The sequence below is a fragment of the Streptomyces sp. NPDC093065 genome (genome assembly GCF_044754585.1).
Lineage (GTDB): Bacteria > Actinomycetota > Actinomycetes > Streptomycetales > Streptomycetaceae > Streptomyces.
In genome coordinates this window covers 55,235-110,201 of sequence record NZ_JBIVPJ010000019.1, presented here as the reverse complement: position 1 = coordinate 110,201, position 54,967 = coordinate 55,235, and the positions used below count along the sequence as shown (strand labels likewise).

General features: G+C 73.0%; 54 protein-coding genes, 7 tRNA genes and 1 other RNA gene (2 of these 62 cut by a window edge). 33 read left to right on the top strand and 29 right to left on the bottom strand.

What is annotated here, in order from left to right; genetic code table 11:
• A protein-coding gene (gene purQ, locus ACIQFU_RS28630; protein WP_402555202.1) for a phosphoribosylformylglycinamidine synthase subunit PurQ crosses the window boundary here: on the bottom strand, window positions 1–388 show its 5' portion. It extends 293 nt beyond the left edge of the window; only the first 388 of its 681 coding nucleotides appear in the window; it begins with the start codon at window positions 386–388; its stop codon lies off the left edge, out of view.
• Window positions 385–657: a phosphoribosylformylglycinamidine synthase subunit PurS gene (gene purS, locus ACIQFU_RS28625; RefSeq protein ID WP_003974895.1), complete on the bottom strand. Its 273-nt coding sequence runs from the start codon at window positions 655–657 to the stop codon at window positions 385–387. The genes purQ and purS overlap by 4 nt, the downstream gene beginning before the upstream one ends.
• Window positions 658–1,008: 351 nt before the next feature.
• On the opposite strand from purS, the gene ACIQFU_RS28620 reads away from it, so the two are divergent.
• The 8 genes from ACIQFU_RS28620 (at window position 1,009) to ACIQFU_RS28585 (ending at window position 5,654) form a co-directional block, all read left to right on the top strand.
• Entirely contained in the window at window positions 1,009–1,326 is a 318-nt protein-coding gene (locus ACIQFU_RS28620) for an Lsr2 family protein (protein WP_402555200.1), read from the top strand.
• Window positions 1,327–1,464: 138 nt separating this feature from the next.
• Window positions 1,465–1,536: transfer RNA gene (locus ACIQFU_RS28615), tRNA-Gly, on the top strand.
• A gap of 81 nt (window positions 1,537–1,617) precedes the next feature.
• A tRNA-Gly gene (locus ACIQFU_RS28610) sits at window positions 1,618–1,690 on the top strand.
• 143 nt (window positions 1,691–1,833) lie between these two features.
• Window positions 1,834–2,826, top strand: a complete 993-nt coding sequence (locus ACIQFU_RS28605; protein WP_402555198.1) for an ABC transporter ATP-binding protein — start codon at window positions 1,834–1,836, stop codon at window positions 2,824–2,826.
• Entirely contained in the window at window positions 2,823–3,638 is an 816-nt protein-coding gene (locus ACIQFU_RS28600; RefSeq protein ID WP_402555197.1) for an ABC transporter permease, read from the top strand. Before ACIQFU_RS28605 ends, ACIQFU_RS28600 begins: the two co-directional genes overlap by 4 nt.
• Window positions 3,639–3,673: 35 nt before the next feature.
• A complete protein-coding gene (locus tag ACIQFU_RS28595; protein ID WP_402555312.1) occupies window positions 3,674–4,921 on the top strand; it encodes a sensor histidine kinase in 1,248 nt (415 codons plus the stop codon).
• Complete coding sequence (locus ACIQFU_RS28590; protein ID WP_402555195.1) at window positions 4,918–5,532, top strand: response regulator; 615 nt, start codon at window positions 4,918–4,920, stop codon at window positions 5,530–5,532. Before ACIQFU_RS28595 ends, ACIQFU_RS28590 begins: the two co-directional genes overlap by 4 nt.
• A gap of 49 nt (window positions 5,533–5,581) precedes the next feature.
• Window positions 5,582–5,654: transfer RNA gene (locus ACIQFU_RS28585), tRNA-Gly, on the top strand.
• Window positions 5,655–5,708: 54 nt separating this feature from the next.
• Here ACIQFU_RS28585 and ACIQFU_RS28580 read toward each other — a convergent pair.
• The 6 genes from ACIQFU_RS28580 to ffs form a co-directional block, all read right to left on the bottom strand.
• Window positions 5,709–6,611, bottom strand: a complete 903-nt coding sequence (locus ACIQFU_RS28580) for a phosphoribosylaminoimidazolesuccinocarboxamide synthase (RefSeq protein WP_402555193.1) — start codon at window positions 6,609–6,611, stop codon at window positions 5,709–5,711.
• A 140-nt stretch (window positions 6,612–6,751) separates the two neighbouring features.
• The gene (locus tag ACIQFU_RS28575) at window positions 6,752–8,209 is read right to left on the bottom strand and encodes a N,N-dimethylformamidase beta subunit family domain-containing protein (protein WP_402555191.1); all 1,458 of its coding nucleotides are present in this window, start codon (window positions 8,207–8,209) and stop codon (window positions 6,752–6,754) included.
• 191 nt (window positions 8,210–8,400) lie between these two features.
• A complete protein-coding gene (locus ACIQFU_RS28570; protein WP_402555189.1) occupies window positions 8,401–10,440 on the bottom strand; it encodes a hypothetical protein in 2,040 nt (679 codons plus the stop codon).
• A gap of 320 nt (window positions 10,441–10,760) precedes the next feature.
• On the bottom strand, window positions 10,761–12,011 hold the full coding sequence (gene purD / locus ACIQFU_RS28565; RefSeq protein ID WP_402555187.1) for a phosphoribosylamine--glycine ligase: 1,251 nt from the start codon (window positions 12,009–12,011) through the stop codon (window positions 10,761–10,763).
• 149 nt (window positions 12,012–12,160) lie between these two features.
• A complete protein-coding gene (locus tag ACIQFU_RS28560) occupies window positions 12,161–14,449 on the bottom strand; it encodes a DNA polymerase III subunit gamma and tau (RefSeq protein ID WP_402555185.1) in 2,289 nt (762 codons plus the stop codon).
• Between the two features lie 46 nt (window positions 14,450–14,495).
• Window positions 14,496–14,590, bottom strand: an RNA gene (gene ffs / locus ACIQFU_RS28555) — signal recognition particle sRNA small type.
• Window positions 14,591–14,664: 74 nt separating this feature from the next.
• Between ffs and ACIQFU_RS28550 the strand changes: the two genes are divergently transcribed.
• From ACIQFU_RS28550 to ACIQFU_RS28540, 3 genes are all read left to right on the top strand, one after another.
• Window positions 14,665–14,752, top strand: a tRNA-Ser gene (locus ACIQFU_RS28550).
• Between the two features lie 282 nt (window positions 14,753–15,034).
• Window positions 15,035–15,868: an MIP/aquaporin family protein gene (locus ACIQFU_RS28545; RefSeq protein WP_402555311.1), complete on the top strand. Its 834-nt coding sequence runs from the start codon at window positions 15,035–15,037 to the stop codon at window positions 15,866–15,868.
• Window positions 15,869–15,976: 108 nt separating this feature from the next.
• On the top strand, window positions 15,977–17,110 hold the full coding sequence (locus tag ACIQFU_RS28540; protein WP_402555183.1) for a glutathione-independent formaldehyde dehydrogenase: 1,134 nt from the start codon (window positions 15,977–15,979) through the stop codon (window positions 17,108–17,110).
• Here the strand turns inward: ACIQFU_RS28540 and ACIQFU_RS28535 are convergent.
• The 6 genes from ACIQFU_RS28535 to ACIQFU_RS28510 all read right to left on the bottom strand — a co-directional run bounded on the left by ACIQFU_RS28535 (window position 17,107) and on the right by ACIQFU_RS28510 (window position 24,045).
• Window positions 17,107–17,844 carry a hypothetical protein gene (locus ACIQFU_RS28535; RefSeq protein WP_402555181.1) on the bottom strand — a complete coding sequence of 246 codons (738 nt, stop codon included), beginning with the start codon at window positions 17,842–17,844 and terminating at the stop codon, window positions 17,107–17,109. The genes ACIQFU_RS28540 and ACIQFU_RS28535 overlap by 4 nt on opposite strands.
• Before the next feature lie 127 nt (window positions 17,845–17,971).
• Window positions 17,972–19,831, bottom strand: coding sequence for a copper resistance CopC/CopD family protein (locus ACIQFU_RS28530; protein ID WP_402555179.1), 1,860 nt, complete (start codon window positions 19,829–19,831; stop codon window positions 17,972–17,974).
• A 207-nt stretch (window positions 19,832–20,038) separates the two neighbouring features.
• Window positions 20,039–20,839 carry an SDR family NAD(P)-dependent oxidoreductase gene (locus ACIQFU_RS28525; protein ID WP_402555177.1) on the bottom strand — a complete coding sequence of 267 codons (801 nt, stop codon included), beginning with the start codon at window positions 20,837–20,839 and terminating at the stop codon, window positions 20,039–20,041.
• Window positions 20,836–21,327, bottom strand: coding sequence for a cupin domain-containing protein (locus tag ACIQFU_RS28520; protein ID WP_402555175.1), 492 nt, complete (start codon window positions 21,325–21,327; stop codon window positions 20,836–20,838). Before ACIQFU_RS28520 ends, ACIQFU_RS28525 begins: the two co-directional genes overlap by 4 nt.
• Entirely contained in the window at window positions 21,324–21,953 is a 630-nt protein-coding gene (locus ACIQFU_RS28515; protein ID WP_402555173.1) for a GNAT family N-acetyltransferase, read from the bottom strand. Before ACIQFU_RS28515 ends, ACIQFU_RS28520 begins: the two co-directional genes overlap by 4 nt.
• Window positions 21,946–24,045 carry a penicillin acylase family protein gene (locus ACIQFU_RS28510; protein ID WP_402555171.1) on the bottom strand — a complete coding sequence of 700 codons (2,100 nt, stop codon included), beginning with the start codon at window positions 24,043–24,045 and terminating at the stop codon, window positions 21,946–21,948. Before ACIQFU_RS28510 ends, ACIQFU_RS28515 begins: the two co-directional genes overlap by 8 nt.
• A gap of 85 nt (window positions 24,046–24,130) precedes the next feature.
• Between ACIQFU_RS28510 and ACIQFU_RS28505 the strand changes: the two genes are divergently transcribed.
• The 6 genes from ACIQFU_RS28505 to ACIQFU_RS28480 all read left to right on the top strand — a co-directional run bounded on the left by ACIQFU_RS28505 (window position 24,131) and on the right by ACIQFU_RS28480 (window position 28,027).
• Window positions 24,131–24,856 (top strand): siderophore-interacting protein, encoded by a 726-nt coding sequence (locus ACIQFU_RS28505; RefSeq protein ID WP_402555169.1) that lies wholly within the window; start codon window positions 24,131–24,133, stop codon window positions 24,854–24,856.
• A gap of 25 nt (window positions 24,857–24,881) precedes the next feature.
• Window positions 24,882–25,475, top strand: coding sequence for an HhH-GPD-type base excision DNA repair protein (locus tag ACIQFU_RS28500; RefSeq protein ID WP_402555167.1), 594 nt, complete (start codon window positions 24,882–24,884; stop codon window positions 25,473–25,475).
• A gap of 160 nt (window positions 25,476–25,635) precedes the next feature.
• Complete coding sequence (locus ACIQFU_RS28495) at window positions 25,636–26,325, top strand: HdeD family acid-resistance protein (protein ID WP_402555165.1); 690 nt, start codon at window positions 25,636–25,638, stop codon at window positions 26,323–26,325.
• 94 nt (window positions 26,326–26,419) lie between these two features.
• Window positions 26,420–26,662, top strand: coding sequence for a hypothetical protein (locus ACIQFU_RS28490; RefSeq protein WP_402555163.1), 243 nt, complete (start codon window positions 26,420–26,422; stop codon window positions 26,660–26,662).
• 308 nt (window positions 26,663–26,970) lie between these two features.
• Complete coding sequence (locus ACIQFU_RS28485) at window positions 26,971–27,267, top strand: type II toxin-antitoxin system VapB family antitoxin (RefSeq protein ID WP_003999914.1); 297 nt, start codon at window positions 26,971–26,973, stop codon at window positions 27,265–27,267.
• A gap of 148 nt (window positions 27,268–27,415) precedes the next feature.
• Window positions 27,416–28,027 (top strand): LytR C-terminal domain-containing protein, encoded by a 612-nt coding sequence (locus ACIQFU_RS28480; protein ID WP_402555309.1) that lies wholly within the window; start codon window positions 27,416–27,418, stop codon window positions 28,025–28,027.
• A 15-nt stretch (window positions 28,028–28,042) separates the two neighbouring features.
• Here the strand turns inward: ACIQFU_RS28480 and upp are convergent, their stop codons facing one another.
• Entirely contained in the window at window positions 28,043–28,678 is a 636-nt protein-coding gene (gene upp / locus ACIQFU_RS28475) for a uracil phosphoribosyltransferase (protein WP_003974921.1), read from the bottom strand.
• 138 nt (window positions 28,679–28,816) lie between these two features.
• Here upp and ACIQFU_RS28470 point away from each other — a divergent pair, with 138 nt between their 5' ends.
• The 8 genes from ACIQFU_RS28470 (at window position 28,817) to ACIQFU_RS28435 (ending at window position 33,556) form a co-directional block, all read left to right on the top strand.
• A complete protein-coding gene (locus ACIQFU_RS28470; protein WP_402555161.1) occupies window positions 28,817–29,089 on the top strand; it encodes a hypothetical protein in 273 nt (90 codons plus the stop codon).
• Between the two features lie 370 nt (window positions 29,090–29,459).
• Window positions 29,460–30,002 (top strand): hypothetical protein, encoded by a 543-nt coding sequence (locus ACIQFU_RS28465; RefSeq protein ID WP_402555159.1) that lies wholly within the window; start codon window positions 29,460–29,462, stop codon window positions 30,000–30,002.
• Between the two features lie 68 nt (window positions 30,003–30,070).
• Window positions 30,071–30,502, top strand: a complete 432-nt coding sequence (gene tadA, locus ACIQFU_RS28460; protein ID WP_402555156.1) for a tRNA adenosine(34) deaminase TadA — start codon at window positions 30,071–30,073, stop codon at window positions 30,500–30,502.
• 122 nt (window positions 30,503–30,624) lie between these two features.
• Window positions 30,625–30,709 (top strand) — tRNA-Ser (locus ACIQFU_RS28455).
• Window positions 30,710–30,796: 87 nt separating this feature from the next.
• Window positions 30,797–30,973: a hypothetical protein gene (locus tag ACIQFU_RS28450; protein ID WP_052836888.1), complete on the top strand. Its 177-nt coding sequence runs from the start codon at window positions 30,797–30,799 to the stop codon at window positions 30,971–30,973.
• Entirely contained in the window at window positions 30,973–31,266 is a 294-nt protein-coding gene (locus tag ACIQFU_RS28445) for a Dabb family protein (RefSeq protein ID WP_402555154.1), read from the top strand. Before ACIQFU_RS28450 ends, ACIQFU_RS28445 begins: the two co-directional genes overlap by 1 nt.
• Before the next feature lie 192 nt (window positions 31,267–31,458).
• The gene (locus ACIQFU_RS28440) at window positions 31,459–32,298 is read left to right on the top strand and encodes an RNA polymerase sigma factor SigF (RefSeq protein WP_114528682.1); all 840 of its coding nucleotides are present in this window, start codon (window positions 31,459–31,461) and stop codon (window positions 32,296–32,298) included.
• A gap of 292 nt (window positions 32,299–32,590) precedes the next feature.
• Window positions 32,591–33,556 carry an RNA polymerase sigma factor SigF gene (locus tag ACIQFU_RS28435; protein ID WP_402555152.1) on the top strand — a complete coding sequence of 322 codons (966 nt, stop codon included), beginning with the start codon at window positions 32,591–32,593 and terminating at the stop codon, window positions 33,554–33,556.
• Window positions 33,557–33,676: 120 nt separating this feature from the next.
• Here ACIQFU_RS28435 and ACIQFU_RS28430 read toward each other — a convergent pair whose 3' ends face one another.
• Complete coding sequence (locus tag ACIQFU_RS28430) at window positions 33,677–33,874, bottom strand: hypothetical protein (RefSeq protein ID WP_402555150.1); 198 nt, start codon at window positions 33,872–33,874, stop codon at window positions 33,677–33,679.
• A gap of 205 nt (window positions 33,875–34,079) precedes the next feature.
• Between ACIQFU_RS28430 and ACIQFU_RS28425 the strand changes: the two genes are divergently transcribed.
• From ACIQFU_RS28425 to ACIQFU_RS28415, 3 genes are all read left to right on the top strand, one after another.
• Window positions 34,080–34,583 carry a MarR family winged helix-turn-helix transcriptional regulator gene (locus tag ACIQFU_RS28425; RefSeq protein WP_402555148.1) on the top strand — a complete coding sequence of 168 codons (504 nt, stop codon included), beginning with the start codon at window positions 34,080–34,082 and terminating at the stop codon, window positions 34,581–34,583.
• Window positions 34,584–34,592: 9 nt separating this feature from the next.
• Entirely contained in the window at window positions 34,593–37,172 is a 2,580-nt protein-coding gene (locus ACIQFU_RS28420; protein ID WP_402555147.1) for an MFS transporter, read from the top strand.
• Window positions 37,173–37,280: 108 nt separating this feature from the next.
• Window positions 37,281–38,102 (top strand): YceI family protein, encoded by an 822-nt coding sequence (locus ACIQFU_RS28415; protein WP_402555146.1) that lies wholly within the window; start codon window positions 37,281–37,283, stop codon window positions 38,100–38,102.
• On the opposite strand, the gene ACIQFU_RS28410 is transcribed toward ACIQFU_RS28415, so the two are convergent.
• Window positions 38,085–38,798 (bottom strand): GAF and ANTAR domain-containing protein, encoded by a 714-nt coding sequence (locus tag ACIQFU_RS28410; protein ID WP_402555144.1) that lies wholly within the window; start codon window positions 38,796–38,798, stop codon window positions 38,085–38,087. The genes ACIQFU_RS28415 and ACIQFU_RS28410 overlap by 18 nt on opposite strands.
• An 18-nt stretch (window positions 38,799–38,816) precedes the next feature.
• Entirely contained in the window at window positions 38,817–39,575 is a 759-nt protein-coding gene (locus tag ACIQFU_RS28405) for an ANTAR domain-containing protein (protein ID WP_402555142.1), read from the bottom strand.
• Between the two features lie 217 nt (window positions 39,576–39,792).
• Between ACIQFU_RS28405 and ACIQFU_RS28400 the strand changes: the two genes are divergently transcribed.
• Window positions 39,793–40,173: an STAS domain-containing protein gene (locus ACIQFU_RS28400; protein WP_402555140.1), complete on the top strand. Its 381-nt coding sequence runs from the start codon at window positions 39,793–39,795 to the stop codon at window positions 40,171–40,173.
• 9 nt (window positions 40,174–40,182) lie between these two features.
• Entirely contained in the window at window positions 40,183–40,653 is a 471-nt protein-coding gene (locus ACIQFU_RS28395; RefSeq protein WP_402555138.1) for a PPOX class F420-dependent oxidoreductase, read from the top strand.
• 50 nt (window positions 40,654–40,703) lie between these two features.
• On the opposite strand, the gene ACIQFU_RS28390 is transcribed toward ACIQFU_RS28395, so the two are convergent.
• The 8 genes from ACIQFU_RS28390 to ACIQFU_RS28355 form a co-directional block, all read right to left on the bottom strand.
• Window positions 40,704–41,468 (bottom strand): TetR/AcrR family transcriptional regulator, encoded by a 765-nt coding sequence (locus ACIQFU_RS28390; RefSeq protein ID WP_402555136.1) that lies wholly within the window; start codon window positions 41,466–41,468, stop codon window positions 40,704–40,706.
• Window positions 41,469–41,614: 146 nt separating this feature from the next.
• Window positions 41,615–43,117, bottom strand: a complete 1,503-nt coding sequence (locus ACIQFU_RS28385; RefSeq protein WP_402555134.1) for an MFS transporter — start codon at window positions 43,115–43,117, stop codon at window positions 41,615–41,617.
• Window positions 43,118–43,172: 55 nt separating this feature from the next.
• Window positions 43,173–45,401: an ArnT family glycosyltransferase gene (locus ACIQFU_RS28380; protein ID WP_402555132.1), complete on the bottom strand. Its 2,229-nt coding sequence runs from the start codon at window positions 45,399–45,401 to the stop codon at window positions 43,173–43,175.
• Window positions 45,398–46,768 (bottom strand): glycosyltransferase, encoded by a 1,371-nt coding sequence (locus ACIQFU_RS28375; RefSeq protein ID WP_402555131.1) that lies wholly within the window; start codon window positions 46,766–46,768, stop codon window positions 45,398–45,400. Before ACIQFU_RS28375 ends, ACIQFU_RS28380 begins: the two co-directional genes overlap by 4 nt.
• Before the next feature lie 14 nt (window positions 46,769–46,782).
• Complete coding sequence (locus ACIQFU_RS28370) at window positions 46,783–48,333, bottom strand: sensor histidine kinase (RefSeq protein WP_402555130.1); 1,551 nt, start codon at window positions 48,331–48,333, stop codon at window positions 46,783–46,785.
• Entirely contained in the window at window positions 48,330–49,067 is a 738-nt protein-coding gene (locus tag ACIQFU_RS28365; protein ID WP_030403173.1) for a response regulator transcription factor, read from the bottom strand. Before ACIQFU_RS28365 ends, ACIQFU_RS28370 begins: the two co-directional genes overlap by 4 nt.
• Window positions 49,068–49,166: 99 nt before the next feature.
• Window positions 49,167–50,060: an amidohydrolase family protein gene (locus ACIQFU_RS28360; RefSeq protein WP_402555129.1), complete on the bottom strand. Its 894-nt coding sequence runs from the start codon at window positions 50,058–50,060 to the stop codon at window positions 49,167–49,169.
• Window positions 50,061–50,152: 92 nt separating this feature from the next.
• Window positions 50,153–51,034, bottom strand: coding sequence for a DUF2797 domain-containing protein (locus tag ACIQFU_RS28355; RefSeq protein WP_402555127.1), 882 nt, complete (start codon window positions 51,032–51,034; stop codon window positions 50,153–50,155).
• Between the two features lie 106 nt (window positions 51,035–51,140).
• On the opposite strand from ACIQFU_RS28355, the gene ACIQFU_RS28350 reads away from it, so the two are divergent.
• On the top strand, window positions 51,141–51,533 hold the full coding sequence (locus ACIQFU_RS28350) for a winged helix-turn-helix transcriptional regulator (RefSeq protein ID WP_402555126.1): 393 nt from the start codon (window positions 51,141–51,143) through the stop codon (window positions 51,531–51,533).
• On the opposite strand, the gene ACIQFU_RS28345 is transcribed toward ACIQFU_RS28350, so the two are convergent.
• From ACIQFU_RS28345 to ACIQFU_RS28335, 3 genes are all read right to left on the bottom strand, one after another.
• Window positions 51,523–53,010, bottom strand: coding sequence for a peptidoglycan D,D-transpeptidase FtsI family protein (locus ACIQFU_RS28345; protein WP_402555125.1), 1,488 nt, complete (start codon window positions 53,008–53,010; stop codon window positions 51,523–51,525). The two genes, ACIQFU_RS28350 and ACIQFU_RS28345, sit on opposite strands and share 11 nt — an antisense overlap.
• A 159-nt stretch (window positions 53,011–53,169) precedes the next feature.
• Window positions 53,170–53,242 (bottom strand) — tRNA-Arg (locus ACIQFU_RS28340).
• Between the two features lie 192 nt (window positions 53,243–53,434).
• Window positions 53,435–53,525: transfer RNA gene (locus tag ACIQFU_RS28335), tRNA-Ser, on the bottom strand.
• A 212-nt stretch (window positions 53,526–53,737) separates the two neighbouring features.
• Between ACIQFU_RS28335 and ACIQFU_RS28330 the strand changes: the two genes are divergently transcribed.
• Both ACIQFU_RS28330 and ACIQFU_RS28325 read left to right on the top strand, forming a co-directional pair.
• A complete protein-coding gene (locus ACIQFU_RS28330; RefSeq protein WP_402555124.1) occupies window positions 53,738–54,196 on the top strand; it encodes an SSI family serine proteinase inhibitor in 459 nt (152 codons plus the stop codon).
• Window positions 54,197–54,391: 195 nt separating this feature from the next.
• Window positions 54,392–54,967, top strand: the beginning of a protein-coding gene (locus ACIQFU_RS28325) for a PAS domain-containing protein (protein ID WP_402555122.1). The gene runs 3,819 nt beyond the window's last position; the window shows 576 of its 4,395 coding nt (coding positions 1–576); its start codon is at window positions 54,392–54,394; the stop codon falls past the right edge of the window.

Genomic DNA, 54,967 nt, shown 5'->3' with positions numbered 1-54,967 from the left:
CGCTGGTCCAGGCGGTGCCCGCGTTCTCCACCCGCAGCTTCTGGTCGCGGCAGACGAAGTGCAGGTGGTCGTTGCCCAGCATGCCGCCGGGCAGCAGGTGGGCCTCGGTGAGGATCTGGAAGCCGTTGCAGATGCCCAGCACCGGCAGGCCGGCCTTCGCCTGCTCGATGACGGTCTCCATCACGGGCGAGAAGCGGGCGATGGCTCCGGCGCGCAGATAATCGCCGTACGAGAAACCGCCGCACAGCACCACGGCGTCGACCTGCTTGAGGTCCTTGTCCTTGTGCCAGAGAGCGACGGGTTCGGCGCCGGCGACGCGGATCGCGCGCTGCGTGTCCCGGTCGTCGAGGCTGCCGGGGAAAGTGACGACGCCAATACGAGCGGTCACTTCGCGGCCCCCGCGACCACGTCCTCGGACTCGACCTTGACGGTGAAGTCCTCGATCACGGTGTTGGCGAGGAAGGATTCCGCAAGATCATGGATGCGGGCGAGGGCGGCGTCGTCGACCGGCCCGTCCACTTCCAGTTCGAATCGCTTTCCCTGACGGACGTCCGAGATCCCTTCGAAACCCAGTCGCGGCAGTGCGCGCTGCACCGCCTGGCCCTGGGGGTCGAGGATCTCCGGCTTGAGCATGACGTCGACTACGACGCGTGCCACTGGCACTCCCGGTGTGTGGTGCTGAGCAGGTTCCTTCAGACTACCCGTACAAAATTTCTACGCGCGTAGCCTTGGAGGAAACTACGTGACCCCAGTCACGATTCGGCATCGGAAGGGGGCCGTCACGAAAAGCTTCGGGAAAGATCCCGGGATCGGGCGCGGGTACCTATTGCCGGACGGACACGCGGAGAGATTTAGTCGGTCTTCCCATTGCAATGCCGGGCACTGTACAAATGAAATGTCATTAGCCGATACTTTGCCCAATTACAGGCGAACAGTCGGCATCATCGCGGCGTCTTGACACGTTCGGGCACGTCATCGCGGAGATGCCGCACGAAGGGACCGATATTCGTGGCGCAGCGTGTCGTGGTCACTCTCTTTGACGACATCGACGGCTCGGAAGCGGCGGAGACGATCGCCTTCGGAGTCGACGGCCGGATGTACGAGATCGACCTGAACGAAGCCAATGCCCGGAAACTGCGCAAGGCGCTCGAGCCGTACGTCTCGGCCGGCCGCAAGCGCTCCCGGTCCGGCAGGGCCTACCGGCAGACGGAGGTCGCCCCGGACCCGGCGGCGGTCCGCGCCTGGGCCCAGTCGAACAAGATGGACGTGCCCGCGCGGGGCCGGATCCCGAAGAAGGTGTACGAGGCGTTCGCCGAGGCGCAGTGAGCCGTGCGGTCCGGCGGGAGCGGCCGACGGCCGCTCAGCCGCCCCTCGCGGCAACCGACTTGCGCGACACCCCGGGTGATCAGCTAAAGTCTGGAGCACGCCGAGGGGCGAGGCCGAAAGGCCCAGCTCACGGAACATGCGGGTGTAGTTCAGTAGTAGAACATCCCCCTTCCAGGGGGAAGGCGCAGTGTGCAATTCCTGTCACCCGCTCCGCATCGCCCAACCGTGACCCGATTGGATCAGGTAGGCTGGTGCCCGCACCGATCAGTGAACCGCTGATCGGGAGCAACTGCGGACGTAGCTCAGTTGGTAGAGCGCAACCTTGCCAAGGTTGAGGTCGCGAGTTCGAGCCTCGTCGTCCGCTCGGGAATGAGACCCCGGTCCATCAAGGACCGGGGTCTTTTCGTGTGCCCGTACCCGGGCGCCCCCGGCGGCTCTGACATTTGTCATGTCCGGTGATGACGGCTCGCACTGTCGGGCCGCCCGGTGCGCCGGAATGCTTGAGGCATGCAAACCAACGGACACGAACACGTGATTGAGGTCACCGGCCTCCGGCGTGTGTACGGGGGCGGGTTCGAGGCCGTGCGCGGGATCGACTTCTCCGTGCGCCGCGGTGAGGTCTTCGCGCTGCTCGGCACCAACGGCGCCGGCAAGACGTCGACGGTCGAGCTGCTGGAAGGGCTCGCCGCACCGGCCGGCGGGCGGGTGCGCGTCCTCGGACACGACCCGTACACAGAGCGGGCCGCCGTACGCCCCCGCACCGGGGTCATGCTCCAGGAGGGCGGATTCCCCTCCGAGCTGACCGTCGCCGAGACGGCACGGATGTGGGCGGGCTGCGTGAGCGGAGCCCGGCCGCCGGCCGAGGTGCTGGCGCTGGTGGGCCTGGAGGCCAAGTCCGGCACCCGCGTCAAGCAGCTGTCCGGAGGCCAGCGGCGCCGCCTGGACCTGGCACTCGCGCTGCTCGGCGACCCCGAGGTGCTCTTCCTCGACGAGCCCAGCACCGGCCTGGACGCCGAAGGCCGCCGGGACACCTGGGAGTTGGTGAGCGCGCTGCGCGACGGCGGTACGACGGTGCTGCTGACCACGCACTACCTGGAGGAGGCCGAGCACCTCGCCGACCGCCTCGCGATCATGCACGAGGGCCGGATCGCCGCCACCGGCACCCCGGCCGAGGTGACCGCCGCACAGCCGTCCCGCATCTCCTTCGAACTGCCCGACGGCTACTTCGCCGGCGACCTGCCGCCGCTGGCCGAACTGGGCGTGAGCGACCACGAGACCGACGGCCGGACGGTCAGGCTCCGCACCCGGGAACTCCAGCGCGCGGCCACCGGCCTGCTGGTGTGGGCCGCGCAGGCGTCGGTGGAGCTGCGCCGCCTGGACGTGCGCTCGGCGTCGCTGGAGGAGGCGTTCCTCAGCATCGCCAAGGAGGTGTCCGCGAGGTCGGCCGGCACCACGGCACCGACGGGGAAGACCGAGACGGAGAAGGAGTACGCGGCATGAGCGCCACGGACACCCGGCCCCGCGCCGAGCGCGCCACCGGGGCCGCGACCACCACGGCGCCGGGCCGCATGACCGCCCTCGCCCGTGCCGAACTGATCCTGCTCGGGCGGAACAAGGGCACCGTCTTCGCCGCGCTGTTCATCCCGTTCGTGATGCCGTTCAGCGTGCGGGCGGGGGCCGAGGAGATGGACCTCGGCAAGGCCGGGCTGACCATCGGCACTCTGGTGCTGCCCGCCGCGATCGGCTTCTCCCTGCTGTTCGCCGTCTACTCGGCCCTGGTCGGGGTCTTCGTCGTCCGGCGCGAGGAACTCGTCCTCAAGCGGCTGCGCACCGGCGAACTGCGGGACGTGGAGATCCTCGGCGGCTCCGCCCTGCCGGCCGTCCTCAGCGGGCTCGTGCAGTCCCTGCTGCTGGCGGTGGGCTGCGCGGTCCTGCTCGACCTGTCCGCGCCGGCGGCACCCCTCCTGGCCGTCGCCGGCCTGCTGCTGGGCCTGGTGATGTGCGCCGCGCTCGCGGCGGTGACCGCGAGCTTCACCAGGACCGGTGAGAGCGCCCAGGTCACGCCGCTGCCGTTCACGTTCGTCTCGATACTCGCCTCCGGCCTGTTCTTCCCGCTGGAGCTGCTGCCCGACCGGGTGGCCTCCGTGTGCGAGCTGCTGCCGCTGACCCCCGTCGTCACCCTGGTGCGCGGCGGCTGGACCGGCGGTCTGTCGGCGGGCGAGGCGCTGGGCGCGGTGGCGACGGCGGTGGCCTGGACCGTGCTCGCGGTGTTTGCTGTACGGCGATGGTTCCGGTGGGAGCCACGGCACTGACGTACGGGGACGTACGGACCGAGCGGAGCGGACGGATGCGCAGGCCGGGCGGATGGTGGCGGCTCAAGAGCACGCCGCAGAAGGTGGAGACGTACACGCGGTGGTCGTTCCACTTCTTCGGGGTCATCGAGATCCTGGCGCTGGGGGTGACCGCCTACGGCCGGACCGGCGTCGGACTCGCCACCGTGCTGTGCCTGCTGGTCACCGCGCACGCCGCCGTCTGCATGCTGGTCTCGTCCCGGGCCCTGGACTGGACGCTCGGCCGACGCCCCCAGCCCGTGCGGCTGATGTGGGCGCTCGTCGCCGTCACCGCCGTCGTCTCGGTGACCGCGGTCGTGATCGCCGAGCGCGGACCGGCGGGCGAGGTGGAGACCGCGGCGGGCTCGGTCTACGGCGGAGTCGTGTGCTTCGCCGCCGGTGTCATCACACTCGGGGTGCGCGCCCGGCGGCGGGTGGCCTCCGTCGTCGCCGCCTTCGCGGTGGGCGCGGGGCTCATGACCTTCCCGCTGGAGATGCCCGTCCTAGCGTCGGTCGTGCTGGCCGGTCTGGTGCTGGTGACCGGCGGGTTCCTCGCCGTCACCTCGATCTTCTCCCTCTGGCTGCTCAGCGCGGTCTACGCGCTCGACGACGCCAGGGAGACCCGGGCCAGGCTCGCCGTCGCCGAGGAGCGGCTGCGCTTCGGCCGGGATCTGCACGACGTGATGGGGCGGAACCTGGCGGTGATCGCGCTCAAGAGCGAGCTGGCCGTCCAGCTGTCCCGGCGCGGGAGGCCCGAGGCGGTGGAGCAGATGATCGAGGTGCAGCGCATCGCCCAGGAGTCGCAGCGCGAGGTCCGGGACGTCGTGCGCGGCTACCGGGAGGCCGCGCTGGAGGTGGAACTGGCCGGCGCCCGGGGCGTGCTCTCGGCCGCGGGCATCGTCTCGGAGGTCACCGGCGAGACGGCCGGCCTGCCCGCCGAGGTGCAGTCGGCGCTCGGCTGGGTGGTGCGGGAGGCGACCACGAACGTGCTGCGGCACGGGGACGCGAAGAAGGTCGCGGTGACGGTGCGGATGTCGGAAGGACGTGCGGTGCTGACGGTGGAGAACGACGGCGTGGCGGAGACCGGCGGGGACGGCCCCCCGGCGGGCTCGGGCGGTTCCGGGCTCGCGGGGCTGCGGGAGCGGCTCTCCGCGGTCGACGGCACACTGGAGGCGGGGATCGTGGACAGGGGCGTGTTCCGGCTGACCGCCGAGGTGCCGCTGCCGGACGCCGCTGCCGGGGCCGCGCTGGGGGCCGCGTCGTGACGACGACCGTGCGTGTTCTGCTCGCCGACGACGAGCACCTCATCCGCGGGGCCCTGGCGGCCCTGCTGTCCCTGGAGGACGACCTGGTCGTCGTCGCCGAGGCGGCCACCGGCCCGGAGGCGCTGGCGATGGCGCGGGCGCACGCCCCGGACGTCGCCGTGCTGGACCTCCAGATGCCCGGCGCCGACGGTGTGAAGGTCGCCACATCGCTGCGGGCCGAGCTGCCCGACTGCAAGGTGCTGATCGTGACCAGTCACGGACGGCCCGGGCATCTGAAGCGGGCGCTCGCGGCGGGAGTGCGCGGGTTCGTCCCCAAGACGGTCAGCGCCCAGCGGCTCGCCGAGCTGATCCGCACGGTGCACGCCGGAAACCGGTACGTCGACCCCGAGTTGGCCGCCGACGCGATCTCCGCCGGGGACTCACCGCTGACCGTGCGCGAGGCGGAGGTCCTGGAGCACGCCGCCGACGGGGCTCCCGTCTCGGAGATCGCCGAGCGCGCCGCGCTCGCCGAGGGGACCGTGCGGAACTACCTGTCGTCGGCCGCGAGCAAGCTCGGTGCGGAGAACCGGCACGCGGCGGTGCGTCTCGCCCGGGAGCGCGGTTGGGTATAGTGGCTCTCGCGCCACGGCGAAGTCCCCGGACTTCCGACCACCGCGCAGTGCGAACGTAGCTCAGTTGGTAGAGCGCAACCTTGCCAAGGTTGAGGTCGCGAGTTCGAACCTCGTCGTTCGCTCCGTGTGAGAAGCCCCCGGCTCCGGCCGGGGGCTTCTTCGTGTCTCCGTTCGGGCTACGACCAGCTCTGGCCGGTCAGCAGCTCGTAGGCCTCCACGTACTTGGCGCGGGTGGCGTCCACGACCTGCTGCGGCAGCGGCGGCGGGGGCTGCTCGCTCCCGCGGTCCCAGCCGGACTCGGCCGAGGTCAGCCAGTCCCGCACGAACTGCTTGTCGTACGACGGCTGCGCGCGGCCCGGCTGCCACCGGTCGGCCGGCCAGAAGCGGGAGGAGTCCGGGGTGAGGACCTCGTCGGCGAGGACCAGGCCGTCGTCCCCGTCGAAGCCGAACTCGAACTTGGTGTCCGCGAGGACGATGCCGCGCTCGCGGGCGATGTCCCGGGCGCGGGAGTAGACGGCGAGGGTCGCCTGGCGCAGGTCGGCCGCGGTCTCCGGGCCGACCTGCCGGGCGACCTCCTCGTAGGAGACGTTCTCGTCGTGCTCGCCGACCTCGGCCTTGGTGGCCGGGGTGAAGATCGGGGCGGGCAGCTCCGAGCCGTCGACCAGGCCCTCGGGCAGGGCGAGGCCGCAGACGGTGCGGGTCTCGTCGTACTCCGCCAGGCCCGAGCCGGTGAGGTAGCCGCGGGCCACGCACTCCACGGGGACCATCCGCAGCGACTTGCAGACCAGGGCGCGGCCCTCCCAGTCGGCGGGGGCGCCGGGGGGCAGCTCGGTGCTCAGCACGTGGTTCGGGGCCAGGTCGGCGAGCTGCTCGAACCACCACAGGGAGAGCCGGGTGAGGACCCGGCCCTTGTCGGGGATCTCGGTCGGCAGCACCCAGTCGTAGGCGGAGATGCGGTCACTGGCGACCATCACGAGGTCGCCCGCCTCGTTCCGGTACAGCTCGCGCACCTTGCCGGTGTGCAGATGCACCAGGCCCGGAACCTGGATCGGCTCGGGCTTTTCAACGAATCCGGACACGGTTCCTCCCCGTGGTTGAACAAAAGGAGCGCCCGTAGGGCTCCCACAGGGTGGCGGTGGGAGACGGGTGGGCCAATACGTCGATTGTCCCGTACGGCGCGGGGAGGGCGACCGGCGGGGAGGGCGACGGGGTGCGCGGTTCAGTCCCGTTTGCAGATGCGGTCCAGGAGGTTGGCGGTGGCGCGCTGGACGCGCGGGTCGACGTGGCCGGGGCGGTCCAGGGCCGGGGACCAGGCGAAGGTGCCGGACGCGAAGACCCAGGCGCCCGACGGTGCCCGGTACAGCGAGGTCTCCTGATGGCGCCGGACGCCGTCCACGTCGGTGTACGGGGAGTGGGCGAGCAGGACCCGCTCGTCGTGCTCGGGGAGGGCCGTGCGCGGGAAGTAGCGGTCGGCCTCGCCCGCCACCAGGTCCTCGATCTCGTCGCCCTCGTGCGCCCCGGTGGCCTCCCAGAGCCAGTGACCGGCGTTGCGGACGACCATCGGGTGGGGTTCGGGGACGCGGCCGGCGTACTGGATGCCGAGCAGCTGCTGCTCGGGGCGGTCGATCTCCCGCCACAGCGCGGGCCGGCCGGGCCCCTTGCGTTTGCGGCAGGTCAGCAGGCGGTCGGGGGCACCGGAGGGGGAAGGGGCCAGCTCCACCTGCCAGTACATGGTGTTGGCGGAGAGGAAGACCAGGGACGTCCCCTGCTCGCGCGCGAGTTCCGTGGTGCGGCGCATGGCGCTGGACCAGTACTCGTCGTGGCCCGGGAAGACCAGGCCACGGTAGCGCGCCGGGTCGACTCGGCCGGAGTGCAGGTCGCGGGCGTCGGCGTAGGCGACGTCGTAGCCGTAGCGCTCGGCGAAGCGGATGAAGTCGTAGGCGTGGCCCACGTGGAGGGGCAGGCCGGCCCCGGCGTACGGGCGGTCGAAGGAGACGGTCGTCGCGGCGTCCGCCTCACCGAGAAGGCGTCCCTCCTCGTCCCAGGCGTGGTAGAGGCTGGCGCCGGAGCGGCCGTCCTCCGGGTACAGGTTGTACGCCTGCCAGGTGACGTCCGGCATGAGGAGGAGCAGGTCGGCCGGGTGGCCGTCGCGGACCGTGAAGGGGACGTGGGAGCGGTAGCCGTCGGCGGTGGTGAGGACGGCCACGTACGCGCCGACGTTCCAGTACGTGGGGATCTGCAGCCGCCAGGACAGCCACCAGTGGTGGCAGGAGACCGTGCGGTCGGCGGCGAGCGGCGGGGGCTGCACGATGCCGGACAGGCGGGGGCTGGTGGTGATCTTGGCGGCGCCGTCACCGGCGTAGTGGCCGATCCGGTAGACGTCGACGCCGAACTCCTGCGGCGGGTCGACGGTGATGTGGAAGTCGATGGCCTCGCCGGGGGCGACGGCGCCCGTCGCGGTGAAGCCCTTGATCTGACGCCGGACGTCGTCGGCGGCGCGGGGGCCACCACCGGTGCCGGAACGCTCCTGGTCCGCGTACCAGGCGACCACCTGGCCGCTGTCGCCGAAGTACGTCTCGCCACCGCGCAGCCAGGGGACGGGGCCCTGTCCGAAGGGGTCCGTCACGGCGTGCGCGAGTGCTCCCGACTCCCAGCGGCGGATCTGCTCGGACCCCATGGGACAGCCCCCTCCCTCGTGCCCCCGTGGTCGTGCGTATGACGCATGCCTTTGCCATGTGCGCGATCGGTCCCAGCACATCACATTTCGCACGCGGGCTGTCACTGTTCGTCGCGAAGTGGCCGAAAGTGGAATGGGTGAGTCCGATTCCGCGGAGTCCGCGGCCTGCCGGCCAGGGGGCGGTGCGGACGTCAGACCAGACGCACCGGCTTCTCCGGGCGTATCCCGAGGTCGGCCATCCAGGCGCGCAGCGGGCCCGGGTCGCCCGCCTCGACGAGGCTGAGCACGCTGGGTGCCAGGTCCGCGGTGCGGGCGCCGTCGAGCAGGAGCGACGGCCCGTCGAGCCAGTCGAGGCCGGGTGCCGCACCGGCGGTGTCCATCGCCGCGCAGCACACCATCGCCGTGATGTGCGCGGTGAGGATCTCGCGCCCGGTGCGCGGGGGCTGCAGCGGCAGGAGGGGAAGTGCGCGGTCGTCCCAGAGCGCGGCGTCCGGGCCGGCTCCGGCTCCCGGCGCGGTGCCCGGGACCGGGGACGCGGAGGAGGCTCCGGCGGGCCGGGCCCGCGCCTCCTCGCGGGCGAGCTGCGCGCTGAGCCCGGCGGCCAGGGCGGCGCCCCGGGCCGTGGTGCCGGCGAGGTCGTCCTCGTCGTCGGCGGGGGCGTCGTGGTCGCCGTGCGGCGGATACGGCATGTCGTGGTCGCCGTACGGGGGACGCGGGTCGCTGTGGTCGGCGTGGTCGCTGCGGTCGGCGTACGGGGGACACGGGGAGCCGTGGTCGCCGTGCTGGACTGGTGCGTCGGCGGTGGTGTCCGGGGCGCCGCCCGGCCGGGCGGCCGTGCCGCGTGCCGCCGGCTCGGTCCCGGCGTCGGCGTCGACGTCGACGCCGGTGCCGGTGCCGGTGCCGACGTCGGCGGGAGGGGTGCCGGTGACCGCGGTGTCCGGGGTCGTGAGGTGGTCCAGGACCCGGGCCAGGGTCGGGCCGTCGGTGCCCGGCGCGGTGCCCCCGGCGGCGCGGCGGACTCCCAGGGTGTCGAGCACCCGGTGCAGGCGGGCCGCGTCCGTGCGCCAGGTCCGGTCGACGACCTCCTCGGAATACTCGTCCCACCCCACCGGCGACCAGTCCGGACCGGTCTCGGCGGGCCCGCCGTGGAAGAGGCGCGCGGCGAGGAGCGAGACCGCCTCGTCCATCGCCCCCGGCTCCTCCAGCAGGTCACAGGCGGGACGCTCACCCAGGCGGGAGGCGAACCCCTCGGCCAGGCGGTCGCGCCGGGACAGCTCCGTGAGGGCGGCGACGACGCCCACGTCCAGCCGGGAGGGCCAGCGGCCCATCCGCCAGGCGGGCAGGGCCACCCGGGTCAGCAGGCGGTCCCAGCCCGCGTAGGCGAGCCCCACCTGCTCCTGCGCGACGATCCGCAGACCGTAGTCCACAGCCTGCGCACGCTCGGCGGCCGCGGCCGCCACCCCGCGCTCCATCTCGGTCGCGTGCTCCCGGCAGCTGCGCAGCAGGAACCGGGACACCCGGCCGAGGCCCGCGCACGCCACGCGGGACAACGGGTCGCGCCGGTCCGCCGAGGCCACCGCCACGGCGGCGTCCAGGCCACGTATGAAACGCCGGGCCGCGGCTATGTCGGGATGCGCGGACGGCCCCGTACCGGCGACGACCGGGGCGAGGACGGCGCGCAGCTCGCCCACGCGCATCCACCACAGGAACGGTGAGCCGATGACCAGGACGGGTGCCGCGGCGGCACTCCGGCGACGGGCCGGCCCGCCCGGGCCGGACAGGTCGTCCTCGTGCTTGTCCACGGGCGGCGCGCCGTGGAGGGGATGGGTGCGGTCCTCCAGCCAGCTGTCGCAGTCCGGGGTGAGCGCTATCGCCGAGGGGGCGGGGACGTCGAGCCGGTCGGCCAGGTCGCGCACCATGCGGTAGAGGTCGGGCGCCGACTCCTCGGCGACCGTGACCGTCGGCGTCACGGCGGGCCCGGAGCGGGCCACGACCAGGGCGACCGAGGCGGTGGCCAGCAGGACGAGCAGCGCGAGGACGGACACGACCCAGCGAAGGACGTCCCAGCCGCCGCCCGCGAGGCGTCCGGTGGATCCGCCGACGAGGAGGATCACGGCCGCGGCAGCGGGCAGCAGGGCCACGGCCAGCGCGCGGCTGCGGACCCGCAGCACCGCCAGAGCCCGGGTACGCGCGGCCAGCGCGCCCATCTCCACACCACCGATACCGGTCACGACCGGACCTCACCCCCTCATCGCTGTCCTGTCCGTCCTGGACCGTCCTGCCGCGCTGCCGTGCTTCCGCTCTTGTCCACGACATCCACTGTGGCACCCGGCACTGACATCGCAATGCCGGTGGGCCAAGTGCCGGAACGCTTGCGCGGCACCATAGTTGGGGGCCCCGCGCCCGTCAGCCGTATGGCCCATCGGTCACCCGATGGAATGGCTTTGGGGAAAGCTGGAGACGGACAGCAAAGGTCAGGCCCCGGTTCCTGGGGGACGGAGCCGGGGCCTGTCGGGTTCGGTGCGGAACGGCTGTTCCGGCGGGTCCGGGGTTACGCGCCCGCCGCCTTCGCGGCGATGTCGGTGCGGTGCTGCGAGCCGTCGAGGCCGATGCGGGTGACGGCCCGGTAGGCGCGGTCGCGGGCCTCGGCGAGGTCGGCGCCGGTGGCCGTGACGGACAGGACGCGGCCACCGGCGCTGACGACGGCGTCGCCCTCGGCGCGGGTGCCGGCGTGCAGGACGTAGGCGTGCGGGGCGTCCTCGGCGGCCACCTCGTCGAGACCGGTGATCGGGTCGCCGGTGCGCGGGGTGCCGGGGTAGTTGTGGGAGGCGACGACCACGGTGACGGCAGCCTCGTCGCTCCAGCGCAGGGGCTCCAGGTCGGCGAGGTTGCCGGTGGCGGCGGCCATCAGCAGACCGGCGAGCGGCGTCTTCAGCCGGGCCAGCACGACCTGGGTCTCGGGGTCGCCGAAACGGGCGTTGAACTCGATCACACGCACACCGCGCGAGGTGATCGCGAGTCCGGCGTACAGGAGCCCGGAGAACGGGGTGCCGCGCCGGCGCATCTCGTCGACGGTCGGCTGGAGCACGCTCTGCACGACCTCGTCGACCAGCTTCGGGTCGGCCCAGGGCAGCGGCGAGTAGGCGCCCATTCCGCCGGTGTTCGGGCCCTCGTCGCCGTCGAGGGCGCGCTTGAAGTCCTGGGCGGGCTGGAGGGGGCGCACGTTCTCGCCGTCGGTGACGGCGAAGAGGGAGACCTCGGGGCCGTCCAGGAACTCCTCGACGACCACGCGGTCGCAGGCGTTGGCGTGGGCGCGGGCCGCCTCGACGTCGTCGGTGACGACGACGCCCTTGCCCGCGGCCAGCCCGTCGTCCTTGACGACGTACGGGGCGCCGAAGGCGGCGAGGGCCGCGTCGACCTCGTCGGGGTTCGTGCACACGTAGGAACGGGCCGTGGGCACGCCGGCGCCCGCCATCACGTCCTTGGCGAAGGCCTTGGAGCCCTCCAGCCTGGCCGCCTCCCCCGAGGGTCCGAAGACCGGGATGCCCGCCGCGCGGACCGCGTCGGCGACCCCGGCGACCAGCGGCGCCTCGGGTCCTACGACGACCAGCCCGGCGCCGAGCCGGGTGGCGAGCGCGGTGACGGCCGCGCCGTCGAGGGCGTCGACCTGGTGCAGTTCGGCGACCTCGGCGATACCGGCGTTGCCGGGTGCGCAGTGCAGCGCGGTGACGTCGGGGTCGAGGGACAGGGAACGGCACAGGGCGTGTTCGCGGGCGCCGCCGCCGATGACAAGGACCTTCACGGGGTGAAGCCTAATGGGAGCGGCGCGGTGCGGTTTGTGCGGGCTTCCGAAGGGACGGGGCGGGGGCGCTTGTGGCTTCCTCCAGGAACACCGCCGTCCTGCGCCCGCACCTCTGTCTCACCCTGCTGGGACCGCGTGCCCCGCTCGCCCTACTCGTTGGCGATCTCCTCGACCACGGTGGCGCCCAGTTCGCGTACCAGCAGCTCCTTGCCGGACAGCGCGGACTCGTCGAGGTCCGGGTCGTCGTCCTCGGGGATGTCGTCCTCGGGGGAGACCGGGGGCGGCTCGGGTGCGGAGGGCCGGGGCGCGGGGGCGGGAGTGGACGCCGGGGCGGGAGCGGGTGCCGCGGGCGGGGACGCGGGCGCCGACGGCCGCTGTGCGGGCGCGCCCCCACCGAAGCCGCCTCCGCCACCGCCTCCACCACTGAAGCCGCCCCCACCGCCGTATCCGCCGGAGGAACCCGAGGGACCGGACGGACCGGCAGGCGGGGGTGCCGAGCCGCCGGAGGGGTCGACGACCGCGTCGATCTTCCACTGCACGTTGAACTGCTCGGCCAGGGCCTGCCGCAGCACGTCCTCGCTGCCGCTGCTGACGAAGTTGTCCCGGGCGCCGGCGTTGACGAAGCCGAGCTGGAGGGATGTGCCGTCGAAGCCGGTGACCTGGGCGTTCTGGCTCAGCAGGATCCAGGTGAACCGACGGCGGTTCTTCACCGCTTCCAGGATGTTGGGCCAGATCGAGCGGGGGTCGACGCCGGGAGCGCCCGACGGCGCGGCGACGGGCGCGGGGGCGGCCGCCGCGGGAGCCGGGGCCTGAGTCGCGGCGGGTGCGGGACCGGAAGCGGCCGGCGTGCGGGGCTGCCCGCCGCCCGTCGGGGCCGCCGTGGGCCACCCGCCGGGGCGGCGTCCACCACCCGCGGGAGCCGCGGTCGGCCAGGCACCGGGCGCGGGCGCCGAAGCGGGGGGAGAGGCCGGGGCGGGACCGGCGGCGGGGGTGGGAGGAGCCGCCGGGCCGGTGGCCGCGGAGGAGGACCCGGCACCGGCACCCACGCCGGCACCCGCGTCCGCATCGGAGGACGGGCCACTGCCCGGCCCACCCGTCGCACCCTCCGGCGCACCGGCGCCCTGCCCCCGTACCGCCGCACGGGCCGCGGCGGGACCGCCGCCCGGCGGAACCGGAACCGGAACCGGAGCCGCGGCGGGCGCGGCGCCTCCCGCGCCGGCGTGCGCCTCGGGCCCGGGCACGTAGCCCATGGCGGGCGTGCCCGCCCCGGCCGAGAACTGCACTCCGCGCTCGATCCGGTCCAGGCGGGCCATCACCGAACGCTCGTCGCCGTACGCGGCGGGCAGCAGCACGCGCGCGCAGATCAGCTCCAGCTGCAGGCGCGGCGAGTGGGCGCCGCGCATCTCGGTGAGCCCCTCGTTGACGATGTCGGCGGCGCGGCTCAGCTCGGCGGCGCCGAAGGACCGGGCCTGCTCCTGCATCCGCTCGACGACGTCGGCGGGCGCGTCGATGAGCCCCTTCTCGGCGGCGTCGGGCACGGCGGCGAGGATCACCAGGTCACGCAGGCGCTCCAGCAGGTCGGTGACGAAGCGCCGCGGGTCGTTGCCCCCCTCGATCACCCGGTCCACGACACCGAAGGCGGCGGAGCCGTCCCCGGAGACGAAGGACTCGACGACGGAGTCGAGCAGCGAACCGTCCGTGTAGCCGAGCAGGGCGGTGGTCATGTCGTACGTCACACCGTCGGCACCGGCGCCCGCGAGCAGCTGGTCCATGACGGACATGGAGTCACGCACGGACCCCGCACCGGCGCGTACGACCAGCGGCAGCACACCGTCCTCGACGGCGATCCCCTCCCTGCCGCACACCTCGCCGAGGTAGTCGCGCAGGGTGCCGGGCGGCACGAGCCGGAACGGGTAGTGGTGGGTCCGCGACCGGATGGTCCCGATGACCTTCTCGGGCTCGGTGGTCGCGAAGATGAACTTCAGATGCTCCGGGGGCTCCTCGACGACCTTCAGCAGGGCGTTGAAACCCTGCGGGGAGACCATGTGGGCCTCGTCGATGATGTAGATCTTGTACCGGCTGGAGGCTGGCCCGAAGAAGGCCTTCTCGCGCAGGTCACGGGCGTCGTCCACACCACCGTGGGAGGCGGCGTCGATCTCGATGACGTCGATCGACCCCGGCCCGTTGCGCGCGAGGTCGCGGCAGGACTGGCACTCGCCGCACGGCGTCGGCGTCGGCCCCTGCTCGCAGTTCAGGCAGCGCGCCAGGATCCGGGCGCTGGTCGTCTTGCCGCAGCCGCGCGGACCGCTGAACAGGTACGCGTGATTGACCCGGTTGTTCCGCAGCGCCTGCTGCAGCGGGTCGGTGACATGCCCCTGCCCGATGACCTCGGCGAAGGACTCCGGGCGGTAACGGCGGTAGAGCGCGAGAGACGACACGCATACGAGGTTATAGGCGCCCACCGACAACCGGGCCGCCCCCAAATGAGACGCCCCCCACGCACCCGCCAGAGCCGACCTACCCTTGCTGCCTTCCGGCCCTGGGGGAGTTCAGTCAGATAGCGCCGCGTGAGGGGCTGGGCCACACGTTACCCGATGTGGGGCCCCCGGAACGAGTTCGCAAGCACTCCCCGGCGTCATGTAATGTTCTCGGCGGAGGATTCGCCTAGAGGCCTAGGGCGCACGCTTGGAAAGCGTGTTGGGGGCAACCCCTCACGAGTTCGAATCTCGTATCCTCCGCCAGTGCCTCACCGGGCACGATGTCGAAGGGCCCCACCGCTCGCGGTGGGGCCCTTCGACGTGTCCGCCCGGCGCCCCCCACGGTCTGCTGCTGCTCCTGGTGCTCCTGGTGCTCCATGGAGGGGAAGCCTCGCGGGCCAAACCGGTGTAATCACCCGGTTGATCACTAGGGTGGGCACTTTTACGGGTATGGAGCGGATTGGTCTGTTCCGTACCAGTGAAGGAGAGCCGGTGGCCGAGCGGGTGGTTCATCGACGCGGTTATCGAAAGGGCCTCGGCGGTGAGATGTGCGCCGAGTTCCTGGGGACGTTCGTCCTGATTCTCTTCGGCGTCGGTTCGGTGGCCGTCGCGGTCGCCGGGCTGCCGGGGTCCGGTCGGCAGACCGCGGACTTCGGGCCGGCGAACTGGCTCATCATCTCGTGGGGCTGGGGTCTCGCCGTCGTGTTCGGCGCCTACGTGGCCGGCGGCATCAGCGGGGCGCATCTCAATCCCGCGGTGACCCTCGGGTTCGCGGTGCGGCGGGACTTCCCGTGGCGGAAGGTGCTGCCCTACTGGCTCGCACAGGTCGTGGGCGCCTTCGTCGCCGCCGCGCTCGTGTACGCCTGCTACCGGTGGGCGATCGACGCGGCCATCGCCAAGGCGGGGGAGACGCGGGAGACCTCGCTGAACACGTACTCGATCTTCGCGACGTTCCCGGCCGAGTACTTCGGGAACTCCTGGTGGGGTCCCCTGCTCGACCAGATCGTGGGCACCGGGATTCTGCTGCTGCTGATCTGCGCGCTGATCGACACCCGCAACACGGCTCCGATGTCGAACCTCCACCCGTTCCTCATCGGGCTCGTCGTCGTAGCGATCGGTCTCACCTTCGGCACCAACGCCGGGTACGCGATCAATCCGGCCCGCGACTTCGGGCCCCGCCTGTTCACCTTCTTCGAAGGCTGGGGCGACATCGCCCTGCCCGGCACCTTCCAGTGGTTCAGCGGCTACTGGTGGATCCCCATCGTCGGCCCGCTCATCGGCGGGGTGGTGGGCGTTCTCGTGTACGACCTGCTGGTCAGCCCCGTACTCAAGGCCAGGCTGAGCGAGCGCGAGGAGGGGCCCGCCACCGAGGAGCCCTAGAAGGCGCCGGCGGTCGGCGACGTCCCGCGGAGTTGCCCGGTGCCATCGACCGGAGAACCATGAGAGATGGGTCACGGGGGAAACCACGGGCGGACGGAGGTCGCGACAATGAAGGCTGTCGTCTACAAGGGACCGTTCTCTGTCGCGGTCGAAGAGGTGGAGAAGCCGGGCATCCGGCATCCGAACGACGTGATCGTGCGCGTCACCTCGACCGCGATCTGCGGGTCGGACCTGCACATGTACGAGGGGCGCACGGCCGCGGAGCCGGGCATCGTCTTCGGTCACGAGAACATGGGGATCGTCGACCAGGTCGGTGAGGGCGTCACCGGGCTGAAGGAGGGCGACCGCGTGGTCATGCCCTTCAACGTCGCCTGCGGATTCTGCACCAACTGCGCCGCGGGCTACACGGGTTACTGCACGACGGTCAATCCCGGCTTCGCGGGCGGCGCGTACGGCTATGTGTCCATGGGTCCCTGGCAGGGCGGCCAGGCCGAGTACCTGCGGGTCCCGTACGCCGACTTCAACTGTCTGAAGCTGCCCGAGGGCGACGCGCACGAGACCGACTTCATCCTGCTCGCCGACATCTTCCCCACCGGCTACCACGGTTGCGAACTCGCCGACGTGCGTCCCGGCGAGAGCGTCGCCGTGTACGGGGCCGGTCCGGTCGGGCTCATGGCCGCCTACTCGGCGCTGCTGCGCGGCGCGAAGAAGGTCTTCGTCGTCGACCGCGTCCCGGAGCGGCTGCGCAAGGCCGAGGAGATCGGCGCGGTGCCCGTCGACTTCTCCGCGGGCGACCCCGTGGAGCAGATCAAGGAGCAGACCGGGGGCGCCGGCACCGACAAGGGCGTGGACGCCGTCGGCTACCAGGCGACGTCGGGCGGCACCGGCGAGGAGGAGCCGGCGACCGTGCTGAACTCGCTGGTCAACACGGTCCGGCCCACCGGGGCGCTGGGCGTTCCCGGGCTCTACGTCCCGGCCGACCCGGGCGGTCCGGACGAGCAGGCCAAGCAGGGCATGCTCCTCGTCGCGATCGGCAGGCTCTTCGAGAAGGGGCTGCGGGTGGGGACGGGGCAGTGCAACGTCAAGCGGTACAACCGCCAGCTGCGGGACATGATCATCGAGGGCCGGGCCACGCCCAGCTTCGTCGTCTCCCACGAGCTGCCGCTGGACGAGGCGCCGTCCGGATACGACAAGTTCGACAAGCGGATCGAGGGCTACACGAAGGTCGTCCTCCACCCCTAGCGGCGCGGGCGCGGGCGGAACCACAGCGCCGCGCACACCGCCAGGGGTACGGCGGCCAGGGGCACCGTCCACCACGGGACGCCGGTCCACACCGCCGGCAGGCCCACCGCGAAGCTCACGCCGATCATGCTGAAGAGCAACCGCCTGCCGTACGGCTCCCAGGTCAGCGGTTCGTGGTCCAGGGGCCCGACCAGGCGCACCGCGCCGAACACGAGGCACTGGGCGGCGAGGAGACCGGCGAGCACGCCGACGGCGGCGTTCATCTGGAGCTCGTCACGGGGCGTCTCCAGGGTGTCCTGCCGTACGCCGTCTTCGGCGAGCACCATGATCTCGCCGTGCCACGCGGTGGCCGTGACCCGGTCACCGGGGCCGAGCCGCTCCAGGAGCGGTCCCGAGCCGTCGAGGTGCACGGTCCCCCGCCAGGAGTCGCCGTACGTCAGGGTGGCGTCGTGCACGGATTCCTTGCCGGCGGTCCTGTTCACCGTCTTCTCCACGGTGAGGTGCCAGGTGCTCAGGCAGTCCGTGTCCACCCGGCTCGGCGCTGCGGAGGAGCACGGCTCGGCCGCCCGGTACGCCCGGTAGCGCTCGCCGTCGGAGGGGAGCCACCGGGCGAACACGAGCCAGCAGGCCACCGCCGAGGCCAGCGCCAGCAGGATCAGCGGTACGCCGGTGCGCCGTGCCGTCGCCGTCCGCGGTGCCGTCGTCTCCTGTGGTGTCGCCGCCCTGGACCTCATCGCCCGCCCCCTTCCCCGTCAGCCTCCGTCAACCTGGACCCGGAACACAACGAGGCGGAACGGCAGTCGGGGAGGGGCTGCGACTGCCGTACCCCGGCAAGCGGGGTACGAGAGGCATGAGGGGCGTCTACCGCTCGATCCGTATCCGCCGGGTCTCGCTCACCTGGTCGATCTCCGACACCCGGACCGTCGCCCGCATCGTCCAGGTGCCCGGAAGGGGCAGGGTGACGGTGTTGGCGCTCCAGTAGCCGCCCCGGTCGACCAGGTCCGCCCCGATGGGGCCGACGTCCTTGTCGGGGAGGGTGAAGGAGAGGCGCAGTTCGGGTACGGCGGCCAGGCTGCCGTCGGGGCCGAAGACGACCGCCTGCACCGCGTTGTCCCCGGTACGGCCCGGGTCCAGGGTGATCTGCACCGTGCCCCGGCCCGAGGCGCCGATCGCGAACGGGATCGTGGTGACGGACGCGGGCAGCACTCCGCCCGCCGGTACGGCCGCCCGCGCCGCCTCCTCCGCGGAGCGGCCGGGCGGGGTGGCGGTGAGCACGGTGGTGACCCCCAGCACGACGGCGGCGACGACGGCCTCGACGAGGACGGACCGGTACAGGCCGCGCCGGAGGGCGGATTCGGCCCCGGTACCGCCTGTTCCGGTCGTGGTCCCGTTGCCAGGGGCGGCGGCGGTGTCCCGGCCGGTGCCGGCGCCCGGTGGGTGCGGCGGCCGCGGTGCCTCCGGTGGTGGGCCGCCCGCCGGTTGCGGTACCCGCTCGGGCTCGCGGTCGGGCTCGCGTACGGCGCCCGGTGCCGTCGGCAGCGCCGCCGTCCACCTCCGGGACACCGCCGCCGCGGCCAGCAGGACGGCCACCAGGACCACCTTCGCGAGCAGCAGCCTGCCGTACGTCGACCCGGTCAGTGCCTGCCAGGAGCCGAGTCCGCGCCAGGACTGGTAGACGCCGGTGACGACGAGGACGGTCACGGCGGCGAAGGCGGTCCGGGAGAAGCGGGCGACCGTGGCCGCGTCCGGGGCGGGGCGCGAGGCGCGCAGGGTGGTGAGCAGGGCCACGAGACCGCCCAGCCAGACCGACGTGGCCAGCAGGTGCAGCACGGAGGAGGTCATCGCGACCGGCACCTGTATGCCGGCCGAGGCGTGCTCGGCGGCGGCCCAGGTCAGGGCGAGGCCGACGGCCAGGACTGCGCCCACCGCGGCGAGCGGGGTCCGCCACCGGGGCCGGTCCGTGCCGGACGCGGGTGCTGCGCGCACCGTGCGGGCCGCGTGGACGAGGAACAGCGCGACCGGCACCAGCAGCCCCAGCCTGACCAGGAGCAGGACACCGGGGCGGGTCGTGAGGGTGGCGCGCAGCGCGGCCGGGTCGAGGGCCGCCGACGGGCCCGTGCCCGCCTCGTACGGTGCACGCAGCACCAGTAGCGCGACGGTGGCCGCCAGCAGGGTCCACCAGGCGGCCACCAGCGGCCGGCGCAGCGGCGCCGGGTCCGGCGGGCGGCACAGGGCGGCGAAGGCGGCGGTGCCGACGAGCAGGGCCGCGGCGAGGTAGGAAAGGTAGCGGGCGGCCTTGTGGAGGGCCGCGGTCAGCGGGTCCTCGGTGGGGCCGGTGTCCACGGGCGCGGCGGCCTGCGACGGCTTGCCGACCGAGAAGGTGAAGGCACCCGAGACGGGGTGGCTGTCGGCGGACACCACCCGCCAGGCCACGGTGTACGTCCCCTCCCCCAGCTCGCCGGGCAGCGCGACCCGGGCCGTGTCGGCACGCCCGTCGGCGCGACCGGCCTCCCCCGTGCGCACCCGGTGGCCGCCCGGGTCCAGGACGCGGAAGGAGTCGTCGCGCAGGCCGACGGACTCGCTGAAGGTCAGGGTGACGTGGGCGGGGGCCCGCCGCAGGACGGTTCCGTCCCCGGGATCGGTGGAGCCGAGGGCGGCGTGGGCGGACGCCGGTCCCGCGCCGGTGAGGAGGAGCAGGACCAGCACGGGGCCCAGCAGCACCAGCCGCCGAAGTCCCCAGGGGCCCCGTCGCCCGTCCCGGTTCCGCCGTCGCTCCCGGTTCCGTCCGCCCCCGCGCCCTCGCCCCCGGTCTCCAGCGCACGCACCGCCGCCACACCTCACGTCGCATCTCCGTCGTCGGGACCCACTGCCTCGCCGATACGTACGGACGCGGAGGCCGCCCCGCTCACCGGTGTGCCCGGCGGCTCCTCACCACGACGGGCGTGCCGTCACCCCGCCGTCCACCACGAGGTCGTGGCCCGTCACCCAGGACGCCAGCCGCGAGGCGAGGAACACGCACGCGTCCCCCACGTCCTCCGGACGCCCGAGCCGTCCCGTCGGCGCGGCCCGCCGATACCGGCGTACGCCCTCCGGCCAGGCCTCGGCCAGTCCCTCGCGGTCGACGAGGCCGGGCGAGACGGAGTTGACCCTGACCCCCCAGGGGCCGTACTCCAGGGCCGCCGAACGGGCGTGCATCACGACCGCCGCCTTGGAGGCGCTGTAGTGCGCGTGGGCGGGAGCGGGGGCGCCCGCCTCGATGGAGGCGATGTGCGTCACCGTGCCGCCGCCGTCCTGGTCCCGCATGATCCCGGCCGCGGCCTGCGTGCAGGCGAAGACGCCGGTGAGGTTGGTGTCCACCACCTCCCGCCACTCGGCCGCCGTCATGCCGGGCAGTTCCCGCAGCGGCTGCACGCCCGCGTTGTTGACCAGCGCGTCGAGCCGTCCGCCGCCCCAGTCGGCGGCCTCCCCGGCCAGGCGCCGGCAGGCGTCCTCGTCGGTGAGGTCGGCGCGCAGGACGGTGGCGCGTCCACCGCGGTCCCGCACGCGCTCCGCCACGTCCCGCGCCGCCGGCAGCGACGTGCGGCAGTGCAGCGCCACCGCCGCGCCCTCCTCGGCGAAGCGCAGCGCGATCCCGCGGCCGATGCCGCCGCCCGCGCCGGTGACCAGGGCGACCTGGCCGTCGAGGAGGCGCGCGGAAGGGGGCGTGGACGGGGGTGTGGGCCGGGTCATGGGCGGCACAGTGCCACGATCCGTCCGGTCTCGGCCGGGTAGCGCGCCGTGAGGACCCCGGCGTGGCCGTGCTCGTAGTCGCCGTAGGTGAACCCGGGCGCCATGGTGCAGCCGAAGAGCGACCACGCGCCGCCTTCGGCCACCCGGCCGCCCATCCACGTGCCGGCGGGGACCGTGAACTGCACGTGCTGCCCGCCCAGGACGTCCGGTCCGAGCACGGCCGTGCGCGCGCTGCCGTCGGGGGCGAGGAGCAGCAGCTCCAGCGGGTCGCCCAGGTAGAAGTGCCAGACCTCGTCGGCGGGCAGGCGGTGCAGGGCGGAGAAGTCGCCCGGACGGGCGGTGAGCAGGGCCACGACGGCGGACCCGGCGGGGCGCCCGTCCGGACGCTCGGGCCCCGCCCAGGTGCGGCGGAACAGGCCGCCCTCGCGGGGGATGGGCTCCAGTGCGTAGTGCGCGATCAGGGCCTCGGCGGTCGGCGCGTCAGTCACCCGGCGAACGCTACCTCCCGGCGGAGGAAGGCCAGTTGCGCCTTCTTCTCGGGCAGGTACACGTCCGGCAGGTCCACCTCGGGCAGGACGACCACGGGACCGGCGGTGAAGCCCTGTCTGAGGAAGCGGGCGACGGCCTTCTCGTTGGCGACGTCCGGGTCGACCACGACCCGTGTCCGGTCCAGGCCCAGCAGGACGTACGCCATGAGGACGGCCGACAGGGCGGCGGTCCAGCCGGGGCGCGCGCCCCCGGTTCCGGCGGGAGCGAGGAGCAGGTGGACGCCGATGTCGCCGGGCTCGGCGTCGTAGCACTCGCTCACCCGGTCGGCCGCCGGGTCGTAGGTCTGGAGCAGGGCGGCCGGCTCGCCGTCCTTGACGACCAGGAAGGCGTGGTGGGCGTCGAGGGTGTCCATGTGCGCGTAGACACCGGCGACCCGGTCGGCCGTCAGACCGTTCATGCCCCAGAAGGCGGCCCGTTCCCCGCTCACCCAGCCGTGGACCACCGGGGCGTCCGCGGCGGGGTCCAGGGGGAGGACGCGTACGGTGCCGAAGCCGTCGAGGTGCTGCTCGTGGACGGCGGTCCGGTCGGCGTACGGGGTGTGCGGCGCGGGGTGCGGGTCAGTCATCGGTTTCCTTCGTGAGCCGGGTGAAGTCGGTGACCACCGGGGCGAGTTCCCCGTCGAGCCAGAGGGGCTGCTGGTCACGGTGGTGGGGGGAGCCCGGTACGCCCGAGGCTCCGTGCGGCACCACCCAGCGGCTGTTCTCGCGGTCGGCCAGGTCCCAGACGTACCGGGCGGCCGGGCCGCGTGCGGCGCGGTCGGTGAGGCCGGGCACGGCGGAGGTGCACAGCACGCAGTCGTGGTCGCCGGAGAGGCCGGGCTCGTCCGCGGCGGCGGTGTCGGGCAGCGCCCGCCAGGCGGCCAGGCGGTGGGTGTCGCCCCAGGTGCCGGCCGGCGGCGCCGCGGCGACCTCCTCCAGCGCGGCGCGGACGGTCTCGGCGCGGTCGATGCCGTACAGGTCCACCGCGCGCAGCAGGTGTTCCAGGGCGTGGCCGACGCGCGGCACCAGCGCGAGCCAGGGCAGGAACACCTCGGGGTACGCGGGCGCCACGGACGCCGGGGCGAGTGCCGGGTGCCCCGCCAGCCTCCGTACGACCGCTCCGCGCAGGGCCGCGTACGCCGCCGCGTCGGTGCTGCCGGCGTCCATGCGGCGGTCCCAGGCGAGGAGGCGGGCGCGGAGGGTGGCGGCCTCGGGGGTGAGGACGGTCGGGGTGGCCCGGGCCGCCGGGGTGGTCAGGGCGGCGAGGCGGTCCAGGAGGGGGCCGGCGGAGGCCAGGTGGGTGTCCGTGTGGATCGCGGGCATGTCCGACGCCGACCAGCGCTCCCGGCACGCGAGCAGGGCCGCGATGCGGTCGGCGCGGTGCGGCGGGGCGAACTCGACGCCGAGGGGAGTGGACGGGCCGCGCTGGTTGGCCATCACGGCGACGCCTTCGGTGAGCCCGGCGCGGGGCGGGATGTGCCAGCCGGTCCACTCGTGGCCGGGTTCCCAGGCGGGCACCGGACGCAGGCCGTTCGCGGCGGGGCGCACCGGCACACGACCCGCGACGCGGTGCAGCAGGCCACCCTCCGTGTCGGCCGCCTGCACCACGTTGACCGGCTCCGCCCACGCGTCCAGGGCACGGTCCACGTCGGCGACCCGGCGGGCCCGCAGCAGCGGCAGCAGGGCGCCGAAGCCGAGGTCGGCGGTGACGCGGGGCGGGTGGCGCAGGGCGAGGGCGGCCGGGGTGCCGTCGTCGAGGCCCTCGGGGCCGCCCGCGATCACGGGGCCGCGGTCGGTCTCGATGACCTCGACCTCCACGGTCTCCTCGCCGGCGACGTCGACGCGCTCCGTGTGGCGGGCGGCCCGGTGCCAGGCGCCGTCGGGGCCGAGCGCCTCGACACCGGCGCCGGTGCGGCGCAGGCGCTCCCGGTACAGGTCCTGGTAGTCGGCCATGGCGTTGGTGATGGCCCAGGCGACCGTGCCGGTGTGGCCGAAGTGGGCGATGCCGGGGACGCCGGGCACGGCGAGGCCGACGACGTCGAACTCCGGGCAGGACAGGTGGATCTGCTGGTAGACGCCGGGGTCCTCGATGAAGCGGTGCGGGTCGCCCGCGATGAGCGCGTGCCCGGTGGTGGTCCGCTCGCCGCTCACCAGCCAGCCGTTGCTGCCCGCGGTGCCGGGGCCGTCGGCGGCGAACAGGGCGACGGCCTCCGGGCCGAGGTGCCCGGCGATGTGCTCGCGCCAGAGCTTGGCGGGGAAGCCCGCGAAGAGGATGTGCGTGGCGAGCCACACGCCGAGCGGGGCCCAGGGCTCCCAGCGGCCGGGGGCGAGGCCGGTGCGGGCGAACTCGGGAGCGGGTCCGCCCGCGGTGAGCCCCTCGTTCACGCCGTCGACGTAGGCCCGCACCCAGACCGCCGTCTCCGGGTCCTTCTCCTCCAGGGCCGTGAAGCACCGGCGTGCGGTGTCCGCGAACCGGGCGCGGCGGGCGAGGCGGTCCCAGGACAGGGCCTCGGGTCCGAGGAAGGACGCGGAGGTGCCCTGGGCGCGGTGCCGCTCGACCTCCAGTTGCCAGGCGCGGTCGCGTGCGGTGACCCGGCCCTGGGCGCGGGCGAGTTCGAGCGGGTTGTCCGCGCGCAGGTGCGGGATCCCCCAGGCGTCGCGGTAGGTCTCGGCGCTCACCCCTGTGCCTCTACTTTCCTTTAGGTTAGGCTCACCTAAGTTGTTGCACGTCGTGGCCGAATAGTACGTGAAGGGTGAAGGAATCATGGGGCAGGGGCGGGGCTGGGAGGGCGCGGTCCTCAAGCTGATGCGCGCGAAAGACTTCGAGTTCACCGTGACGGACGCCGAGGACGTCACCCCGCACTACCGGCGGCTGCGCCTGAGCGACGGCGGCATGCTCGCGGCGACCGGCGTGCACCCCACGATGTGGGTGCGGCTGTGGTTCGAGAACGCGGGCAAACCGCACCAGCGGGGGTACACGCTGGTCGACCCGGACCCCGCGGCGGGCACCTTCGCCATGGAGTTCGCCCTGCACGAGGGGTGCGCGAGCGACTGGGCGCGGGCGGCGAAGCCGGGTGACACGATCGAGGCGACGGTCCAGGGCACCGGCTTCGAGGTGCCGCGGCCCCTCCCCTCGCGTGTCTTCGCGGTCGCGGACCCGGCGTCCCTGCCCGCCCTCAACTCCCTGCTCGACGCGTTCGGGCCGGTGCCCGCGACCGTCTGGTTCGAGGGCGGCACGGACGAGGGCCTGCCCTTCCGCACCGACCCGGGGCGGCACGAGGTCCGCGCGGTGCCGCGCCGGGACGCGGGGGCGCATCTGGTGGCGCGGGTCGAGGAGGAGCTGCCGGAGCTGCTGTCGGCCGTCTCGGAGCCGTTCGTCTGGATCGCCTGCGACACGGCGACCACGCGGACGCTGGCCTCGTACGTGCGCAAGGAGCTGGGCGTGCCCAAGCAGCGGGTGAACGCGCTGGGGTACTGGCGCGCGACCTGAGCCCGTACGCGCGATCATCGGGACCATGGACGTCACACTTCACCTCGCCCAGGACCCCGAGGCCGACGAACTCCTCGGGCGCAGCCCGCTCGCCGCGCTGGTCGGCATGCTGCTCGACCAGCAAGTGCCCATGGAGTGGGCGTTCAAGGGACCGTCGACCATCGCCCGGCGCATGGGGGCAGAGGACCTGGACGCGCACGACATCGCCGCCCACGACCCCGAGGCGTTCGCCGCGCTGCTCTCCGAGAAGCCGGCCGTGCACCGCTACCCCGGTTCGATGGCGGGGCGGGTGCAGCAGCTGTGCCGATACCTCGTCGAGACGTACGACGGCGACGCCGAGGGCGTCTGGCGCGGCGTGTCCACCGGCAGGGAGCTGCTGAAGCGGCTCCAGGAACTGCCGGGCTTCGGCAAGCAGAAGGCCCAGATCTTCCTCGCGCTGCTCGGCAAGCAGCTCGGCGTCCGCCCCGAGGGCTGGCGCGAGGCCGCGGGCGCGTACGGGGAGCCCGACTCCTTCCGGTCCGTCGCGGACATCAGGGGACCGGAGTCCCTGACCAAGGTGCGGGCCCACAAACAGGAAATGAAGGCAGCGGCAAAGGCGGCGAAGACCTCCGGCAAGTAGCCCTGACTGCGGGCAGTCGTGCCGCCGGGGCGGCACGGGTCGGCGCAGCGGCCCCGCACGGCCGGGCCGCGCTCCCACCCCACGCCGACGCCGGGCGCGGACGTCAGCCCCGTGGCCCTCTCCGGTGGCGAAATCGCCCCCCGCCCTCCCAGCATGGAGCATGACCGAACCACCCACCGGCGCCCCCGGAGGGACGCCGTACGACGACCGTGGCACGCACACCCGGCACGGGGCCGGGACCCACGCCCCGGGCCCCGGGCAGCACGAGCAAGAGCCCGAGCCCCCCTTCGAGGGCCCCCTGCACCTGCTCTCCCGCGCCGCCTGGCAGACCGTGCTGTTCACCGGGATCGCCTCGCTCGTCCTGGGCGTACTGGTCCTGGTCTGGCCCGGCGCCTCGCTGCTCGCGGCCGGCGTGCTCTTCGGCCTCTACCTCGTCATCAGCGGCATCCTGCAACTGGCCGCCGCCTTCGGCACGCACCGCAGGACGTCGCTGCGGGTGCTGGCCTTCATCAGCGGCGCGGTGTCGATCCTGCTGGGCCTGTTCTGCTTCCGCGGCCCGCTGCAGTCGGTGCTGCTGCTCGCGCTGTGGATCGGCATCGGCTGGCTGTTCCGCGGCGTCACGCAGATCGTGGCCGCCGTGCACGACCCGGCGATGCCCGCGCGCGGCTGGCACGTCTTCCTCGGTGCCGTCACCGTCGTGGCCGGCATCGTCCTCATCGACTCGCCGGTCCGGTCGGCCACCGTCCTCATGCTGGTCGGCGGCTGGTGGCTGGTGGTCGTCGGCGTCGTCGAGATCTTCACGTCCGTGCGGCTGCGCGGACGGGCCGGACAGGTCCCCCGCAGCCTGTGAACGACACCCGTACCCCCGCCCCCGCCTGCGCCGGGCGAGCGGTTCCCGTCCCCGGTACGGCGGCCGGCGTGCGCCGGGCGCGGACACCGGTGAGGTGAGACCCGTCCCGCACGCCGCCGCCCCCGTCCGCTCCGGACGCCTCGGCGGCTGCCTGCGGGTCCTGGTCCTGCCGCTCGTCGCGATCGTGCCCGGCACCCACGCGGCGGTCCGGGCGGCACACCGCGGGGGAGTACGACCCACCTCGACACCGCCCTGCGCGGTCCGGGCCGAAGCGGCGGGCGCGCGGCCACGGCCCGGCCTGCCCCGCGGCCCGCGCTCCGTGGTCCTGCGCTGCTGACCGTGCCGGACCGGCCGCCGGTCCCCCGCTCCCGGTGACACCCCCGCGAAGCACCAGGAACGAGGAATCGCCATGCCCAACGACCCCTACGCCGTCCTGCGCCCTCCTGCGCGCCGGGGCCGCCCGCCGCACACACGGGGCGGGGCTGCGGGGACGGGTCCCATACCTCTCCGCCGCCCCGGAGCGGAATCAGACCGCGCCGATTCCGCGGGGCCTTTGACGATTGATCCCCTTTACGGCGTCTTTTCCGGCGCCGCACTCCGGCGCCATGGCTGCGCCCGCAACGCCCGGGCCGGTAGGCTTTCCGTGTGATCTTCAAGCGCATCGGAAACGGCCGGCCGTACCCCGACCACGGCCGGGAAAGCACCCGGCAGTGGGCGGACGTCGCGCCGCGCCCGGTCCGCCTCGATCAGCTCGTGACGACCAAGGGCCAGCTCGACCTGGAAACGCTCCTGGCCGAGGACTCCACCTTCTACGGCGACCTCTTCGCGCACGTCGTGAAGTGGCAGGGCGACCTCTACCTGGAGGACGGACTGCACCGGGCGGTGCGGGCCGCGCTGCAGCAGCGCCAGGTACTGCACGCCCGCGTCCTCGAACTCGACTGACCGGGCCCGGCGGCCTGCCGGTGAGGCCCGCGCTTGACCCTTTCGGGTTGCCTTGGGACCGAATCGCGGAACGTCGACTGATCATCTAATAGGCATCGCCACTCCGGCGCATTACGCTGCGCCCATGAGCATGCTGACTCCTCCCGGCATGGGTGGCCAGTACAAGATCACGGGGGACAAGTACCCGCGGATGCGCCCGGCCCGGCGACGCGGCCGTCTGGCGGTCGCCGGCGTCGCCTGCGTCACCGTTCTCGGGGTGCTCGGCTGGGGCACGCTGCAGCTCATCGACGTCTTCACCGGCGGCGACAAGGCTTCGGCGGCCGGTGCCGCGGGCTGTGCCACCGCGCGGGCGAGCGCCTCGCCCGCCGCCGCGGTGCTGCCGAAGCCCGGTCAGGTCACCGTCAACGTGCTCAACGCGACGACCCGCAGCGGCCTGGCCCAGAAGACCGCCGACGAGCTGAAGAAGCGCGGGTTCCGCGTGGGCGACGTGAGCAACGCGCCCAAGGAGTACGACAAGAAGGTCACCGGCACGGGTCTGCTGCTCGGCCCGGCCGCCTCCCTCAAGACGTCCCTCACCGTGCTCGGCACCCAGCTCCCCGGCGCCGAGCACCGTGCCGACGCCGCCCGCAAGGATGCCGCCCTCGATCTGATCATCGGCAACGGGTTCAAGGGGCTGGCGAAGCCCGCGGACGCCGACGCGGCGCTGGCCGGGCTGACCGCGCCGCGCTCGACGCCCGCCGCGGAGAAGAAGAGCTGCTGAGCGGGGGCCGGGGTACTACTCGGCCGCTCCGTACATGCGGTCGCCCGCGTCGCCGAGGCCCGGGACGATGTAGCCCTGCTCGTTGAGCCGCTCGTCGACCGAGGCCGTCACGACAGTCACCGGGGTTCCGGCCAGCTCGCGCTCCATGAGTTCGACGCCCTCGGGGGCGGCCAGCAGCACCACGGCCGTCACGTCGTCGGCGCCGCGCTTGATCAGCTCCCGGATGGACGCGACCAGCGTGCCGCCGGTGGCCAGCATGGGGTCCAGGACGTACACCTGGCGGCCGGACAGGTCGTCCGGCATGCGGGTGGCGTACGTGGACGCCTGGAGCGTCTCCTCGTTGCGCACCATGCCGAGGAAGCCCACCTCGGCGGTCGGCAGCAGCCGGACCATGCCGTCGAGCATGCCGAGACCGGCCCGCAGGATCGGCACCACCAGCGGGCGCGGGTGGGAGAGCTTGACGCCGGTGGTCCTCGAGACCGGCGTGTGGATGTCGACCTGTTCGGTGCGCACGTCGCGCGTGGCCTCGTAGGCGAGCAGGGTGACCAGCTCGTCGGCGAGACGGCGGAAGGTCGCGGAGTCGGTGCGCTGGTCGCGCAGCGTGGTGAGCTTGTGGGCGACCAGGGGGTGGTCGACGACGTGGAGACGCATGCCCACCACAGTAACCGGGCCCCGTGGGAGCGGCGTCCCCGCGGCGGGCAAGGCCCCGGGGGCGGCACCACTCGTTCGCGGGCGTCAAACCGCCCGACCGGGGGAAGGTGGGAGGGACGGACACTGGGTGGTGAGACTGTGCCTGACCGGGACTTCCACGACACGCCGTCCCCCGGAGCGGACCGGGGGACGGGACGGAGGGCGAAGCCGAGCACGGTGCCGGAGCGGCGCCCGGACGGCGACGCGCCGCGGGATCCCGAGGCGGAGCGCGAGGCCGAACGACGCCGGCGCCGGGCCCAGTTCCTGCGCGATCTGGCGGAGGCCCGCCAGTTGCGCGACCGCGTGCAGCCGCGCCGCGCCAAGACCGCCCGGCTGCGGCACGCGATGCGCATGCGCACCTTCCGCTGGTAGCCCTTCCCCCCTGGTCCCGGCCCCCGTGTCTCCGCCTGCTTGCCCACGCTCACGGAGAACTTCCTGAGCCGGCCGGGGAAGATCGCGCGCCGCGCCGGGGTTGGTGGTGACGGACGTACCCGGGGACCGCGAGAATCCGCGTACGATCCGCTCGTGGCGGCGACGAGAACGCTGCTGGACGGCTGCCCGGGAGCGCACCTTCCGGAACGCCGGTCAAAACAGCCGGACACAGGGCGCCGAAGACGTCCCCTGAGTGCCTTGTTTCTGCCACGATTCCGAGTGGGTGGGGCTCGGAGCACCGCTCCCCCGCCCGCAGCCTCCGCCGGGGGGACCCCCAACCGGCACGCCTAGGACCAGTGGGAGAGTCACGGTGTACTTCGCCGCACTGCTCGCGCGCACCGAAGACGGGTGGGAAGCGAGCGACACGGAGCTCGACGATGTGGAAACCCTGTCGGATCTTGCCGACCTGGCCCGGGAGGCCTCTCCCGACGAGGACACGGTGCTCGTGCTGATCGAGCAGGAGGACGCGTGGTTCGGAGTCGTCCGGGTGGACGGCGAGGAGGACCCCCGTATCTACGTCTCGGACGCGGCCGCCGCCGCCCGCAGCAGCTACGGCGAGATCCTCCTCACCGACGAACTGCTCGGCCGGGAACCCGGTGACGACGGCGACGACCTCGACGCCCTCGACCTCGACGGAACGGAGGACGGCGAGTCCGACGACGAGGACGGCGGCGACGGCGGCGACGCGGCCGCCGGTTCGGGCGAGGCCGTGCCGCACGGGCCGGTCGGCGACGCCGAGGTCCTCGACGACCTCGGCGTGAGCGAGAAGGAGCTGCGCTCGATGTCCGGGGACGCGGTCGGGGAGATCGCCGAGGCCCTCGGCGCCCTGGACGTCCTGGAGACCGTCCGCTGACCGCGCCGGCCGAAGAGGACCCCGAGGACGCGCCGCCCGACCCGGTGCGCGACCGGTGGCGGACCGCGATGCGGCTCGCCCTGGCCGAGGCCGGCCGGGCCGCGGACGGCGGCGACGTGCCCGTCGGCGCCGTCGTACTGGCGCCGGACGGCCGTACGGTGCTGTCCACGGGGCACAACGAACGCGAGGCGACCGGGGACCCGACGGCGCACGCCGAGGTCCTCGCCGTCCGGCGGGCCGCCGCGGAACTGGGCGAGTGGCGGCTGGCCGGCTGCACGCTCGTCGTCACCCTGGAGCCGTGCACGATGTGCGCGGGCGCGCTCGTGCAGTCGCGCGTGGACCGCGTGGTCTACGGCGCCCGCGACGACAAGGCGGGCGCGGCCGGATCCCTGTGGGACCTCGTGCGCGACCGGCGGCTCAACCACCGTCCCGAAGTGATCGAGGGCGTACTCGCGGACGACTGCGCCCGGCTGCTCACGGACTTCTTCCGCGACCGCTGACCGGCCCGCACGACTGCCCGGACAACCGCTCGCAGGACTGCCCGGACGGCCGGTAGGACGGCAGTTCGTCGGCCGCGATACCGATTTCGGAGCATGCCGCTGCGTGCTGTAAGGTCTGTCTCGGTAGCGTGTCCGAGCGGCCGAAGGAGCTCGCCTCGAAAGCGAGTGTGGCGCAAGTCACCGAGGGTTCAAATCCCTCCGCTACCGCTTTGGAAGGGCCCCGTCGAAAGACGGGGCCCTTCGTGCGATCATGAGCGACCGAAGGCGTGGGTCGAAAGGACAGGGGAGGCCGCGGTGGCGGTGAACTCGAAGAAGATCGCCGTCTATGTGCTCGTGGTCTTCGTGCTGTACGTGATCATCACTGATCCGGCCAAGGCAGCCGACTACGTGCAGATAGGCTTCCAGGGCATATCCGACGCGGCGGGCGCCGTGGGCGACTTCATGACCTGGGCCGCCAACGGAGGAGAGTGATGATCCGCCACCTCGTGCTGTTCAAGCTGAACGACGGTGTCCGGCGCGACGACCCGCGCGTCGTGGAGGGCGTCGAGGCCTTCCGGGCGCTCGGCGGCCGGATCGAGGACCTCCGCTTCTGGGAGTGCGCCTGGAACATCAGCGACCGCCCCATCGCCTACGACTTCGCCGTCAACTCGGCCGTGGACGACGCCGACGCACTGAAGCGCTACCTCGAACACCCGGCGCACCAGGCGGGCGTCGCGCTGTGGCGCGAGTTCGCCACCTGGGTGATCGCCGACTACGAGTTCTAGGCCGACCACAGGCCCGAAGGGCGCTCCGGCCCGTGCTCCGGCCCCGCACCAGCCCGGTGCGGGGCCTTTCCGCGTTCACTCAACACGACGTTATGCGGTGCTTGCACACAGTGAACATGTCTTGTGATGCTATGACCGCTTTTGACGGATGAGTTGACGGAAGAGTTGACAGATCACGAGGTGGAGTTGACCGTGCCGGCCAGTACTGCGCCTCAAGCACCGCCCGCACCGCCCGCCCAGGCCCAGGAGGCACCCGCGCCGCAGCGCAGCCGGGGCGCCGACACCCGGGCCCTGACCCAGGTCCTCTTCGGCGAGCTGAAGGACCTCACCCCGGGCACACCGGAGCACGACCGGGTGCGCGCGGCGCTCATCGAGGCCAACCTCCCGCTGGTGCGTTACGCGGCCGCCCGGTTCCGTTCACGCAACGAGCCGATGGAGGACGTCGTCCAGGTCGGCACCATCGGGCTCATCAACGCCATCGACCGCTTCGACCCCGAGCGGGGCGTGCAGTTCCCGACGTTCGCGATGCCGACCGTCGTCGGCGAGATCAAGCGGTACTTCCGCGACAACGTCCGCACGGTGCACGTACCGCGCCGGCTGCACGAGCTGTGGGTGCAGGTCAACAGCGCGACCGAGGACCTGACGACCGCCTTCGGGCGCTCCCCGACCACCGCCGAGATCGCCGAGCGGCTGCGCATCACCGAGGAGGAGGTGCTGTCCTGCATCGAGGCGGGGCGGTCGTACCACGCCACCTCGCTGGAGGCCGCCCAGGAGGGCGACGGGCTGCCCGGACTCCTCGACCGGCTCGGCTACGAGGACCCCGCGCTGGACGGGGTCGAGCACCGCGACCTGGTGCGCCACCTGCTCGTCCAGCTCCCCGAGCGGGAGCAGCGGATCCTGCTGCTGCGCTACTACAGCAACCTGACGCAGTCCCAGATCAGCGCGGAACTCGGCGTCTCCCAGATGCACGTATCGCGGCTACTGGCGCGTAGTTTCCAGCGATTGAGGTCCGCGAACCGGATCGACGCGTAACCTCTACAGGGACGCCGGGCGGGGTCGAAAGCACGAGCGAGAGATCACCTGCGAGAGCGAATCGCTCACCAGGGCCGTTGCGGACGGAATCGGGCTGAAAGCCCATCAGACCCCCTGTTTCCAGGGGGTATTCGCATCTCAGATGTCGACATGTCACTACAGCGCGTTGCCGACATGTGACATTCTGCCGGAGACGCGTTTGCCGGGGCTCCGGCTCCGGTATTCAGGTGAAGGCTGCGTTCCCGGCGTGGGAGCGTGTGCCGCGACCGTCCCGCGACCCAAAGGGGGTGGCATGTCCGCAGAACAGGGCAGCTCGAAGGTGCTCGCGCTCGCGGAGAGCGAGACCGCGCCCGACTCGCTCGAGGCGCTCGGTGCCGTCGAGCCCGTCGGCCCCATCGACTCCGTCGGCCCCGTCGGCACCGTCGACGGCACTCGGACCGGCGAAGCCGTGCCGGACCTCGACGCCGTGCCGGCCCAGACGCTTCCGGCCACGGAGGCCATCGACACCCGCACCCTGTCCCGCTCCCTGTTCCTGCGGCTCGCCGCCCTCGACGAGGACAGCCCCGAGCGTGCCTACGTCCGGGACACCCTGATCGAGCTCAACCTCCCGCTGGTGCGCTACGCCGCCGCGCGCTTCCGCTCCCGCAACGAGCCGATGGAGGACATCGTCCAGGTCGGCACCATCGGCCTGATCAAGGCGATCGACCGCTTCGACTGCGAACGGGGCGTCGAGTTCCCGACGTTCGCGATGCCGACCGTCGTCGGCGAGATCAAGCGGTTCTTCCGCGACACCTCGTGGTCGGTGCGTGTCCCGCGCCGCCTCCAGGAGCTGCGCCTGGCCCTGACCAAGGCCAGCGACGAGCTGTCCCAGAAGCTGGACCGCTCCCCGACGGTCGGCGAGCTGGCCGCCGTCCTCGGCGTGTCCGAGGAGGACGTCGTCGACGGCCTCGCGGTGGGCAACGCCTACACCGCCTCCTCGCTGGACTCCCCGGCCCCGGAGGACGACGGCGGCGAGGGCTCCCTGGCGGACCGTCTGGGCTACGAGGACACCGCGCTGGAGGGCGTGGAGTACCGCGAGTCCCTCAAGCCGCTGCTGGCCAAGCTGCCGCCCCGGGAGCGGCGGATCATCATGCTGCGGTTCTTCGCCAACATGACCCAGTCGCAGATCGGCGAGGAGGTCGGCATCTCGCAGATGCACGTCTCCCGGCTGCTCACCCGGACCCTGTCGCAGCTGCGCGAGGGCCTCATCTCCGACTGATCCCGCGCCGCGGGAGAGTCGGCACGGCAGCACGGCAGCCGCCGTGGCACCTCGGGGTTGCCACGGCGGTCGCCTTCGTACGTCCCGGTGTTCCGGTGTCCGGTACCGCTCCGAGAGGTCCTAGCCGAGCGCCAGCCAGGCCACGGCCGCGACGACGATCACGGCGGCCACGATGCCGACGATCAGGCCGACGCGGGGCCCGGACGAGGCGGCTGGGGCAGCCTGCCGGCTCTGCGGGGCGTCGTCGACGAACGCGCGGAACATCTGGGTGCTGCCTGCGGGGTCGTTGGTGCCCTGGGGGCCCTGGGTGTTAGCCATGGGCCGAGACACTAGCGAATCCGCGGGTGCGGCCCAAGTGCGGGGCCACCGAGCGCCCTTGACCCCGCCCACCCTCTATCACCTGCGCGTTTACTTTCGCAATACTTGCCTTTGCCAACTTTTTATGCCGTGGGACCCTCTTTTATTTGCCTGTAGCAACCAACTGAACTTATGGTTGCCCTAAGCAACGAATAGGGAGGTGCGTATGGCCGGGAAGGCGCAGTACGAGGAGCTGATCCGCCAGTTCAGCGCCTTCGGCGCCGTGAAGCGGGAGATGGGACGGATGCTGCCGTCCGACTGTCCCGGCGGATCCGTCGCCGTACTGACCCTGCTCGGCCGTCACGGGGACATGCGCATGAGCAAGCTCGCGGAGCTGCTCGCGGTGGACATGTCCGTGACCAGCCGCCACGTCGCCCACGTCGCCGAGCGGGGCTGGATCGACCGCTCCCCCGACCCCGCGGACAAGCGCTCGCGCATCCTGCGCCTGACGCCCGCGGGGCAGGAGCAGCTCGACGAGATCGCCGAGCGGACCACCCAGCTGCTCTCCCACCGCCTGAGCGACTGGTCCGACGACGAGGTCGGCCAGCTCTCCCGGCTCATGGCCCGCCTCAGGGCCAGCTTCGACGACTGCCGGGCCCCCGCGGCCCGGCCTCCCGCACTGTCCGGGGACGAACAGTCCACCCGTACACCCGCGATCACCATTCAGTAAAGGAAGTCCATGGCAACGACCACACCAGCCGGTGTGCGGGCTCATGCCAAGCACGGGGGAGGCTCCTCCGGAGACGCTCCGATGACGCACCGGCAGATCATGGAGGCATTGTCCGGGCTGCTGCTCGGCATGTTCTGCGCGATTCTGTCCTCGACCATCGTCACCAACGCGCTGCCCGAGATCATCGGGGACCTCGGCGGCGGCCAGAGCGCCTACACCTGGGTCGTCACCGCCTCGCTGCTCACGATGACCGCCTCCACCCCGCTGTGGGGCAAGCTCGCGGACCAGTTCAGCAAGAAGGCCCTGGTCCAGATAGCCCTGATCGTCTTCGTCATCGGCTCCGTCGTGGCCGGTCTGGCGCAGAACCCGGGGATGCTGATCACCGCTCGGGCCATCCAGGGCCTGGGCGCCGGCGGTCTGTCCGCCCTGGCGCAGATCATCATGGCCGCGATGATCGCCCCGCGTGAGCGCGGGCGCTACTCCGGCTACCTCGGCGCCACCTTCGCCGTCGCCACCGTCGGCGGCCCGCTGCTCGGCGGCGTCATCACCGACACCAGCTGGCTCGGCTGGCGCTGGTGCCTCTACGTCGGCGTGCCCTTCGCGATCCTCGCGCTGATCGTGCTGCAGAAGACGCTGCACCTGCCCGTGGTCAAGCGGAAGGTCAAGGTCGACTGGGCCGGCGCCTTCTTCGTCACCGCGGCCGTGTGCCTGCTGCTCGTCTGGGTCACCTTCGCCGACGACAAGTACTCCTGGATGTCCTGGCAGACCGGCGCCATGGTCGGCGGCGCGATCGCGCTGACGCTCGTCTTCCTCCTCGTGGAGTCGAAGGCCAGCGAGCCGATCATCCCGCTGCGCCTGTTCCGGAACCGCACCATCACCCTGGCCTCGCTGGCCTCACTGTTCGTCGGTATCGCGATGTTCGCGGGCACCGTCTACTTCAGCCAGTACTTCCAGCTGGCCCGGGACAAGTCCCCGACCATGTCGGGCGTCATGACGATCCCGATGATCGGCGGCCTGTTCGTCTCGTCCACGGTCTCCGGCATCATCATCACCAAGACCGGCCGGTGGAAGCGCTGGCTGCTGGCCGGCGGCGTGCTGCTGACGGCGGGCCTGGGCCTGCTCAGCACCATGCGCTACGACACCGCGTACTGGCACATCGCGATCTTCATGGCGCTGATGGGTCTCGGCGTCGGCATGATGATGCAGAACCTGGTGCTCTGCACGCAGAACCAGGTGGAACCGGGCGACCTGGGCGCCGCGTCCTCCACGGTCACCTTCTTCCGGTCCCTCGGCGGCGCGGTGGGCGTCTCGGTGCTCGGCTCCGTCATGTCGACCCGGATCAGCCACTACGCCGCGGACACCATCGGGCAGCTCAGCCCGCAGGAGCAGGCGGCGGCCGCCAAGGCCTCCGGCAGCGGCGCCATCCCCGACATGGACCTGCTGCCCCCCGGCATCCGCCAGTGGCTGGAGAGCGCCTACGGGCACGGCATCGCCGACATCTTCCTGTACGTCGCGCCGATCGCCCTGCTCGGCTTCCTGGTGACGCTGTTCATCAAGGAGGTCCCGCTGCGCACCAAGGGCGCCCTCGCCCAGGCGGCGGAGTCCTCGGCCGAGTCCGCCCCGCCGGTGGCGGGCACCCCCGCGGAGGCCTTCCGCAGCGCCGACGAGCCGGTCCCGGCCGGTGCGATGGCGGCCGTGTCGGCAGCGCCGTCCGGTGACCGGGCCACCTCGGCCGTCTCGGACACCTCGGCCACCGCGGCCGCCACGCAGCCCCTCGCCGCCGTCGCCACGGCGACCGGCTCCGGTGAACCGCAGGCGCCCGTCTCCGGCGGCATCGCGGTCCGCGGCTTCGTCCGCGGCGCCGAGTCCGCCCCGGTCCCGCAGGCGGCGGTCACGCTGATCTCGCTGGCCGGCCGCCAGCTCGGCCGGTCCGTCGCCCAGGCCGACGGCTCCTACGCCATCGACGCCCCGAGCGCCGGGTCGTACGTGCTGATCGCCTCCGCCGACGGTTTCCAGCCGCAGGCCTCCACCATCGTCGTCAACGAGGAGCCGGTCGCCTACGACATCCTGCTCAGCGGCACCAGCGGGCTCACCGGCCTGGTGCGGGCCGCGGAGAGCGGGCTGCCGGTCAAGGACGCCATGGTGATCGTGACCGACGTGCGCGGCGACCTGCTGGCCAGCGCCACCACCGGCGAGGCGGGCGAGTTCGCCTTCACCGAACTGGTGCCGGGCACGGTGACCGTCGCGGTCAACGCCGCCGGCTACCGGCCGCGTGCCCTCCCCCTCGAGGTGGGCGGCACCGGCGTCACCCGCGTCGAGGTCGACCTCCAGGCCGGAGCCCAGGTCCAGGGCGTCGTGCGGGCACCGCACGGGCCGCTGGCCGACGCCCGCGTCACCCTGGTCGACGCGGCGGGCAACGTGATCGGCACGGCCACCACCGGGACGGACGGGGCGTACGCCTTCACCGACCTGGACGCCGGTGAGTACACCGTCATCGCGACCGGCTACCCGCCGGTCGCCACCGCCCTGACGGTCGCCGGCCCCGGTGCCGACGGCCACGACATCGAGCTCGCCCACCCCGGCGAGTAGCAGGGCCCCGGCCCGTGGTGGCGTGCGCGCTCCGAGCGGAGGTGCGCCCGCCACCACGGGCCGGTTTCCTTACGACCACTTTCTGAGTCTTTGCAGGGAGAAAACGGGATGGGACTGACCGCGAGGATCCGAACGCGGGACGGGTGGGCCGTGTCGCACGCGGTCGTCACGGTGACCGACATGACCGGTGTGCAGGTACTGCGCGCCGAGGCGGACACCGAGGGCGCCGTGCGGGACACCACCCCGCTCGCCCCCGGGGCGTACACCGTGATCGTCACCGCGGTCGGCTACGCGCCCGCCGCCTCCAGCGCGATCGTCACCGCGAGCGGCCGGGCCGAGGTCGGCACCGTGACGCTGGCCCGCCAGGGCGGCACCGAACTGCCGCCGCCGGGGCTCTGGACGGTCGACCCGGCGCACTCCGGCGTGGCCGCAGTCGCCCAGCACCTGGGCATCTCCAGCGTGCGCGGCCGCTTCACCGAATTCGCCGCCACCGTCGAGATCGCCCCGGACGACGTCACCAAGTCCCGGGTGGAGGCGGTGATCAAGGCGGCCTCCATCGACACGGGCAACGGCATGCGCGACACCCACCTGCGCTCGGCCGACTTCCTGGACGTCGAGCGGTTCCCGGAGATCACCTACCGCTCCACGCAGGTGAGCGAGGCCGGTCCGGACCGCTGGACCGTCCGCGGCGAGCTGGGCCTGCACGGGGTCGTCCGCGAGGTCGACCTGGACCTGGCCTACCTCGGCACCGGCGCCGACCCCTGGGGCGGCACCCGGGCGGCCTTCCGCGCGACGACGGAGCTGCACCGCGAGGACTTCGCCATGAACTACAACCAGGTGGTCCAGGCCGGCATCGCCGCCATCGGCACCACGCTCAGGGTCGAGCTGGACGTCCAGGCGGTGCAGGGGGAGTCACTTCCGGCCGTGTGAGGCACCGCCGGACGCCCGGGCCACCACCTGGGCGCACAGGTCCCGGAGCTTGACGTTCCGGTCCTGTGAGACGCGGCGCAGCCGCTCCAGGGCCCGGTGGGCGTCGATGCGCTCCCGGGCCATGAGCATGCCGACCGCCTGGTCTATGACGCTGCGGGAGAGCAGGGCGGTGCGCACGTCGGCCGCCGAGGCCCGCTCCCGCTCGACGCGCAGGGCCTCGTTCACCGCGTCCGCGGCCCGCTCCGCGAAGGCGCGGGCCGCGTCCAGCCCGTCGGCCAGACAGTCCGCCTCGACGCCGTAGAGATTGAGGGCGGCGCCCGTCTCGCCCTCGACGGCCAGCGGCAGCGCCAGCACACAGCACACCCCGGTGGCCAGCGCGTACCGCGTGTACGGGGGCCAGCGGGTCTCGGCGGCCAGGTCCGGGGAGTACTGCGCCTCGCCCGACTCGGCGGCGTCCACGCAGGGCCCCGAGCCGTTCTCGTACTGGCGCAGGTCCAGACCGGCGGGCAGCCCGGTGCTGCCCGCCAGCGTCATCAGCCGGTCGGCGCGGCGCACCGTGACCGAGCAGGCGTCGGCGCCGGGCACCTGCCGGACCGCCCGGTCGGTCAGGTCGCGCAGCAGGGTGTCCAGGCCCTGGGTGCGCGCGATGGCGTGCTCAAGGCTCTCCGTGTCCGTGCCCGTGGTCCGCGAGGTCATGACCGTACGGATGTCCCGTCACCGCTCGGTCACGCCTCGGCCGCCCGCGGCGGAATTGGCGTCGACGATGCGGCGGGCCAGGTCGCGCAGTTTCACGTTCTCCCGCTGGGACGCCTTCACCAGCGAGTCGAAGGCACCGGCCGCGTCGATGTTCAGACGCTCCATCAGGATGCCGGTGGCCTGGCCGATCAGGTCCCGGGTGCGCATCGCCTCGGTGAGCTGCTCGCGCACCGTCGCCGAGTCCAGGGCGAGGGAGACGTGCGCGGTGAACAGCCGCCCGATGCGGGTGGCGTCCTCGCCGAAGGCCTGCGGCTTGCGGGCGTACGCCGTCAGCACGGTCAGCCGGCGCCGGTCGGCACGCAGCCGCAGGGACAGCGCCGAGCGCAGACCGAGCCCGGACAGCGCGTTGCCGCCGCCGTCGGCCTCGCTGTCGTCCGTCCGCACCACGGGCGTCGTCCACAGGCGCTCCCAGTCCGGGTGCGGGGTGTGGCCGCCCTGTCCGCCCTGCCGGGGCTCGGCGGCGAACCGTACGGTCTCGTCGGTCCAGGCGAGGGTGCGCAGCCGGCCGCCGCGCTGGATCTCCGAGATGCCCGCGTGCTCGGCTTCGGGCAGCAGGCGCACCGCCAGTTTGACGGCGGTGTTCAGGGTGTCGCCGGGGGTGTTCGTCCCGTGCAGGTGCCGGGCCGCCGCCGTCAGGGCGTCGGCCAGCTCGAAGCCCACCGGAAAACGCGGCAAATCAGTAAATTCGGACGCAGCCACCACGAACCTCTTCGGCATGCGCGGCCTCACGGCCGTGCGCAGGAGAGCTCCGCAGCACATTCCCGACTGCGAGCACAGGACGAACAGCACTTTAGCTGCTTGGTTGCGTGCCGGTGACGCTCGGCCGACGGTCCGGGCGGCCGGTGCGCCTTCCGCACCACCGCGCCGCGTGGTGGAATGGGAACGGGTCAGGAAGCGGCCCGGCCGGAAGCCCGACGTCTGTCAGGTGAGTGCTGTGACCTTCCACCCCCAGCCCTGCGAGCCGTGCGAGCCGTGTGACCCACCCGGCTGCGCCGTGCTCGCGATGCCCAGCGAGATCGACTTCTGCAACGCCTCGGGGCTGCTGCCCCTGATCACGACCGCCGTCGAGCAGCGCTCCGACGGGCTCCGTCTGCTCGTCCTGGACCTGTCCGCGACCTGTTTCATGGACTCCCAGGGCGTCCGCCTGATCGCCGCCGTACGCGACCGTCTGCCCGAGCGCACCCTGCTGCGCGTGGTGGCCGCCCCGAAGAGCGTGGCGAGCCGCGTCCTGGAGCTCTCCGGCCTGCGCCGCGACGTGCCGGTGCACGACAACCTGGCGGAGGCGCTGCGCGCGGAGAGCGGAACGGCGGCCTAGGGTGGCGGCATGGCACCGAGCATCGCGACGAACACCCGTGTCTCCCTGGACGAGTTGCTGGACTTCGTACGCCCCCGGCACCGGGCGGTCCTGCTGACCCGGCGGGCCGACGGCAGCCCGCAGGGGTCGCCGCTGACCTGCGGGGTCGACGACTCCGGCCGCATCGTCGTCTCGACGTACCCCGAACGGGCCAAGACCCGCAACGCGCGCCGCGACCCGCGGGTCAGCCTCATCGTGCTCAGCGACGAGTGGAACGGCCCCTGGGTCCAGATCGACGGCACCGCGGAGGTCGTCGACTCCCCGGAGTCCGTGGAGCCGCTCGTGGAGTACTTCCGCAACATCTCCGGCGAGCACCCCGACTGGGACGAGTACCGGCAGGCCATGGTCGAGCAGGGCAAGTCCCTCATCCGGGTGACACCGCAGAGGTGGGGACCGGTGGCGACGGGCGGCTTCCCGGCGCGGCCGGCGGCGGACGACTGAGGGGGCCGGCCGGGGAGCGCGCGACCGCGGAGTGCGCGACCGACGCCCGGTCAGCCCCGTTCGACCATCGCGTCGACGCCCGCGACGAGCAGGTCGAGGGCGAACTCGAAGTCCCGGTCCAGCATCTCCGCGACGGTGTCGCCGCCGCGGGCCGCCATGATGTCCTGGGCGTCCTCGATGACGCCCGCGGTGTCGGGTATCTCGGTCACCGCACTCATGGAGTCCTGGAAGTACTCCTCCGGGCTCAGCCCGGTGTCCGCCACCCGCGCGAGGAAGCGGCCCTCGATGGTGCCGTAGCCGTAGACGAACTGGAAGACGGCGGCGATGGCGCCGGTCAGGCGGTAGGTGGGCAGTCCGCTGCGGCGCACGACGTTCTGCACCGCCCGGGAGAAGGCCAGCGAGTGCGGCCCGATGTTGAGGTAGGTGCCGACCAGCCGGGACGACCACGGGTGGCGCACCAGCAGCGCCCGGTTCTCGCGGGCCAGGGCGCGCAGCTCCTCGCGCCAGTCCAAGCCGGCGTCGGGGTCGGGGTGGCGCAGCTCGCCGAAGACCGCGTCCAGGGCGAGTTCGAGCAGTTCGTCCTTGGTGTCGACGTACCAGTAGACGGACATCGCGGTGACGTTCAGCTCGGCGGCCAGGCGGCGCATGGAGAACCCCGCCAGGCCCTCGGCGTCCAGCAGCCCCACGGTGACCCGGGTGATCCGGTCCCGGTCCAGCCCGGACGGCTGCCCCGCGCGCCGCCCACTGCGCCGCCCCTCCCCGTTCAGCCACACACTGGCCCGGGGCCTGGGCCCCTGCCGCCCTGCTTTCGCCATGCGCACCTACCTCGCTCTCACCATCAACGGTCATGCTAGGCGCCCCCGAAAGGGGCGAGGGGCGTGACGACGTGCGGCTCCGCCGCGCGGGCGCGACCAGCCGCAGCCGGCCCGCAGCCGCGAACCCCGCCCCGCGTCCCGGCCTCTCAGGCGCCCACCCGCTCGGCGCACCGCAACAGCACCGCCGCCACCACCCCGCCCAGCAACACCGCGACCGCCCCCACCAACTGGCTGCTCTCCACTCCGGAGGAGAACGCGTCGAGGACCCGCCCCCGCTCCCCCTCCCCCCGCGCCGAGGCCAGTGCCGTCGGCAACGACGCCGCCGCGACCGGAGCCAGCGCCGCGAACCGCGAGGTCAGCACCGCGCCCAGGACGGCCACACCCAGCCCGTTGCCGAACTCCGCCAGCGTGCCGTTGACGCCCGCGCCGACCCCCGCCCTGGCCGGCGGGATCGCGCTCATCAGGGCGTGCGCCATGGCCGGGTTGCCGAGCGCGCACCCCACGCCGATCAGCAGCAGCCCCAGCAGGGTGCCGGCGTAGCCCGCCCCGGTCAGCGTGGCGATGGCCACCAGGCCCGCCGACATCAGCACCATGCTCAGCAGCACCGCCACCGGCGTGCCGAGCCTCGCCAGCCACTTCGCCGCCACGCCGGAGAAGTTCAGCAGCACCACCGTCAGGGCCAGCGGCGCGGTCCGCAGCCCCGCCTCCAGGGGGCCGTACCCGAGGACGAACTGCAGGTGCTGGGTGAGCAGGAACAGCGCACCGCCCATGCCGAAGGTGATCAGCACGAGACCGGCCACCGCGCCGGTGAACCTCTGGTCGCGGAAGAAGGTGAGGTCGAGCATCGGGTACGGGACACGGCTCTCCCAGTACGCGAACAGGGCGAGCACGCCCACGGCGACGACGGCCGTGGCCAGGACCCGGCCCGACGTCCAGCCGTGTCCGGGACCGGAGATGATCGCGTAGACCAGTGCGGCCATGCCGATCGTGGACAGGACGGCACCGAGCAGGTCGGGGCGGTCGCCCCGCCGGTCCTTCGACTCCGGGACCAGGGTCACGACCGCGACCAGACCGAGGGCCACCACCGGCAGGTTGATCAGGAAGATCGCGCCCCACCAGAAGTGGTCGAGGACGAAACCGCCGATCAGCGGCCCGCAGGCGAAGCCGAGCGCGCTGACCGCGCTCCAGACGCCGATCGCCTTCGCGTGTTCGGCGGGCGCGAAGATCTGCATGACCACGGCGAGCGTGGTGGTCAGCAGCAGGGCGCCGCCGACGCCCATGCCGGCCCGTGCCGCGATCAACTGCCCGGTGGTGTCCGCGAGTCCGGCCGCCAGCGAGCCGAGCCCGAACAGGGCGAGACCCGTGGCCAGCATCTTCTTGCGGCCGTACCGGTCGGCGGCGCTGCCCGCGGTGAGCAGCAGGCCGGACTGGACGAGCGAGTAGGCGTTGATCATCCACTGGATGTCCGACGTGGCCGCGCCCAGTTCGTCGGTGAGCGAGGGGATGGCCACGTTCAGCACGGTGTTGTCCAGGACCACCGTCAGCTGGGCGAGACTGATGACGCCGAGGATCAGCCAGCGCTGCGGATGGCCCTGGGCCGGGGGGACGGTTTCCCGCTCCTCGGCGGATTCCTGGGGTGATGTCGTCATGTTGTACAGCGTATAGGAGTCTCCTATACGCTGTACAACGCTTTGGTCCGAGCCCTCAGTCCGTCGGTGCCGTGAGGTCGTAGAACGTGGCCGAGCCGACCGTCACCTCCTTGAAGTTGGCCTCGACCCACGAGGTGATCTGCGACGCGGTACCGGAGTCGGAGTCGCCGCCCATGCCGCCACCCGTACCGCCGGCGATGAAGTAGTGGATCCTGCCGTCCGCCACGTACTTCTTGAACTGGGCCAGGGTCGGCGACGGGTCCGTGCCGTTGAAACCGCCGATCGCCATCACCGGGTCGCCGGTGCCGAGCTGGTAGCTCGCGGCGTTCTGGGAACCGATCGCGGCGGCGACCCAGGTGTAGGTGTCGGCGTCGGTCTCCAGCAGCTTCTTCGCCTCCGAGCCGACTTCTGCGCCGTTGAGCAGGCCGCCCATGCCGCCGCCCGCCCCCGTCCGGCCGCCTTCGCCCCTCGCACCGCCGGCGGGGCCGCCGGTCGGACCGTTCTGGTTGTTCCCGCCGTTCGGGGCCTGGCCGTTCGGGGCCTGGCCGTTCTGGTTGCTGCCGCCGGTGCCGCCCGGAGCGGAACCGCCCCCGGGGAAGCCGCCGCCACCGGGACCACCCTGGCCCTGGCCCTGGTTCTGCCCCTGGCCCTGGCCCCGACCGGGCGCGTTCCCGCCGCCCGGGAAGCCGCCGCCACCGCCCGGACCGCCGCCCCGCATGCTCGCGCCGGACGGGCCGGCCGTGACGATGGAGCCGCTGTGCCCCTCCCGCACGGTGCTCAGCGTGTACGCGGTGGGCGCGGCCAGCGACGCCACGAGGCCGAGGCCCGCCGCCGCGAGGGCGGTCCGCCGCCCCAGCCGGCCGGCGAAGACCAGCCCGAGCGCGGCGGCCAGGCCGCCGACCAGGACCGGCATCCTCAGCCAGGGCAGGTAGTCGGGCGTGCGGCCCAGCAGGACGTACCCCCAGGCCGCGCTCGCCGTGACGGCGGCGGCGAGGGCGAGCGACGCCCAGGTCCGTTCGCGCCGCTCCCACAGCGTCGCCGCGCCCATGCCGACGACCGCCGCCAGGTACGGCGCCAGGGCCACCGTGTAGTACTGGTGGAAGATGCCGGCCATGTAGCTGAAGACCGCCGTCGTCATCAGCAGCGAGCCGCCCCAGACCAGGAAGGACCCGCGCGCCGTGTCCGTGCGGCCGGCCCGGCGGGTGGCGACCAGGCCCGCGACGAGGAGGATCAGGGCGGCCGGGAGCAGCCAGGAGATCTGGCCGCCGATCTCGGAGTTGAACATCCGGTCCCAGCCGGTCTCGCCCCACTGTCCGCCGCTCCCGCCACCGGGACCGCCTCCGCCGCCGACGCTTCCGGTCTCCTCGCCGTTGAGGCGGCCGAGGCCGTTGTAGCCGAAGGTCAGCTCCAGGAAACTGTTGTTCTGCGAGCCGCCGATGTACGGCCGGGACGCAGCCGGCCACAGCTCCACGACGGCGACCCACCAGCCGCCGGAGACGACGATCGCGGCGGTCGCCAGGGCGAGTTGCCCGAGGCGCTTCCCGAGCCGGACCGGTGCGCAGACGCCGTGGACGAGGGCGAGCGGGGGCAGGATCAGGAAGGCCTGGAGGGTCTTCGTCAGGAACGCGAAGCCGATGGCGACGCCCGCCCACAGCAGCCACTTGGTCCGGCCGTCCTCCAGCGCCCGTACGACGAGGTAGCAGGCGACGGACATCAGCAGGGCGAGGAGCGCGTCCGGGTTGTTGAAGCGGAACATCAGCGCGGCGACGGGCGTGAGCGCGAGGACGGCGCCCGCGATCAGCCCGGCCGCGGGGCTGAACCGGCGGCGCACGGCCGCGTACACGACGGCGACCGTGGCCACCCCCATCAGCACCTCGGGGACGAGGATCGACCAGGAGGAGAGGCCGAAGACCCGCACCGCCAGCGCCATCGGCCACAGCGCGGCCGGGGGCTTGTCGACGGTGATGGCGTTTCCCGCGTCGAGCGAGCCGAAGAAGAAGGCCTTCCAGGACTGGCTGCCCGCCTGCGCGGCCGCCGAGTAGAAGGAGTTGGCGTAGCCGGAGGCGCTCAGGCCGACGAGGTAGAGGGCAGCGGTGGCCAGCAGGAGGGCGAGGAAGGCGGGGCGCACCCAGCGCGGGTCCTCGGGGCGCCCGCGCCAGAGCCGGCCGGGCCGGGACCCGCGCCGGGGCCTCCGGGGCCGGCGGTGGGCGGGCGGTGCCTCTGAGGGCGGTCCTCCGTCCTCGTCGGCCGGGCTGTGCACGGGCGGGTCGTAGTGCGTGGTCATCGGGCGTCCCTCGGGTCGGGGTCGGCGGGGCGCACGGACTGGAGCCGCACGGTGGCGTCGCTCCAGGGCCGGTACGGATCCGGAAGACGAGATTCCTGCGGGCCGGGGGCCGGTGCGGGGGCCGTGGGCTCCGCGTCCGGGAAGACCCAGGCGCGGAAGAGCAGGAAGCGCAGCACGGTGGCCGCGAGGTTGGCGGCGATGAGTACCGCCAGCTCCGTGGAGTGGTCGGGGTCGGCCGTCGCCGCGCTCAGGGCGGCCAGCGAGCCGCTGGTCAGCGCGAGGCCGATGCCGAAGACGACCAGTCCCTGCGCCTGGTGCCGCACGGCGCCGCCCCGGCCCCGCACCCCGAAGGTCAGCCGCCGGTTGGCGGCGGTGTTGGCGACCGCCGAGACCAGCAGCGCGAGCGCGTTGGCGAGCTGGGAGCCCGCGAAGTGGCGGAAGCCGCTGTACAGGAGGAGGTAGAAGAGGGTGGACAGGGCGCCGACCACGCAGAAGCCGACGAGCTGCCGGGCCAGCCCCTGCGGCACGCCGGTCAGGTCGCGGTCGCGCGGATCGTCGCCGAAGGGACGGGCCAGCCGGTCCAGCGGCAGCGAACCGGTGGCCAGGGCCCTGCCGACCCGCCACACGCCCTTGAGGTCATCGGTCGCCGTCCGCACGATGTGCACGGTGGAGTCCGGGTCGTCGACCCAGTCGACCGGCACCTCGTGGATCCGGCACCCGGCGCGCTCGGCGAGCACCAGCATCTCGGTGTCGAAGAACCAGCCGGTGTCCTCCACCAGCGGCAGCAGCACGCGGGCCACGTCCCGGCGGATCGCCTTGAAGCCGCACTGTGCGTCGGAGAAGCGGGCCTGGAGGGAGCCGCGCAGGATGAGGTTGTAGGTGCGGGAGATGAACTCCCGCTTGGCACCGCGCACCACCCGCGAGCTGCGGGCGAGCCGGGAGCCGATCGCGAGGTCGGAGTGGCCGGAGATCAGCGGGGCCACCAGCGGCAGCAGTGCGTTCAGGTCGGTGGAGAGGTCGACGTCCATGTAGGCGAGCACCGGGGCGTCCGAGGCCGACCAGACGGTCCCGAGGGCCCGGCCGCGCCCCTTCTGCTCCAGCCGGACGGACCTGACCCCCGCGAGGTCGGCCGCGAGCCGGGCCGCGACGTGCGGGGTGCCGTCCGTGGAGGCGTTGTCGGCGACCGTGATGCGGAAGGCGTAGGGGAACGTGCGGGTGAGGTGCTCATGCAGTCTCAGGACGCACGGCCCGAGGTCCTTCTCCTCGTTGTAGACGGGGATCACTACGTCCAGGACAGGCGTACCGGCTGCCGCGGCCGGGAGGTGCTCCCGCGCCGGCAGGGAGCCGGGAGAAGAGTCGGTTCGCATGGAACCGACTGTTCTCAACCCCCCTGTCGCACCCGTGTGGTGAGACTGTGCTGTGCCTGTGAGTGCGCCGAGGCGTCCGGCCGGTCGTGAACCGCGGGCAGATACACGGTGAACACCGTCCGCCCCGGCACGCTGTCGACGCTCACGCCGCCGCCGTGCGCGGTCGTCACGGCCTGCACGATGGCGAGCCCGAGGCCCGTCGAGCCGGTCGCACGGGAACGCGCGGAGTCGCCGCGCGCGAACCGTTCGAAGACGTGCGGCAGCAACGGGGCCGGAATGCCCGGCCCGTCGTCCTCGACGTCCACGCACAGCCACGCCCCGCCGCGCCGCACGCGCGCGGTGACGGTCGTGCCCGCCGGGGTGTGGCTGCGGGCGTTGCCCAGGAGGTTGACCAGCACCTGCTGCAGCCGGGCGGCATCCGCCGACACCAGGGCCGGCTCGTCGGGCAGGTCGAGCCGCCAGGTGTGGTCGAGTCCGGCCGCGCGGGCGTCGCTGACGGTGTCCACGACGAGCGGCACGAGGTCCGTCGGCCCGAACTCCAGCGGCCGTCCGGCGTCCAGCCGGGCCAGCAGCAGCAGGTCCTCGACCAGCAGGGTCATGCGGCCGGCCTCGGACTCGATGCGGCCCAGCGCGTGCCGGGTGTCGGGGCCGACCTGTTCGCGTCCCCGGCGGGTGAGTTCGGCGTAGCCGCGGATGGAGGCGAGGGGGGTGCGCAGTTCGTGGCTGGCGTCGGCGACGAACTGCCGTACCCGCGTCTCGCTCCGCTGCCGTGCGTGCAGGGCCCCGTGGACGTGGTCCAGCATGCGGTTGAGCGCGGAGCCGACCCGGCCGACCTCGGTGTGCGGGTCGCACTCGGACTCCGGGACCCGTTCGTCCAGGTTCACCTCGCCCGCGTGCAGCGGGAGTTCGGAGACCCGGCCGGCGGTGGCCGCGACCCGGCGCAGGGGGCGGGTGGCGACGCCGACGATGACGGCTCCGGCGAGGGACGCGGCGACGAGACCGGCGGCGGTGACGCTGGCCTCCACGAGGATCAGGGTGCTGATGGTGCCGTCGACGTCGGAGGTGGGCAGGCCCGCGTAGTAGCCGTCGTGGTACTCGACGCGGTAGTCGCCGAGGCCGGGGATCTCGACGGTGTGCGCGCCGCCGTCGCGGGGGACGGAGCCGAGCGCGGTGCGCTGTGCCTCGTCGAGGGAGACCGGCGTCGTCCTGCTGGGTTCGGTGCTCTCGTCGTTCTTCTCGCCGTACTTGGCGTCGACCACGGCGCCGTCCCGGGTCTCCGCGACGATCGTGTCGCGCGGCTGGGGCCCGCCGTGCGTGACGAACTCGTCGAGGTCCATCCGCTGCGGGCTCACGCCGCCGGGGCCCGGGTCGCCCGGCGGCCCGAACCCGGACACCCGCCTGGCGACCTCCCCCACCTGCCCGTCCAGCTGCTCGTACAGGTGGGAGCGCAGCGCGACCGTCGTCACCGTGCCGATCACCGCGCACACCACCGCGATCAGTGCCACGGACGCGACGACGAGCCGCGTCCGCAGGGTCCGCGGCCGCGGTCGTCGCCGCCGGGTCATGCCGCGGGCTTGATCAGGTAACCGGCGCCGCGCCGGGTGTGGATCATCGGCTCGCGCCCCGCGTCGATCTTCCGCCGCAGGTAGGAGATGTACAGCTCCACGACGTTGGCCTGCCCGCCGAAGTCGTACGACCACACGCGGTCCAGGATCTGCGCCTTGCTCAGCACCCGCCGCGGATTGCGCATCAGGAAGCGCAGCAGCTCGAACTCGGTGGCGGTGAGGTGGATGCCGTCGCCGCCCCGCGTGACCTCGTGGCTGTCCTCGTCGAGGGTGAGGTCGCCGACGACGAGTACGGAGTCGGAGCGCCGGTCGGCGGCGCCCGAACGCCGGATCAGTCCGCGCAGCCGGGCGACGACCTCCTCCAGGCTGAACGGCTTGGTGACGTAGTCGTCCCCGCCCGCGGTCAGCCCGGCGATCCGGTCCTCGACGGCGTCCTTGGCGGTCAGGAACAGCACCGGCACGTCCGGCAGGTCGCGGCGCAGCCGCCCGAGCACGCTCAGACCGTCCATGTCGGGCAGCATCATGTCCAGTACGACGGCGTCGGGCCGGAACTCCCGCGCGGCCTGCACGGCGCCGTGGCCGTCGCCCGCGCTGCGGATCTGCCAGCCCTCGTAGCGCAGGGCCATGGACAGCAGCTCGGTGATGGACAGCTCGTCGTCCACTACAAGCACCCGGACGGGGCTCCCGTCCGGCCTCAGCAGTTCGGTGCGCCCCTGGGGCGAGGTCGTGGTCATGCTGGACACCCTGTCGGGGCGCTCTGAGAGGGTCCTTTCCCCAAGCTGTGATTTCTCTGAGAAACCCGCGGGGGCCGCTCAGCAGCCGCGCGGGCCCGCTCAGCCGCCGCCCGGCAGCCCGAACAGCCGGGCCGCGTTGTCGTGGCACACCCCGCGCAGCCACGCGTCCCCCAGCTCCAGCCGCTCCAGGGCGTGCAGTTGATGCAGATAGGGATACGGGATGTTGGGGAAGTCGGTGCCGAGCAGGACGCGGTCGCCGAGCTCCGCCAGCCGGGGCAGCGCGCGGCGCGGGAAGGGCGCGAGCCGTTCACCGAAGTCGGTGAACGCCATGGTCGTGTCCAGCCGCACCTCCCCGTAGCGCTCGGCGAGGTCCAGGAAGTCCTCGTACTCGGGCATCCCGAGGTGCGCGACGACCAGCCGCAGCCGGGGGTGGCGGGCCAGGACGCGGCCGATCGGCCCGGGGCCGGTGTGCTTGCCGGGCGCCGGGCCCGAACCGCAGTGGACGACGACCGGGACCCCCGCCTCGGCGAGCACGCCCCACGCCGGGTCGAGCAGCTCGTCGGCCGGGTCGTACGCCCCCACCTGCACGTGCGCCTTGAAGACCCGCGCCCCCGCCTCGACGGCCCGGCCGACGTACGCCTCGACGTCCGGCTCGGGGAAGAGGGTGGAGGTGTGCAGGCAGTCGGGGGTGCGGCGGGCGAAGTCCACCGCCCAGTCGTTGAGCCACCGGGCCATGCCCGGCTTGTGCGGGTAGAGCATGGCGGTGAAGGCCCGCACCCCGAACTCCCGGAGCAGACCGGCGCGCTCGTCCTCCTCCTGCCGGTAGGTGATCGGCCACTCGACCCCGCCGGTCAGCGGCCCGAGGGCGTCGAAGTAGGCCCAGACCTTGCGCAGCACCCGCTCGGGCATGAAGTGCGTGTGCACGTCGACCAGCCCGGGCAGCCCGAGCTCCTCCCAGAACCGGCGGACCTGCCCGGCTTCGTGATCACTCATGCGGCCACGATCGCGCCCCGCACCGCCCTGAACAAGGGGGTGAGGGACGACCGGGCCGGGCAGGCTCACCGGGGCCGCTCAGGAAACCGGGGTCAGAACAGCCCGTCCTGTACTCCGGCCGCACGTCTGAGCCCCCGCAGGGGAACGGCGCACGGCTCGCCCCCGGCGGGCACCAGCTCCCACCCCGTCATCAGCCGGGTGTCCAGCACGACGACCCCTCGCTCCGTCGCCAGGTGCAGATCCGGTCCGGCGGCCGCCACCAGCTCGCCCCCGATCGCGCCGCCCGCCACCAGCCCGGTCACCTCCGCGACGGCGGCCGGCCCCTGCCCGGCCCCCTCGATCCCGAAGACGCCCGCGTGGTCCACCCCCTGGAAGGGCTCCGGCGTCAGCGCCTCCGGCCACCCGCCGAGTGCGAGCGCCCGCGCGTGCAGCCCGGCGATCTCGGCCGTCCGCTCCGCCCGCGACCCGGGCAGGGCGGACCGCACGGCGCGCTTGTGGGCGTACGGAATGCGGTCGGGCACGCCCAGCGCGGCCCGCAGCAGCTCCTCGGTCCGGCGCGCGGCCATCAGCGGCCCGCGTCCCAGCCAGCTGAAGCACACGGCACCCTGCTCCAGCAGCCGGGCGGCTCCCCGTTCGTACGCGGTGATCCCCACCTTGACGAGGCCCGGTCCGAACCACGCCAGATAGACGCGGTACGGCCGCGGGTCGTCCGCCATGGTGTCGGCGGCCACGGAGTGGGCCCGGTCCAGGCGCGCGCACTCCTCGCACCGCGCCCCCGTGCTCCGCCCCGGCACGCCGGCCCGCACGGGACACGCGTGCCCCCGTGCCCCCACGCAGGTCCGCACCCCCTCCCCGGCGACCCCGAAGGCCACCCGCCTCCCCCGGGCCAGCACACTGCGCCGGCCCCCGACCCACGACAGCACGGGACCGTCCGCCGCCCACCGCAGCCCCGCGCACCTCCATGCCTGTGCCATCCGCACCGACAGTAGGGGCCACCACTGACAACGGCCGGTGCCGAGGGACCGAAGACGCCGACGGGCGGGCACTCACTCATGGTGAGCGCCCGCCCGGACGTACCGTATGGGCATGGCAGAAAGTGAACCGATGTGCCCCGAGCGCCTGGTCATGGAGCACGTCACCAGCCGCTGGGGCACCCTGGCCCTGATCGCCCTGCTGGACGGACCCCGCCGCTTCGGCGAACTGCGCCGGGAGATCGGCCGGGTCAGCGAGAAGATGCTGGCCCAGACCCTGCGGACACTGGAGCGCGACGGCCTGGTCCACCGGGACGCCAGGCCCGTGATCCCGCCCCGCGTCGACTACTCCCTCACCGGCCTCGGCCGCGAGGCCGCCGAACAGGTCCGGGACCTCGCGCGCTGGACGGAGCGGCGGCTGGCGGCGGTCGAGCGGGCCCGGGAGGCCTACGACGCGACGCGGCCCCGATCCGCCGCCGCCCGCGCCGGCGTCACTGCTTGAGCACGGCCTCCATCACGCGCTTGGCGATGGGCGCGCCGAGCCCGCCACCGGAGATGTCCGCGCGGGAGATGTCCATGTCGGTCGGGTCGATGAACACGGCCACGGCGACGGAGGCGCCGTCGTCCTTCTTGCCGTAGGACACGAACCAGCCGTACGGCACCTCGTCGTTCACATTGACACCGCGCTGCGCGGTACCGGTCTTGCCGCCGACCGTGATGCCGTCGATCTGGGCGCGGCGGGCGCTGCCCTCCCTGGCGGTGAACTCCATCATCTCCTGGACCTTCTGCGCGGTCTCGGCGGAGACGGCCTCGCTCATGGTCGCGGGCTCGGTCTTCTCCAGGGTGTCCAGGTCCGGGCCCTTGACCTCGTCGACGATGTAGGGCTGCATCACCTTGCCGTCGTTGGCGATGCCGGCGGTGACCATGGCCATCTGCATCGGCGTACTGGTGAGGCTGCCCTGGCCCATGCCCGTGAGGGCGGTGCCGGGCTTGTCGAGGTTCTCGGGGTAGAGGCTCTTGGTGGCGAGCAGGTCGCCGAAGTCGTCGGAGTAGACGTCCTCGTTGAAGCCGAACTTCTGGGCCGTCTCGCGCAGCTTGTCCTGGCCCAGCTTGGAGGCGGCGTCGAGGAAGACGTTGTTGCAGGAGTACTGCATGGCGGTCTTCATCGAGGCCTTGTTGCAGACCGCGTCGCCGGCCTCGCTGCCGATCTTGTTGGTGGACTGCGGCAGCGGGTACGGGGAGACGGCGTCCGTGCGGGCGTCGACGTCGGTGACGATGCCGTGCTCCAGCGCGGCGGCCGCGGTGAGGATCTTGAAGGTGGAGCCCGGCGGGTAGGTCTCCCGCAGCGCGCGGTTGGCCAGCGGCTTGTTCTTCTTCTTGTCGAGCGCCACGAAGCGGTCGGACTCCTTGAAGGTGCCGCCCGCGAACGTCGACGGGTCGTAGGACGGCGCCGAGACCAGCGCGAGCACCTTCCCGGTCTGTGGGTCGAGGGCGACCACGGCGCCCCGTGCGCCCTTCAGGTCGGACAGCCCGTCCCAGGCGGCCTTCTGCGCCTTCGGGTCGATGGTGGTGACCACGGAGCCGGGCCGCCGTCCCTCACCGCTGACCACGTCGGCGAACCGCTGGAAGGCCAGCCGGTCGTCCTTCCCGGTCAGGATGGAGTCGTAGGTCTTCTCCAGCAGCGTCATGCCCTGCGCCTGCGAGGCGTATCCGGTCACCGGCGCGTACATCGGACCGTCGGCGTAGGTGCGCTTGTACTTGAGGTCGGTGCTCTCGGTCTCCTTGGAGCCGGTGACCGCCCGGCCGCCGACGACGATGTCGCCGCGCGGGGTCGCGAACTGCTCGATCTGCACCCGCCGGTTCTCGGTGTCGGAGGCCAGCTCCGGCGCCCGGACGTACTGCAGCCAGTTCGCGCGGATCAGCAGGCCGAGCACCAGCAGCCCGCAGAAGATCGCCACGGCCCTCAGCGGCTTGTTCACCGTCGGCCTCCGTCGGGACTCGGCCGGTCGGCGGATATGAAGACGGGTCCTCTCAACATGCGCTCAACCTAAACACAGTTGGGAAAGTTGATCGGCACCGATGTCACCGACCCATGCCAAAGGCCCCGCCGGTTCGCCCGGCGGGGCCTTTGAACGATGTGCACTCGGCAGGATTCGAACCTGCAACCTTCTGATCCGTAGTCAGATGCTCTATCCGTTAAGCTACGAGTGCTTGTGTTCTTCAGTTTTACCGTCGCTCCCGGCCCTTCCGGCCCGCTCGCGGCGACAGGAAGAACATTACATGACTGCCGCCGTCATGTGAAATCCATTGGCCATACCCCTTGTGACCTGCGCAGACGGCCGTCCGAGGGGGTACCGACAACACCGAAGCCCCGGCCGTCGGGCCGGGGCTTCGGTGATCGTGCGGAGGCGGAGGGATTTGAACCCTCGATGGGGTGTAAGCCCCAAACCGCATTAGCAGTGCGGCGCCATAGACCGGACTAGGCGACGCCTCCAGACAACATCACCACTTCGCGTGCGAGCGCGAGTGGCGCGTGCCGATGATGACACAGTTGAGCGCGCTGTCACCAATCGGCCCCTACGGTACTAGGCGGGCAGGCCGCAGGGCAAAGCCCTTACGGCGTGGTGGCCCGGACGTCGTGCGTCCACTCGGCCCACCGGGCGCCCGGACGCGCAACGTCCCGGCGCCCGGCGCGTTGGTCAGGTCATGTTCCAGGTCTCCCGCACCCCCGCCGCCCGCCTCCTCGGCGCCGCCGCCCTGTCCGCCGCCGCCCTCGCCTCCGTCTGCGCCGCGCACCCGGCCGCCGCCGCTCCCGGCACTCCGGCCGGTGACCACCTGACGGTCACCGTCCGCGACGCCGGCCCCGGCATGGACGGCACCTACGAGCTCTCCTGCCACCCCGCCGACGGCCACCACCCCGACCCCGAGGGCGCCTGTGCCGTCGTCGAGCGCGACACCCGGTGGGGACGGGACACCTTCGCGCCGGTGCCCGAGGGCAGCGTCTGCACCATGCAGTACGGCGGCCCGGCCACCGCGCACGTCACCGGCGTCTGGGCCGGACGCCCCGTCGACGCGACGTACGACCGCCGTAACGGCTGCGAGATCTCCCGCTGGGACGGCATGGTGCCGCTGCTGCCCGAGCTGGGAAGCCCGGCCCGGTCGTAGCGGAAGGGGCCGCGGCGGGCGGTCCCCGACGGCCATCGGTCACACGTTCTACGTCACTTCCTCGTGCGACCTCCGTCCCATCCCACACCGCCCGCCGGGCCCCAACCCTTAGACTCCCTCGCGTGACACGCCGCGGGCCGGTTGGCAAGATGGCCCAGGCGGTCGGCAAGTGCGGTAACAGGAGGGAAGCGTCTCGTGAGCAGCAGGCCATCCCGAGGCGCTGCTCGCCTCGCAGCCATACTGGACGCGCTGCCGGACGCGTTGGTCCTGGTCAACGCCAACGGCACCGTGGTCAACGCGAACACCATCGCGCTGGAGGCGTTCGAGACGCCGGGCACCGCGCTGGTCGGGCGGGGACTGCTGGATCTGCTGCCGCAGTTCGACTCGCGGCTCATCCCCGGCTCCATGCGGCGCCCCGACCACGTCGACCCGCGGGCCCGCACCAAGCCGACGCGGATGGTCGCGCGGCGCACCGACGGCTCCGAGTTCCCCGTCGAGGTCACCAGCGCCAACCTGGAGACCGGCCAGCAGGCCTACGACAACTACGGCTACACCGGCGACGAGCTGCTGATGCTCGTCGTCCGCGACCTCTCGGGCACCGTCGACACCGAGGCCGAGCTGGCCCGTTCGCAGCGGCAGACCGAGATGATCCTGCGGGCCGCCTCCGAGGGCGTCGTGGGCACCGACACCGACGGGCGGATCGTCCTCGTCAACCCGGCCGCCGCCCAGATCCTGGGCTACCGCGCCGGTGAGCTCGGCGGCCGCGAGCTG

Bases quoted from the DNA above. Each gene is read 5' to 3' on its own strand.
- ACIQFU_RS28355 (WP_402555127.1), bottom strand. From the start codon at position 51,034: ATGGCACAGGCATGGAGGTGCGCGGGGCTGCGGTGGGCGGCGGACGGT.
- ACIQFU_RS28350 (WP_402555126.1), top strand. From the start codon at position 51,141: ATGGGCATGGCAGAAAGTGAACCGATGTGCCCCGAGCGCCTGGTCATG.
- ACIQFU_RS28540 (WP_402555183.1), top strand. From the start codon at position 15,977: ATGAAGGCTGTCGTCTACAAGGGACCGTTCTCTGTCGCGGTCGAAGAG.
- ACIQFU_RS28385 (WP_402555134.1), bottom strand. From the start codon at position 43,117: ATGACGACATCACCCCAGGAATCCGCCGAGGAGCGGGAAACCGTCCCC.
- ACIQFU_RS28375 (WP_402555131.1), bottom strand. From the start codon at position 46,768: ATGCGAACCGACTCTTCTCCCGGCTCCCTGCCGGCGCGGGAGCACCTC.
- ACIQFU_RS28390 (WP_402555136.1), bottom strand. From the start codon at position 41,468: ATGGCGAAAGCAGGGCGGCAGGGGCCCAGGCCCCGGGCCAGTGTGTGG.
- ACIQFU_RS28405 (WP_402555142.1), bottom strand. From the start codon at position 39,575: ATGCCGAAGAGGTTCGTGGTGGCTGCGTCCGAATTTACTGATTTGCCG.
- ACIQFU_RS28500 (WP_402555167.1), top strand. From the start codon at position 24,882: ATGGACGTCACACTTCACCTCGCCCAGGACCCCGAGGCCGACGAACTC.
- ACIQFU_RS28435 (WP_402555152.1), top strand. From the start codon at position 32,591: ATGTCCGCAGAACAGGGCAGCTCGAAGGTGCTCGCGCTCGCGGAGAGC.
- ACIQFU_RS28425 (WP_402555148.1), top strand. From the start codon at position 34,080: ATGGCCGGGAAGGCGCAGTACGAGGAGCTGATCCGCCAGTTCAGCGCC.
- ACIQFU_RS28525 (WP_402555177.1), bottom strand. From the start codon at position 20,839: ATGACCCGGCCCACACCCCCGTCCACGCCCCCTTCCGCGCGCCTCCTC.
- ACIQFU_RS28595 (WP_402555312.1), top strand. From the start codon at position 3,674: ATGCGCAGGCCGGGCGGATGGTGGCGGCTCAAGAGCACGCCGCAGAAG.
- ACIQFU_RS28420 (WP_402555147.1), top strand. From the start codon at position 34,593: ATGGCAACGACCACACCAGCCGGTGTGCGGGCTCATGCCAAGCACGGG.
- ACIQFU_RS28605 (WP_402555198.1), top strand. From the start codon at position 1,834: ATGCAAACCAACGGACACGAACACGTGATTGAGGTCACCGGCCTCCGG.
- ACIQFU_RS28415 (WP_402555146.1), top strand. From the start codon at position 37,281: ATGGGACTGACCGCGAGGATCCGAACGCGGGACGGGTGGGCCGTGTCG.
- ACIQFU_RS28430 (WP_402555150.1), bottom strand. From the start codon at position 33,874: ATGGCTAACACCCAGGGCCCCCAGGGCACCAACGACCCCGCAGGCAGC.
- ACIQFU_RS28445 (WP_402555154.1), top strand. From the start codon at position 30,973: ATGATCCGCCACCTCGTGCTGTTCAAGCTGAACGACGGTGTCCGGCGC.
- ACIQFU_RS28480 (WP_402555309.1), top strand. From the start codon at position 27,416: ATGGGTGGCCAGTACAAGATCACGGGGGACAAGTACCCGCGGATGCGC.
- ACIQFU_RS28370 (WP_402555130.1), bottom strand. From the start codon at position 48,333: ATGACCCGGCGGCGACGACCGCGGCCGCGGACCCTGCGGACGCGGCTC.
- ACIQFU_RS28380 (WP_402555132.1), bottom strand. From the start codon at position 45,401: ATGACCACGCACTACGACCCGCCCGTGCACAGCCCGGCCGACGAGGAC.
- ACIQFU_RS28395 (WP_402555138.1), top strand. From the start codon at position 40,183: ATGGCACCGAGCATCGCGACGAACACCCGTGTCTCCCTGGACGAGTTG.
- ACIQFU_RS28410 (WP_402555144.1), bottom strand. From the start codon at position 38,798: ATGACCTCGCGGACCACGGGCACGGACACGGAGAGCCTTGAGCACGCC.
- ACIQFU_RS28505 (WP_402555169.1), top strand. From the start codon at position 24,131: ATGGGGCAGGGGCGGGGCTGGGAGGGCGCGGTCCTCAAGCTGATGCGC.
- ACIQFU_RS28545 (WP_402555311.1), top strand. From the start codon at position 15,035: ATGTGCGCCGAGTTCCTGGGGACGTTCGTCCTGATTCTCTTCGGCGTC.
- ACIQFU_RS28515 (WP_402555173.1), bottom strand. From the start codon at position 21,953: ATGACTGACCCGCACCCCGCGCCGCACACCCCGTACGCCGACCGGACC.
- ACIQFU_RS28360 (WP_402555129.1), bottom strand. From the start codon at position 50,060: ATGAGTGATCACGAAGCCGGGCAGGTCCGCCGGTTCTGGGAGGAGCTC.
- ACIQFU_RS28600 (WP_402555197.1), top strand. From the start codon at position 2,823: ATGAGCGCCACGGACACCCGGCCCCGCGCCGAGCGCGCCACCGGGGCC.
- upp (WP_003974921.1), bottom strand. From the start codon at position 28,678: ATGCGTCTCCACGTCGTCGACCACCCCCTGGTCGCCCACAAGCTCACC.
- ACIQFU_RS28575 (WP_402555191.1), bottom strand. From the start codon at position 8,209: ATGGGGTCCGAGCAGATCCGCCGCTGGGAGTCGGGAGCACTCGCGCAC.
- ACIQFU_RS28535 (WP_402555181.1), bottom strand. From the start codon at position 17,844: ATGAGGTCCAGGGCGGCGACACCACAGGAGACGACGGCACCGCGGACG.
- ACIQFU_RS28495 (WP_402555165.1), top strand. From the start codon at position 25,636: ATGACCGAACCACCCACCGGCGCCCCCGGAGGGACGCCGTACGACGAC.
- ACIQFU_RS28330 (WP_402555124.1), top strand. From the start codon at position 53,738: ATGTTCCAGGTCTCCCGCACCCCCGCCGCCCGCCTCCTCGGCGCCGCC.
- ACIQFU_RS28365 (WP_030403173.1), bottom strand. From the start codon at position 49,067: ATGACCACGACCTCGCCCCAGGGGCGCACCGAACTGCTGAGGCCGGAC.
- tadA (WP_402555156.1), top strand. From the start codon at position 30,071: ATGCGGCTCGCCCTGGCCGAGGCCGGCCGGGCCGCGGACGGCGGCGAC.